The following is a 57671-nucleotide window of genomic DNA, read 5'->3' as shown; positions in this document are numbered from 1 at the left end:
CCATCGTCTGATATCGTCAGATGGAGGTAATTTTTTTCTTGTATGAGTTGTACTTTGGCTACTTTGGCTTTTGAGTATTTAACAATGTTGTTGATGGATTCCTGAACCATCCTGTAAATGGTGGTTTGTGCCTTATCGCTTAAATAAGCATTACCAGGCCGATATTTCAATTCAAAAGATATGTCTGCAAGTTGAGAAGCTTCTATACACAATTCATGTAGTGCTTTTTCAAGTCCTAATTCCTCTAGCACTTTGGTTGAGAGGTTGCGAGTGATTCTTCTGGCTTCATCAATAGTCATCTCAAGTGTGTTATGAATCTTTTCGATATGTTTTTCTTGTTCTTTTTCTGGCATGCCGTCTAGTGCAGCCAGGTTAAATTTGGTGGCAGCCAGTAATTGACCAATGCCATCATGAACTTCTCTGGCAATTCTCGCTCGCTCTATTTCCTGACCTTCGAGAAGAGCGTTTTGCGCATTTTTCTTATCGGAAACATCTTGAATGGTACCCAGCAGACGTTCGGGTTGGTTTTGCTTGTCGGCTTTAAATCTGCCAATCGCACGCACAGTTTTGATAGACTGATCAGGAAGAAGTACACGATGCTCCACATCATATGATTCTATTGCGAGAAGGGCATCGAATATTTTCTTTCTCGTAAGTTCACGATCTGCAGGATGGATTTTCTCCAGATAATTGTCAAACGTGAGCCAAAAATATTCTTGTCCTAATTCGAGAATACTGTAAAATTCCTCAGAGCATTGTAGTATGTTTTGAGTGATATTCCAATCAAAGCTTCCGATGTTGGCAATTGATTGTGCTTCTTTAAGGAGCTCCTGGCTTTTCTCCAGCTTCTCTTGACTTCTTTTCTGCTCGCTGATATCCTGTATGGTACCCATAATTTTTTCAATATTTCCTCGCTCATTTTGGTTGGGTTTCCCTCTGGTATGCAGCCAGGAAACAGAGCCGTCGCTACGGAGTATCCTGTGCTCTATAGAAAAAGGTTCACCATCAAGTATGGCGTTTTTAAAGGCCGTCATGACCTTTGCTCTGTCATCCTGATGGCAGGCTTTTAAGAAAGTTTTGTATTCTACCTGACGCTCAGATAGTTGCACGCTCAGTAATAGGGATGCGCCTGATGAACAAAATATTTTCCCGAGCGACACATGAAATTCCCAGCTTCCGATGTTGGCGACTTTTTCAGCTTCGAGTAATAAAGACTTGCTTTGCTCAAGTTTCTCTTGAGCTTCAATGCTGGCAGTTACGTTCCGGCTTACACCCACAATACCGATGACTTGTTTCTTTGCATTTAGGATAGGATTCTTATGGGTGTCAAAAATGAAGGTTTCGTCGTTTTCATCTTTGTGGCTTTCTAATGTGGTTACCAGCTCTTTGGTGCGGACAACTTCCTGGTCAGTTTTTTTGTACTGAGCGGCTAAACTCTTTTCTATAAATTCCTCATCCTTTTTTTTGAGTACGTCTTTCATTTCCACGCCTAAAATCTTTTCAAAGGATTTGTTTACCATCAGGTATCTGAATTTTTGATCTTTGAGAAAAACTGCGTCAGGGATAGCTTCCAGTAGACCTTCCAGGAGTGCATTTTTTTCTCTTAGCTCGTTTTCCATTTTAGAGCGACTGGTGATGTCTTGACTTACACCTATCAGCCGCTTCGATCCGGTTTCTATATCATAATGAGGAATGAGAGTGAGATCTATTAGCTTTTTTCCGTTGCGCGAGTGAAAATTGCCCTTAAAAGCCTTCCCGTTAACCTTGTGTTTTAACCATTCATTTAATTGACCAGAGTCATTTTGATCAAGTAATTCTGACAGTAGCTTATTATTTTGCTTCATCTCAAAAATTTGCGAAGCCTGTTTATTTACTGAGGTTATCTGACCATTTAAGTCTAATTCGCAAATTCCAACAGGGGCATTTTCAATCAGTTGCTTGTATCTAGCCTCTGCGGTACGAAAAGCATTTTGAGCCTGAATTTTTTCTTTTCGATACGCTATTTCTTTCAATGCCCTCCGGATCACCATAGGCAAGCGCACCAGATTACCCTTTAACACAAAATCGGAAGCACCTTGTTTTACGGTTTCAACAGCCCTTTCTTCCCCAAGCGATCCTGTGACGAAAATAAAAGGAGTTTCAGGAGAGTTTTGATTAACCCATTTGAGAGCATCCATACCGGTATAGGTCGGTAAATTATAGTCTGCTATAATCAGGTCAGGTTTAAATACCTTGAGTTCTTTTTTGAATGCCGCTCCTTTGTCCACAGCTCTGTGTTCGAACTTCATTTTGTCTTTGGCTAATGCCCTGAGCGTTAGCTTCAAATCATTGGGCTCATCCTCCAAAATCAGAAATTTCGGTATGGGCTCCTTTTTGTTCAACCTTTTCATTTCCAGCTGGTTTATGTTTTGATGTTATGCTGTTTGATTTATTGACATCCAGTAGTATCCTATTTTCTTGGCCATTTTAAGAAATTGTTGAAAGCTCACTGGCTTTACGATATAACTATTGACGCCCAGTCGGTAACATTCATGCAGGTATTGATTTTCACTATATGACGTCAGAACAACGACCGGTATGGTTTGGGTGTCAGGGTTAGATTTAATTATTTTAACAAGTTCTAAGCCGGTTATATTGGGCAATTCCAAATCCAGCAATATAAGCTTTGGGCTTTCTCTTGAATCCCTCGATGTATACTGTCCCTTGGCTAGAAGAAAATCTCTAGCTTCCTGACCGTCTTTTACCCAGTAAATGTCATTGGTGATCTGCTCTGCAGCCAGTGCCCTAACTGTGAGTCTGGCCTCGTCAATATTGTCTTCTACCAACAACAGATCAATTTTTCTAGCTGAATCATTCATTTTGATAAACTTTGAAGTTCTGCCGATTGTTTTGAGAAATCAAGGTCGGACAGAGGGTTCGAACTTTTTATGGTGCCGGACGCCGGAAGAGTGAAGTACATAGTGGTGCCGTGACCAGATTCGCTTTCCCCCCATATTTTTCCTCCGTGTTTCTCTATGATTTTTTTTGCGAGAGTCAATCCCATGCCTGAACCCTTTATTTCAGATTGTTTGTGTAGTCTTTTGAAAGCTTTAAATAGTTTGGTATGGAATTTCATGTCAAATCCAATACCGTTGTCTTTTACAAAGAATCTGGTCATACCTCTGTCAGGGTTAGCCATAGAACCTATCTCAATGATTAAACCCTTCTCGTTTGAACTAAATTTTATGGCGTTGTCGATGAGATTTGTAAATACTTGTTTGATCAGCGATCTGTCGCCAGTTATGTTAGGTAGTCTGTCCTGGACGTTGAAAGTGAGTTCTTCCACGCTTTGATTGTCCTTAGTCTCATTCAATATTTCTTTGATTATGATATGAGGGTCTATTTCGGCCTTACATATGTTTTTGCGGTTTATGGACGAAAAAGTCAGAATCTCATTCATCATTTGATTCATTTTTGTCACATTCAACTGTATGGTTTCTATGGTATCCATTCCTTCTGGATCCAAAAAATTGACGTAATCTTCTGTCAGAATAGTAGAAAAGCCATCTATTACTCTCATGGGTGCTCGCAGGTCGTGAGAAACAGAGTAACAAAAATCTTCCAACTCGGTTTGAGCACGTTGGAAGTCCTCATTAAGTGATTCTGCTTTTTTATTTAGATTTTGAGTAAGGTTGATGAGCGCTTCTTCTGCCTTTTTTTCATGATCAACATTAATATAGAGGCCTTGTATTTTTTTGACTTTATTCTTAGATAATGCTACTGTTCCGATTATCCGAACCCAAATTGATCTCTTTCGGGCAGTTATTAGTTTGATTTCTATGTCAAAAGGCTTATTTCTACTTGCAGCCAGGTTAAATGCTTGTTGTACAATAGAATAATAATCTGGATGTATATATCTCAAGCTCTCATTCATCGAAAGCTTTGTTCCTGCTTGAGTCTCATGGATTTTGTATACACCTTTCGTCCAATAGAGTTCATCTTGCTCAGGTTCCCATTCCCAGGAACCCATGTTAGCCATTTCCTCTGTTGAGATAAGAAGTTGATTAACCTCGTCGACAGTTCGATCCTCTGGAGTTACAGGTTTCACTAACTCAGACATCTGCCTTTCTGCCTTTTTTCTTAAATTTTCTTCAAACTTTAGTTTTTCTTCAACCTGCTTCAAGCTCCTTGTTGAATGCAATAAGGTAAGTTCTGCAGTGTAAAGCAGGCCTTCAAGTTCTGCAACACGGCCTTTTCGCTCGCTTGCAGGTCTACTTTCCTCCAGGGTCTGCGAATTGCTCTTCTGTATCATATGTGAAAACAGCAAAAAGACGGGTATGATGGATATTGTGCCAATAGCTTCTGGCAGTGTCCAATCTGAAGAGATTGGGGTTAGAAGATAACCCAGTGTCAGTATTCCTACAATAAAAAAAACTCCAGTTTTGACCTGAAGCCAGGTCCATGATTTGATCGAAGAAAAATGCATTCGTCTCCTAACTGCGGCAGATGACTTAGCAATAACATGTCGGTCCATAGTGGCGCCGATGCGAGATATGAACTGATGAAGAGGTCGAAGAGCCTGTTGATCAATAAGCATTATTCCTACTGCTGCTACTAATGCAGTCAGGCAGGTGATGGTGTCAAAATTCCAAATTGTAACCATAGCAAATTCTGTTTTGGTCTGTGACTATTAACCTAAGTATTGGGAGGGAACCAAACCTTTGTTGATCAGAGTGCTACGAAGTGTTGCTTTCTAAGATGTACATTTATCTGAGTTAAGTAGGTTAAAAATATTTTATTTTATTAAGTGATATTTGTCAAATAATTTCTGAATTATGTGATTAAAAAATAAACGAATTCAAATGTTTAATTTGAAAACTAACTAATTGATTTCTTATTGATGTGACTCTCACAACGGAGAATAAACCTAGGAAATCTTGTAAGCCAATAAAAGAAAATAGGGTGGATTGTATTGGTGTGCGCTGGTATGAGGTATTATAAAAAAGCCAATAGACAGGTGAATTTGGACTAGTATTTCGTATTTGGACAAAGCAGTTTGTTGCTTGTGAAACCGGAAAAAATAATATCATTTTGTAGTAATCGAAACTCATAGCTTTTTCTACTTGAAAACCTTTTTGTTTTCTGATCTACAAAATGCTGCTTGTATTAAGGTATTAAATAACTTATAAAAAACAAAATTAAAATCATAACTGCTTGATTAATATTTCGAAAAGGAGTGTTAGATTAAAGTATTTCTTGAAAAAGTTATATCTGAGAGATAATAACTGATAACTCACTTTACGTAATTCACTTAAAAAAATATATACGATCATTTCGTATTTCGCAGGCTTCCATCTCACTATACTTTTGAATAAATCAATTCTAAAAAGTGAACAATGGAAACCTACCTATCATATTCAAATATCTTATCAGGGATTAGCCTGGTGGTGCTAATGATGGCAGTCCTGTTGATGTTCAGAATATATAAGAATATGAATGGGAAACTGTACAGTACGATATGGTGGACGTCCATTTCTCTTCTCTTGGTATTTACCATTTCAGATGGAGTCATGGCCTATTGTGTTTGGTTTGATAGGTTGAGTGAAATAGAGAATGTTCTAGGTGTGGCAATGATTTGCTCAGCATTTTTCACAATGGTAGTAGTTTATGCTGGCTATGTGACCACTAATGATCTAAAGTCTATAAATATTTCCAAACGCTATCTGGATAAGGTCATGGAGTCTATGAGCTCATACTTGGTAGTAACAGATGCTAAGTTCAAAATCAAAAAGGTGAATGCGGCCATTTGCCGTGAACTTGGAGTTGGTAAGGACAGTCTAGTTGGATCACATGTAAGTTCAATTTTTGTAAATAGTGACCTATCAGATTTAGTGGAGAACTATAGCGAGCAGATGGAAGCGTTCATTGAGAACAAGGAAGGTGGGATAAAATCAGTTTTGCTTTCAGGAGAACCCATTTTCAGAAGCCACGGCAGGAGAAAGGCTCAGATTCACGGATTTGTATTTCAAGCCTTTACTAATCACCAAAAGGAAATGCAGCATCTGTATTCCTTCTTTAGATCAATCCTAAACAATTCTGAGTATGCCATAGTAGCCACAGACACATTTGGTACTGTCACAGGTATGAATCCAGCGGTAGAAAATTATTTTGGATATAGGGAAGAAGAAGTGAAGAATCAGTTATCGCCCGACATATTTCATAGTAAAGAGTGTATCGAAAAATTTGCTGAAGAGAATAATATTTCATGTCCTGAGCCCGGGTTTTCACTTTTGACAAATTCCATAGATAGTGGTCATCCGATCAGCAGAGAGATGATGATGGTCAAAAGAGATGGAACACCATTTCCTGCCTTGATTACAGTAAATGCCATAAAAAATGGGGGAGAAACAATAGGTTACTTCGAGATAATCGTTGACATATCCGCCAAAAGGGACGCAGAAGAAGCCTTGAAAAAGGCAAATAGTGAGTTGAAGGATTTTGCACATATCGTTTCCCATGATCTCAAGGCTCCACTCAGGGCTATTGGCACATTAGCAGCTTGGCTAAAAGAGGACTATGGTACTGCGTTGGGTGAGGAGGGTAGAGAGCAGCTCACTTTGCTAATGGGTAGAGTCACCAGGATGGAAGGCCTGATTAATGGGATTTTGGAGTATTCCAGGGTTGGACAATCTGTACATGAACAAAATATGGAAGATCTGAATCTGGTAGTTGTAGATGTTCTCGATGCGGTCGTTCCCAAGAAAAAATTCAATTTCGTTATGGACAAACCGTTACCTCCAGTTAAGATCGACCGAACTCGCGCTCAGCAGATTTTTCAAAACATAATCAGTAACTCAGTGAAGTATATGGATAAGGAAATAGGTGAGATTAAAGTGGCTTGTGAGGCAGAGGGGCCATTCTGGAAAATAAGCATAAGTGACAACGGCCCTGGTATAGAGAAACAATACTTCGATAAAATTTTTCAAATTTTTCAAACCTTAAAACCAAGGGATGAATATGAAAGCACAGGAGTGGGTCTAGCTATTGTTAAAAAAAGTGTCGAATTGTACGGTGGTAAAGTCTGGCTAGAATCTGCATTGGAAAAAGGAACAACTTTCTTTTTCACCTTACCACAGAACTGATATCTAAAAACTAAACAGCTAAGAAATGAAAAATACATTACCAATTCTTTTGGTCGAAGACGACAAAGTAGATCAAATGACAGTGAAAAGGGTGCTCAAGTATCTCAATTCAGAAAACCCTTTGGTTATCAGGCAAAATGGATTAGAGGCATTAGAATATTTGAATGACGGGGAAAACGATTGCCCGGGATTGATTTTGTTAGATCTGAATATGCCCAAAATGAATGGTATTGAATTTCTCAAAGAGGTGAAAAACAATTTGAAATTGAGGCTAATTCCAATCGTGGTAATGACCACCTCAAAAGAGGAAAAAGACCGTCTGGCTAGTTTTGGTCAAAATGTAGCCGGCTACATGGTGAAGCCAGTGGATTACCTTCAGTTTTTACAGGTAATGGAGACCATATATAACTACTGGTTGCTAAGCGAATCAGCTGTAGTAAAGGAAATCAAGCAGTTCAGTTACTAATACTTAAAACTAGAATCATGGAAACCAAGATATTATTGATAGAAGACGATATTATTGACCAGAAAGCATTTGAACGATATGCTCAAAGAGAAATGCCTGATTATGTATATAACATAGCCGGATCTATTGCCAAAGCACGACAGTTCTTAGCAGGTAATGAATATGATGTGGTGATCACCGATTACTTTTTGGGAGATGGTGATGCATTTGATATCATCCCTGAGATCAAAGACACCCCCGTGATTTTTGCGAGCGGTGCTGGAGATGAAGAGGTGGTTATAGAAGCTTTAAGAAGTGGTGCGTGCGACTATTTGATCAAAGATGCCTCACGAAACTATCTGAAGGTTTTGCCGCTTACAATTGAAAAAATTCTCGTTCAAAAGCAAGCCGCTCAAAAACTGCTCGCAGCAGAAATGCAGGTCAAAAAGTTATCTCATGTATCTCAGCAGACCGTGAACCCTGTAATCATCTTTGATGAAAAGAAGAACATAGAATGGGTCAACGAGGCATTTGTCAATTTGACTGGGTACTCCTTAGACGAGATTTCAGGAATTTCAGCCGGACTTTTGCAAAGAGGAGAAAACCCGTTTGAAAATCCTGAAATCATCAAGAAGGTGGTAGAAGAAAGAAGCTCTTACGAGTATGATGTGCTATGCTACACCAAACAAGGAGCTAAGTACTGGTCTCATGATTCACTGACTCCGATTTTGGATGAGTCTGGTCAGACCAAAAATTATGTGATTGTTCAAACTGACATCACGGAAAAGAAAAATACGGAAATGGCCCTGATTCATGCGAAAGAAGCGGCCTTGGAATCAGAGAAAGCCAAAGAGCATTTTTTGGCTAACATGAGTCATGAAATCAGAACTCCTATGAACAGTATTGTGGGATTTACAGATCTGCTGCTTCAGGAGCCGCTCAGTACAAAACAACGTGAATATTTGGATGCTATAAAATGGTCTTCTGAAAATCTCCTTGGAATTATCAATGACATCTTAGACTTCAGTAAGATTGAATCTGGAAAGGTAGAATTGGAAATGGCAGAATTGGACCTTAGGCATCTGGCCGATTCTTGTGCTAAATCTTTTGCCTTGAATCAAATCAAGGATGGCGTGTCACTCAATGTGCAGGTTGATCCCTCTGTTCCCGAGTACCTGGAAGGTGACTCTATAAGGATCAATCAGATTCTGACCAATCTGTTAAGCAATAGTTTGAAATTTACCGAACGCGGTGAGGTTCGTTTGGAAATCAAAGAAAAGGCTGTTGAATATGGACAGCATGAAATTATGTTTGTAGTAACTGATACGGGCATCGGTATTCCTGCCAACAAATTAGATTCAATTTTTGAAACTTTTACTCAGGCTTCGACAGATACCACCAGAAAATATGGAGGGACAGGTTTAGGGCTCCCAATTGTTAAAAAATTGGTGGAGTTGTATGGTGGTGAGATTATAGTAGAAAGCCAGGAGGGTATGGGCTCCAGATTTGAGTTTACGCTACGACTTTCCAAAGGTGAGCCATCCAATGCAGAGAAAAAGGCTGAGATCCAGCTGGATCAAATCCAAAATGTAAACCTATTGGTTGTAGAAGATCATCCATTGAATCAGTTACTCATAAAGGCAACTCTGAAAGGACAAAATATAAAATTTGATATGGCTAATAATGGTAAAGAGGCGATAGACATGCTGAATAAAAAAGCTTACGATCTAATCCTTATGGATATTCATATGCCGGAAATGGGTGGAATAAAAGCTACCCAAATCATTAGAAATGTATTTAGCGAGCCAAAGCGAAGCACGCCAATTATAGCCATGACAGCCAGTGCGATAAGGAGTGACTTGGAAGCTTGTCTGAAAACGGGAATGGACGATTACATACCTAAGCCATTTAAGGCAGAAGAGTTGTTTTCAAAAATACTCAAATGGGTTCGGGTCGAAGATAGACTAACAAAGGAAGTCGCATAAGAAATTTTAGAAACGAAAATATATATTGTTATGATAAGTTTTAATTATTTGAATGAAACATTTCCTGGTGATACAGAATTGATTGATCAGGTGATAGACATTTATCTGTCTGAGTACCCAACTTTTATTGCTCAATTCAAAACTTCGGTAATGAAGGGAGATTATAAAGAGATGAAGGAGCTCGCTCATAAATGGCAGTATACCGCTAAAGTCCTGGGTCTGAATGGACTTTACTCTGACCTGAAACTACTGGGAGAGTATAATAAGCTGGTGCCATTCGAAATGGATCAAATCACCGCCAGAGTAGCTTACTTGGTAGAGGAGAATTATATAGAACTTCTGGCGTACAAAGCGGCGTCTTAGATAAGAATAGTTTGGTTTATTGTTATAAAAAAAGGTCTTGTAAAAGACCTTTTTTTATTTTGTTATTAATACAAATATTGTAGAACATAATATTATAAAAACAGGCGAAATATTTTTATTAAAATGCTATAAAACAATTGATTGAGTAAAAGTAAATTCTTATTACGAGATTTACGTAATATTTAAAATACGAATATATCTAATATTAATCAACAATTAATTATCTGATTTTTACTTTATAATTTATTGAAACATAAACTAAAGATCATGAAGACCATAAGCAAATTAACTGTCATTGCAATCTTGATTTTATTACCAGTTACTACCTTTTCTCAGACCCTTAAGGCGTCATTGTATTCTGCCTTTAAGTTGTCAAGCAGGGGTGCCACAGTAGGTGTTCAGCTCCCGGGTTTTATTGGCGATATCGAATTTGGAGCATTCTACGATTCTTACGAAGGTAGCTATAGGACGGAACAAGACTTCTCCGATAAGACTGTTACTAGCACCGCTGGTATATACACTACATTTTCAATGGTTTCTGTGAAAAATTGGGATGTTAGTATTGGAGCTAAGGTAGGCACTACTGGAGATGGTATTGTCATAAACCCAGGCCTTGGACTTGATTATTACGTGAACAATTATTTTGGGGTTGGACTTGAGACCAAGCTAGAGGTAATGAAGCCTGTGATCCAGGGTAAATTGGTTTTCAATGTATTTGGTGGGCAGAACAGAATAGCGAGGCAGTCCAAATATGCCCGAAACAAGGAATACTTTAAATCCCTAAGAAAAAACAGATATTAAAAAGAACTTGTTTATTGGGCATGTATTCTATTAGTTTGGCCTTTGCACTTATGGAGCAAGGGCTTTTTTATTTCCCTGCTACCTACAGATTTTAAGGAAAGTGTTTCTCAAAAAGCTCCTTCAAGCCATTTCTGGTTAAAAGCTTATTTTGGAAACCCTTAATGTCAATATATTTCGAGGCAAGGGTCTTGTCATTGGGGTTTGACGAGGTGGTCAGAATGAAAAGAGCCATTTTGTCCTTTTGGTTTTGATCAAACTTCTGGTATTCTTCTAAAAACTCCATGCCGTCCATAATGGGCATATTGAGATCAAGAAATATTATTTCTGGTAGATGGTTCTGATCATCATTCTTTTCTGACAAAAGAAAATCCAGGGCTTCTTGACCATCAGTTGCAACTTCGATTCTTTCCACGCACTGCAACTCGTTGAACAATCTCCGATGAAAGTAGTTGCAATCATCGTTATCATCCACAAGCAGAATGCAATTTAATTTTCTTTTCACAGTAATTCGGTTAAGATGGTGAAGTAAAAGGAACTTCCCGAGCTGGGTTCGGATTCGACCCAAATCTCTCCGTTATGAAGTTCTACAATTTTTTTTGCATGGGCCAGGCCTATGCCACTTCCTTCATATTTGTTTTGCTTGTGTAGTCGTCTGAAAATTGTGAATATTTTGTCTTTATGATTTTTGGCAATTCCTATGCCATTATCCTCAATCTTAAATTTCCATCCTCCATCTATTTTTTCCACTGCAATAATGATAATTGGCTGTATGCCTTCCTTTTTGAATTTGATAGCATTTTGGATTAGGTTTTGGAAAAGGAGCTTTATTTCCAGAGGGAAGGCTTTTATCATTGGTAAATTCTCAGTTTTCACCAATGCTTGGTTCGATTTTATTAGTCCACCTAAATCATGAAGTACCGATTCAATTGTTTTGCAACAATCCACCTCCTTCAGCTGTCGATGATTGCTTCCAAGCATGGAGTACTCGAGCAGTCCTGTGATCAATTCTTCCATTCTGGTTGAGGCTTTCACAATCGAGGTAGTAAAATGACTAGCTTCACCGTGGAGTTCGCTACCATAATCCTCAACCAGTAGTTTTGCATAGTTTTTTATGGTCAGCAGAGGCTCTTTCAGGTCATGAGAGGCGATGTAAGCAAACTGTTCCATTTCTTTACTTTTAGATTTGAGTGAGGCCATCTTTCTGGCTATTTCTTCAGATCTTTTTCGTTCCGTGATGTCCCAATTTGTACCAACCATCCGAAGAGGCTCTCCTTTGTCGTTCCGCTGCACGAGAGCCGAGGCTCGAATATGTCGAACGGATTGATCCGGCCAAATTATTCTGAACTCTGTATCGAACTTCTTCTTATTGTTTATTGCGAGTCTCACTTCCTCTTCGCTTCTTTCCACATCATCGGGATGTAGCCCCTTTTGCCACGCATCATATGCTCCCGAAAAGGAGCTTTTGGAAATCCCATAGAGGTCAAACATTTTATCGTCCCATTGGAGGAGATTATTTACTATATCATATTCCCAAATTCCAATTTTAGCCGCTTGCGTAGCTAGTGTAAGCCTATCTGATATTTGCCTGATTTCTTCGGATCTTTTTTGTTCGGTAATGTCTCTGATAGCAGCTGTCACTAACATGCCATCTTCCGTCTTCAGCGGACTTAGGCTTATTTCAACGGGAAATTCGGATCCGTCTTTTTTTGTAGCAAACAATTTCATTCCTGAGCCCATGCCTCTTGTTTTGGGGGATTTAAAAAATTGCCCAACAAGGTGATGATGGTGGCTTGCCGAGCGGCCGGGCATGAGCATTTCAACCAAATTTCCCAGCAGCTCTTCTTTTGAATAGCCAAATATTTTAACGGTTTGCTGATTGGCCATCACTATTCTGCCGTCGTTATTTACTATAATCATGGCATCCGGTGCTATTTCAAGCAGCTGTCGGAATTTTTCGCTGGATTCTTTTTCTTTTGGACTTTCGCTACATACAACTACCATCCTTATAGCCTTATTGTCTTTGTCCCTAATAGCTAGTCCTCTGCACCTAATCCGTACGGTCGATCCATTTTGATGTTTGTAACGAGAAGTCAGGTCATAAGGAAAGCTTGGGTCGTCGTAATGCTTCTGAAGATTTTTGTTTACTGATTTTAGATCTTCTGGATTAATAGTGGTGCGCCATGAAGAGGGGCGGTTCAATATTTCATTTGGACTATACCCTAGCGTGTCCCAAAACTTATCGCTTATCCAATCATTGCCCGGATTTTCGAGATCCCAGTACATTAGGCCATCAAGCGAGGAATTTTGTATAAAGTCGAAAATAGTGTCGTTCAGCTTTACTGAATCGTAAAATTCTTTCCTTAGGTAGTCCAACGGTTAGATGGTTACTTTTTGATTTAAAAAATTGCCCTTTATGATAATATTCAATGTAAGAAAAGTCATTGACTAAAGAACTAAATAACGTGTAATATTTGGTTGCTTATGTTGAATAATTAATCGAATCAATAAGTACCTATACGCTAAAAATTCTGTATTATGTAAAATACAAGCTATTTTAGAGTGCCATGCCGGTGATTGCGCGATTTATTTTATGTGATGGGTAAATAAATTGTAACAAAATAAACATGAACATTTCTTGTATATTTTTAATGTAATGATGGTCTGGTCTAATGGTGCATAGCTAAATATCGCCATAAATGGTTTATTAGTCTAAGCATGATTTGATTTACTAAGCCACGCTAGTAACCTGAATGGGTCTCAGGGACATAATTCAAAAGTCCATACGCCTTAAGAATCTAATAACTATTTGACAGACAGTTTATTATGATATACGTGATGTGGAATTTGATCAAAAGTCAGAGGCTCAATTGATCAATTTATCTCTCATAGTCAATAGTGTAATTATACTTTTACAAAAACAGAAGTATAAGCAACGAGTAATCTCAGGATTCTTCATGCTTGAATATAAAATAATTTCCACTTCTGTATTTTTCTAACAAGTGAAACAAACAAGGTGAATTGAAACTTATGGAGAAACTTAAGGATCGCGTAGCGATCGTCACTGGTGGTTCGTCCGGAATTGGTAGAGCCGCCGTATTGAAATTGGCTGATGAAGGAGCAAAAATTGCGATTTGGGACATCAACGAAGAACAGGGAAATCAATTGGCCCATGAATTATCCGATAGGAGTATTCAGGCCATTTTTCAGAAAGTCAATACAGCAGATCCTGATGAAACTCAACACGCAGCAGCGGAGGTCATCAAGCAGTTGGGAAGGATTGATATCTTGATCAATAATGCAGGCATTACTCGCGACGCTACAATCAAAAAAATGACTTTTGAGCAATGGCAACAAGTCATCGATGTCAATCTCACCGGTGTCTTTAATTGTATCAAAGCCGCTTCTCCAAACATGATTGAAAACAACTATGGCCGAATCATCAACACCTCTTCAGTTGTAGGTCTTACAGGCAATTTTGGTCAAACCAACTATGCCGCGACCAAATCTGGAGTGATAGGCATGACTAAAACGTTGGCCCGGGAATTGGGCAAGCACCAAATCACAGTCAATGCTGTAGCACCCGGATTTATCGCCACGGATATGGTGAAAGCCATGCCTGGCAAAGTCATTGAGATGATGATCTCCAAGACCCCATTGGGTCGACTGGGCGAACCAGAAGACATCGCAAACGCCTATGTTTTTCTAGCGTCGGAGGATGCTGCATTTGTTACCGGAGCGGTTTTGAGCGTAGATGGAGCAGTAACCTTATAACCTAACAACATGAATAGAGCACAAATAACTGGAATGGGCATACATGTGCCCGCACGCCAAATACCAAACAGTTACTTCAATGAAACCCTCGGAGAAGATGTAGATACCTGGTTGAGAGAAAATGTAAATATTACCACAAGATATTGGTGCGCTGAGGAAGAATCCGTTGCAGATCTGTGCGAAGCAGCGGCAAAAAAGGCCCTAACCGATGCCAATGTTTCAGCGGCCGAAATCGATCTGTTGATCATCTCTACTGATACTCCCGAATATGTCTCTCCGTCCACAGCATCCGTGGTACAAGACCGACTTGGACTAAAAAATGCGGGTACTTTTGACTTGAACACGGCTTGTGCCGGTTTTGTAACAGCTATGGACGTGGCAGCCAAGTATATATCATCAGACGAAAGGTATCGTCATATTTTGGTGATTGGTGGATATGCCATGAGTAAATACTTAAATAAAAAAGACAAGAAAACAGTGACTCTATTTGCCGATGGAGCAGGAGCGGTAGTGATGTCTGCAGAACAAGGCCAGTCAGGTTGGCTGACAAGCGACCTACGAACCGAAGGACAATACAATGGCTGGATGGGTATCTATGCCGGTGCTACAAACCAACCCATAAGTGAAGAAGTATTAGTCAACCACGATCATCAATTGAAGTTTGTACATAAATTCCCGAAAGAACTTAATCCAAAAATGTGGACTGAAATGGCACAGGATATTTGCAAACGATTGGGCAAAAAACCTGACGATTTCGATCACTTTTTTATTACACAATTGAATTTCAACTCTATCAATGAAACCATGGACAATTTGGGTGTTTGCCGAGAGAAGGCCCATATGGTAATGGATAAATACGGATATACCGGGTCTGCCTGTATACCCATGGCCTTGGAAGATGCTAAAGCAAGTGGGAAACTCAAGAGAGGTGACTTATTGATGTTCATCGGCTCTGGTGGTGGGTTGGCTTTTGCGGCTGCTGCTGTTCAGTACTAATTTTAGGTTTAAAGATCAAACTATGGGTAACATTGCTTCAACTGAACAAATCACAGCCACTTGGATAGTGGTCATATTATATATGATCATTATCCTTTTCTTTGTCATCCGAGGAGCAATCAAAATAAAAAGCATTTCTGACTATGCCGTAGGGAATATAACGTTTTCGCCGATTGCTGTAGGTCTGGCTTTGGCAGCGTCCATGACAAGCGCTGCTACATTTATCATCAATCCCGGATTTATTGCTTTGTACGGTATCAGCGGAGTACTTTCCTTTGGAATCGTCATGCCCTTGGCCATTTTTGTATCTCTCGTACTGTTTACCAAAGGGTTCAGAACGTACGGTGCGAATGTCAATGCCCTTACCATGGCGCAATGGATGGGTAATAGGTATCGAAGCAAGTCATATGCACTTTTCTTCGCGTTTGTATCTCTGCTGTTAGTCACCTTCATTGTCTTGATATGCGTCGGGCTCACGCAGGTACTGGCCAATTCGCTCAATGCTGATCCCATTGTTGTCCTTGGGTGTATCGTTTTGTTCGTTTTTGGTTATATGATGTTCGGCGGGGCCAATTCTATGGTTTACACCAATTCCATCCAGGCCGTACTTATGTTTGTAGTCGCCATCATTTTGTTGTCCTCAGGAGGGCAATACTTCAACGAAGGAGTCTCAGGGTTTTTCGATAAACTCCAATCAATTGGACCAAACTTCGCCAACTGGACGAATCCGGATAGCCTGCTGTTCAGGGATTATTTTGAGATTGTGTTTTGTCAAATAGTAATTGGCATTGCCATCGTTTGTCAACCCCATATCATTACCAAGTCATTGCTACTGAAAAGTGATAAGGATGTCAATCGATACCTGACCGTTGGCGTATTGGTGCTCATCGTTTTTTTTCAGGTTGTGATCGTTGGGTTATTTGCGCGATTGTATTTCCCTGACCTTTCGGTAAACGGCAACTCAATCCCCATGGACAGCATTGTGTCCACCTATGTAGTGAGCAGGTTCCCGGTTTATGTCGGTATTTTGGTGATTTTAGGTTTGATCTCAGCAGGGCTTTCCACGCTCGAAGGACTCATCCAGTCGCTTAGCTCTTCCCTCACCGCAGATCTTTTTAATCCCCTTTTCGGAAAATTCTATTATGACGAAAATAAACGAGAAAGGCAGGAAATAATCGTGAACAAAATGATGATCGTTTTCCTTGCTCTGGTCAGTTTTGGATTGTCCCATCAGCAACTATTGTCACCAAATCTCAGCGTAGGAATATTTGCCCAAAATGGTGTTTATGCATACTTTTCTGCAGCGTTTGTGCCAGTTTTGTTTGGCATGTTTTTGAAAGATGTTCAACTGAAATCTGTATTTTCAGCATCGGTAATAGCCTTGGTGGTTCATTTTACAGCTTATTACGGTAGGTTTTTGCCCTATATGCGGGAGACTGTGAACAACCCCGCGATTGCAAGTACGATGGCTATCCTTTCATCCTTGGTAGTTGGGCTCGGAATACATTATTTGACCAAAGAAAAGATATCACAACATGTATAGAAAGGATTGGATCGCGAAATGGGCTGCCTATACACCTGAGAAGATAGCTGTTACCGAATGTGAAACCGGCCGATCAATTACCTATAGAAGACTCAACGAGCAGTCGAAATTTTTATCAAATAAACTCGTTCAGAAGGGCTTTATTAAGGGAGAACGCTTAATTGTGGTGGCAGAACACTGCCTGGAGTATGTAGCCTTGTTTTCCATGGCCCAAAAAACGGGAATAATCATTGTTCCTGTCAACTACCGCCTTTCTGCCTCCGAAATTGACTATTTGATTGCCGACTGTCGGCCAAAACAAATCATTGTTGAGCGAAAATTTGAGCATTTGGCCAAAGGCCTGAAAGAAGGCGTTGACATGGTGTGGATGGAAGATTTGGCCAGCGAGCTCACTTCTGTTCAGATGAGTGCATTTGAGTCACGTGACTTTGATGAAAGTCATCCACTATTTATTCTCTACACTTCAGGAACCACAGGTCGGCCAAAAGGGGCCATATACTCACATAAGATGCTACTTTGGAATAGCCTGAATACAACCCAAAGTTTGGAAATAGTTCCTCATGATCAGACCATAGTTTGTACGCCAGCTTTTCATACCGGGGGATGGAACGTGCTATTGACCCCGCTTCTTCATCGGGGAGCCAGTATAGGTATTCTCAAAAAGTTTGATCCGGACGTGCTGCTAAAAGCGATGGAGGAAAAGGGTACAAAATTACTGTTTGGCGTACCAACCATGCTTAAAATGATGGCAGATAGCAAGCTGTTCGATACCATTGATCTCAGCGAAATCCGCTATTTTATTGTAGGAGGAGAAGCACTGCCACTAAGTGTGATTCATACCTGGCATGATAAAGGGGTTAAAATCAGACAGGGATATGGGCTTACCGAGGTTGGCCCCAATTTGACCTCTTTGCATCAAAATCAGGCGGAGCAAAAAATAGGCTCTATAGGTCTCCCGAATTTCTATACTGAGTTGAAACTCCTGGCTCAGAATGGAGAAGAAGTAGCATCGAATGAAATAGGGGAAATCTGTCTTTCTGGGCCGCTAGTCACTCCTGGCTATTGGAACAATGATAAGGCCACTAAGGAAGCCATACTGCAAGGTTGGTTTCATACTGGAGACCTGGCGAAAATGGACGATGACGGCTATTTGTATATTGTAGATAGAATCAAATGTATGTTTATCTCAGGAGGAGAAAATGTTTATCCCGCTGAGGTCGAACGTGTGCTGAGACAAATGCCAGAAATTGATGAGGCCGCCGTGATTGGAGTTGCCAGCGAGCAATGGGGAGAAGTAGGTAAGGCATTCGTGACAGTAAGTAATGGGGCTATATTTTCATCCGATTCGATCATCGAGTATTGTACTAAGCACCTCGCAAAATTTAAGGTACCGAAAGATGTGGTCCTGCTGAACGAGATGCCTAAAAATGACAGCGGAAAAATTGATCGTAAGAAGCTAAACACATAAATCATGAGAATACTGGTAGCATGTCTACTTATATTGATTATTACAATGGTAGAAAACAGCAGTTTTGGACAAGAGACCCAATGGAAGGTCAGCGAGAGAATAGCTGACTACAACTATGAAGTCGGGTACTTGGATCTGGAAAACAATAAAGTGGCCTATGTAGACGAGGGAGAAGGGGATCAAACGTTGCTGTTTGTGCATGGTCTGGCAACCTATCTGCCGTCTTGGTATAAGAATATTGAAGTATTGAAATCCAAGTATAGATGCATCGCCATAGACTTGCCAGGTTACGGCAGATCGACCAAAGTCAATTTGCCTTCAGGAATGAACGCCTACGCAGACGTAGTACTGCAAGTGATTGAGAAACTAAAATTAGAAAACCCAGTTCTTGTTGGACATAGTATGGGAGGGCAGATAGCCATATCTGCTGTATTGAAGAAGCAGGAATTATTTAAAAAGCTGGTCCTGCTTGCACCTGCAGGTTTTGAAACCTTTACTCCCGAACAAGCCACCTGGCTCAAATCGGTATTTACCCTGGAATCAATAATGCTGGACACTGAGGCACAGATCAGAGCCAACTGGGCACTGAATTTTTATCAAATGCCTGATGACGTAGAATTTATGATTCAGGATAGACTGAGAATAATTGAAACAGAAGATTTTGAGAATTACACCCAATCTGTGGTAAATGGATTCAACGGTATGCTAGATGAACCAATATTTGATCAACTGAATTCTATCAGCCAAAAAACACTGGTAGTGTATGGGGAAAATGATGCATTGATTCCTAACAAGTATTTAAATCCGACGCAGACTACGCAAAAAATAGGAGAATCTGGAGCTGCACAAATAGCAAATGCCCAGTTAAAGATGATCCCTGAATGTGGTCATTTCATCTCATTTGACAAACCAAAAGAAATTAACGAAATTCTGGACGAGTTTCTATCCAACTAAACATTGTCTTGAAGGTAAAGCTTAAAAAATTTACGGCCTTTGCTTCTGATGTTTTGCCACATGAGGCAGATTATTTGATGAATATCCAGCAGTTCGATGACGAACAAAAGTTGAGTATTCTCTCTAAAATTAAGATCAATGCTCACAATCGTGGGAGCAAAGAACCTTTCAATACTTTTATCGACAAACGAAAGTACTCCGGTATGATTCGCTGGGTTCAGGACAAGCTAGATGCCATTGATGTGGACAAGTATTTTGAGTGGATCAACGAAATGGATAGAAAGGTAATTACCGATGCCATTACGCCACAAGAAGAGAAGCTTTTGCTCAGGCGAATCAAAAACTATGAGCACCCCATTCACAACTTTATGAAGTTTTTTGAAATGGTAGTTAATTTTCGCCATTTCCTGTTGATCAGACTAAGGTACGATGCCTATGAGATGGTCAATCGCTTCATTCAGCAATATCAAGATGCATACGATCAGTCCAAGGAAGTCAATAAAAAGCTTCATGAAGCGACTATAAGTGTTATTGACCAATTTAATCATAAAGTAGAGGATACCGGTGAGTGGGAGCAATGGATGCTCTCCTTATTCAACAATGACAAACTGGATGGCTTCAATAGATACATGGCAGTCATTCGTTTAACCTTTCTTTATTTTAATAGTCGCGAGTTTGACAAACTGAAAGAAGTGTATGACCACCTGGATAAGCTGCTCGTTCAAGGAAAATTCTATACCCGCAGAATACTGTACAACTACTACGCCAATCGACTGATGCTGCATTCAAAGTTTGACGTCCTCCAGCAGGCAGAAGAGTATGGGTATCTATCCATCCGGCAGAAGAATTCCGATCACGTCCAATACCTGAGCAACTTCAGCTCAATTCTAATTCGCCAGGGCAAGATAGAGGAGGCTCTCAATCTTTTGAAAGAGTCATTTTCGGAAATTCGAAACATCGATAATTTTTACCACAAAATTGGATTTGTATCCTTCTATATCAAATGCCTCAATCTCAATAATCAACCCGAACGCGGAGAGTTGATCGCAGATTCTTTCTTGAGAATCCATAAAAATGATATTCTGACGCAACGTTGGTATTCCTTTTTTACTGGTTATGTGCAGGGTTTAATCCGTCAGAAGAAATACGATAAAGTCTTACAGGTATTCAAACGATACGAACTGCTCCGGAAGGATCAGCAAGATCGCACAAAGGATATCTACTTGCCTACAATCAAGTGGTATTATGAAATAGCCCAACTCAAAACAGGCAAAATCAATGCAGAGACCATGTTGGATTCTATTGTCAGTCTATCAAGAGAACACTTTACGGACCCTCACAAATCCTTCATTCTTAATCAAGTCTTAACGGAATTAGAAAATTACATCCCCCGTACCGTTACACTAGCTAAGTCCGAACTGCACGGACAAACCAAGTAAATTCGAATTCATAAAAAGGCATGATAGACCAGCTAACTTTGTTAGCTCTGTTTTACTATTGTTGTTAAAACGGTAGGTAATTGGCAGAAATGTGGTTTAGTAAGTCGCACCCTTTATTATATTGGTTAAATATTTGAATATCATATAGTTACCAATTTTTAGTATCTAATTATTGATTAAAGTCAATGTTTTTGTATTGTGCCGATGTCCCAAAACAGGTGATGGCATTCTCTAAGTTTAAAGAATTAGCTGAGAGAATAGGCTGATAATGATACACTAAAAAACAAAACTATGAATAGAACATTTACGATTATGCTCGTTGGTCTTTTCTTCGTTTGCTTTCAATCGGTAGGACAACATTCGATTACAGGTCGAATTATGGATGCGGGTTCGGACGAACCTTTGATAGGAGCCAACGTGAGACTGACGTCGACAAACCAAGGAACCATTACTGCGGCGGATGGGACTTTTACCATAAAAAGTGTCGCCGACGGAAATTACGAGTTGCTCATTTCTTATGTAGGTTACAAAGATCAAAAGTTAGATATAAGCATCGATGGTAGCAATAAGGATATTGGTGCCATCAGTTTAAAGGAGTCCTTGTTCCTAAGCGATCAGGTGGTGATATCAGGTACCCGAATGGCCGAAAAATTGACAGAGTCTCCAGCCACCATTGGGGTTATTACCGCCAAGCAAATCGAACAGCTACCATCATTTAATCCGGGAGAATTACTTGCCAGAGTAAAAGGGGTAGACTATGTAAGATCTGGAGTGGTTGGCACAGGTGTCAATATTCGAGGATTCAATAGCAACTTCAATTCTAAGAACCTCCAAGTGGCTGATGGTCGTTTGGCCTCGTTGATTGCTACAGGTTTACCGCTTGGACCTTTAAATACTCAGATCAAGGAAGATATCGAGCGTGTAGAGGTCATTCTTGGTCCAAATTCTGCACTCTATGGACCTAATGCCCACAATGGATTGGTGCATATCATATCGAAAGACCCAAGGACCTCAGAGGGAACAACGATAGCTACAGGTATTGGAAATCAAAACGTTTTTTCAATACGGGCAAGGCATGCGCAGGTAGTCAACGATAAGTTCAGTTTCAAGCTTACTGCAGAACGAAGCCAGGGAGAAGAATTTAGTTACGCTGATTCCGTCTATATCGATAGAGATGCTGATGGGGTCAAAGAAGGTTACGAAGAATTTGAGCTAGACAATGACTTTAGCTTCAACAAAGTTGAAGGAGCTTTATATTTTAGCCCGACAGCCGGCTCCGATCTCATTTTATCTTCAGGTTACTCGAATAGCACTTACCTCGCACCTACCAATGTGGGAAGAAACCAGATCAAAGATTGGAATATCTTTTATACCCATCTTCGTTTTACCTCTGAGAACTGGTTTGCTCAGCTGTACTATACCTCAAGTAAGACCGATAGTACTTACGCCATTGATGAGAGAACCAAACAATACTATAGAGGCATCGATTCTGGTATGACTCCAGCGGAGGCTGGCGGTGCGAATTCCTATGCAAGTGGAGCAGTATTTCAGGATGATTCCAAGCGAATCAACGGTGAAGTGCAGTACAACAAAGCCTTTGGAGACCTTGAAATGGTGACTGGTATACAGTATCAGCAAGATATGGCGAATAGTAACAATTCCTATTTGCTAGATGATATTGATGATTTAAATATTTATCAAATGGGCTGGTATGGTCAGGTTCAGTATAAGTTGGCCAGTGGCTGGAAAGCTGTGGCTGCTTTCAGAGCAGATAATCATGAAATATATGATTTCAACTTTGTACCAAAACTAGGAATAGTTAAAACAGTCGGAAACGGTGCTGTGAGATTGACTTACGGGCAGGGAATTGCTGCTCCCACCATACTCAATATGTATGGAGACCTCTTCAGCGGTTTGATTTTAGGAAATGCGGAAGGTTTTACGTTGGCAGATGGAACTAAAATTGAGAAGCAAAAGGTAGAAAAAATACAAACTTTCGAAATCGGTTATAAGGGTCAGTTGTTACCGAATAGGTTATTTTTAGATGCCAACGCCTACTACAATATATCGACTGACTTCTTGAGTCCGGTCACAGTGGTAGGTGTCACTACAGCAAGAGGAGATACACCAATCGATCAAGTGCAATCTGGTTATGGTGCATTTGGGGGGCTAGTAGCTACATACATCAATTTTGGGAAAGTAAATACCTACGGTGCTGATTTTGGAGTCAACTACTATTTTAATGACAATATCAGTCTGGACCTTAATTACTCTTATTTCAATTATTCTGTTGATGAGAATGATATGGAAAATGACTTCAATAAAGATGGAGAGGTCAATGATCTAGACATTTTAGTCAATGCACCAAAGAATAAATTAAGCCTAGGATTGAATTATGCATCGGATAAATGGTTTGGAACCATTTTCATGCGATGGGTAGAGGCGTATAATTACTATTCTAGTTTTCAGATTGCTTCAGAAACGAAGCCAGGGTGGACCTACAGAGGAACGCCAATAGTAGAGAATGCCAGAAGCACCGATGCCTGGAATTATGGACCGCTTGGAGGTTTTGTCAATGTGGATATTGGGCTTGGGTACAATATCACCGACTATCTCACATTGTCTGGACAAGTGACTAATCTGTTTGATTCAGAGGTCAGAGAATTTACTGCCTCACCATTTATTGGGAGGTTATATAGCGCCGAAGTGAAATTTAAATTTTAGGTAAAGGTTAATTATGGATAAGGAAAAGCTTGCCGAAAGGCAAGCTTTTTTGTTTTTGGGAACTACCATTTAGGATTGTTATATTTGAATAAGTGTTTAATCAGCTAGTTCAATGAAAGACCCTGTCAAAAGCAAAAACAAATTCCGATTAGTTCCTGACTGGAACATGCCACTAGGAGCCAAAAAGAAGGAAGGTGATCTAATTAGAATTCACCCTCACACACTCATTAGGTTCACTCAAAAAAAATGGGGAATTAGCAAGGCTTGTAGCGTAGCACTATTACTTATTAAGACCAAATACGATAAAAAATTCAATAAACTTCACGAACGAGTGCCTAATATGCTTGATGTGTCTCAGCAGCAGTAGCTACTATTCGTGATCAAAACTCTCCAAATTATTTCTGAAGTGCATGAGGAGTGTGACGGACTGATCGTTTTGTATATTTTCAAAGTTTACCTTCAAGGCGAGCTCATTGATGCCGGTAATCTCTGAAATTTCCTTAAACCTTTCCGAGTGTCCATCTAAAGCATCAAGGTAGTCCAAAACATTTCTTACACCCACCTTCTGTAGCTCTTCTGTTTGATTTTGAAATTCAATAAGCAGTTTAGCCTGAGCCATCCAATCGAGGAGAGTTCTTACCGCAAAGGGTGTTTTGATGATCAACATAAAAAAATTGAATTGAGCCAGGTTCTGGACATTGTCAATACCAATCTCATTCAATCTAATCTTGTGCATCTCACTAATACCCTCAATCTTGCCTAATGAATAATTAACATTCTGATCATCCATCTTTGAGGAGAAGATCGAGATCTTCTCCATCAATAACCGTAGTCCTGAATCGGGAAAAACCCCTGTCAAGAATGCCAGTACAAGGATAATGTTGGAATCTACCACAGTAGTTCCTGAAAACACAAACATGAGCATCAGCGAGATTAGCGTAGCAAACACGATTCTAAGACTGACAGAAAAAAAACTTCCAGGAGTAAGGTCAATAGTAGAGAACCTACGATATACGTATTGAGCGGCGCTGACATACCCTCCCATAATGGCGAAGGCTATTACAGCCAAGCTGCGTTTTTCTGTTTGCAATTCTGTCGTCTCAGTCCAAAACTCTGATCCCGAAAATAATACGCTGGAATACCCACCCTTTAGGCCATAGATAGCCCAGGATAGAAAAAGCATGAACATGCCCAAAAACGTAAGCGCCGTCAAAAAAGACAGAGGCAGTAAGTAGTCACCGGGAGCAAACTCTTTGGAAATACGATCTTGCAGGCTCTCCTTGTCAATATTACCAGTCAGCTTTAGTCTTTCAATAAGCATGGTGAGCTCCTCTTTCTTTTTGATCAGGCGATATTTGAAAAAAGAATAAGTGAGAATAGGAAAATAGCCACTTAATACAATTGTGGCGCAAATTTCAAGTGCACGGCCGATATGATTTTCCAAAATTGTAAGGGTTGGTTACTCAATGATATGAGGAAATCAACGAAAATGCAATGAAGGTAGAAATGGATTAAATCAAACTTACTAAAATTCGGATAATCACTGAATCAGCTATAGCCTCAAATTGGCATAGACCTTCTTTAGGAACAATTAGAATATCCCCGGAAGTCATTACTCCGCAGTTTGTATCCAAATCTCCTTGAAATAGAAAGAAACAAGAAAAATCCTGACTGTTAATTTCATTGAAACATTCGGATTGCCCAAGATTCAGCACTTCGTGCTGGCAGTGCGTCGAGTTGCCCATCATGATGTTAAAATTCAAAACCCTGCCCATACTTGTGGTTTTCCAATCACCCCAAAAACTATCTGAGTCAAAAGGACCTAAATCTATCACATGATGATTTTCGTGCTCTAATTTTAGATGGCCCTTCAAGACTATTAGCGTTCTCCTTATACCATTCAAAGGAGTGAAAACTGATTTCTTGACATTTACTGTAGCCGTACTTAACCTAAAATCGAAGTTTAATTTACTGTACTCAGCTGCTTCAGGAAAAATAAATAATTCGGTAGTTTCTCCGCCGCTCCATGAAGTAGATGGTTGAGCATTATTTTTAATAATGAAGGGCTTACTCATTTGAAAATTTAAGTTGGCAACAAATATAGGACTGAAATCAATATGACTGGATAGTTGTTATATATGGGCCACAAGGTCGAATGACGGTAGGAGACACAGATCATAATAAAGCAGGACCATACAGTGATTCCACTTGATTTACTTTATATTTCTGTAGGCAATTATCATATGCCAGTTGTTCTAGTCATATAAAACTTATCAATGAAGGTTAATTTACTCGGTCTTATCGTCGTGCTCAGTTTAGGGTTGGCTAGTGAGGCTACTGGGCAATCAGATTCTACCCAGCTAAGTCAAAAGCAACAAATGAAGCTACGAGGTTATATTGGAGGAGTTTATGAACGCTCATCCGTTTCCCCGGTACATACCAATAGTTTTGGACTGCAGGCTGCCATTTTAATCAAAAACCATTTTCAATTCGGTTTTTACGGAAAAAACCATACATATCATAATTACCGAGAACAGCTTATTTTCCCTAATTTCTTCCAGATGAACTATAAACATGCTGGACTTCTAATAGGTTACCGTACACATTTGGAAAAGAAGTATGAATTCAATTTAGAATCTAAATTTGGAATGGGGGAGGTGAAATGGAACGAATTGGAGACAGGCAACCCTTATTTAGCTGACAAATTTAGAATATTTCACCTGCAAATGAGTGTAGACTACCTTCTAACAAAATTCCTTGCTGTAAATGGATTTGCAGGCTATCGTTGGATAGGTGACCTGGACATTACGGGATTAAGCAATGCTGATTTTGAAGGGCTCTATTATGGAATTGTTGTAAAACTCGGAATATTTAAATGATGAAAACAACTTGCAAAATATTGGCCATACTTTTATTCAACACAAGCTGTTTTTATAATGACAGTATCCCTCCGGATCAAAATGTCTGGCCTGTAGCTAACCCAGGAGACCTGAACATGAATACCGAAGTTTTGATGGCTATGGACTCCGCTGTAAATATTCATCCAAATGAAGGAATTACCTCCATTGTGGTAGTTAAGGAGGGGAGCCTTGTATTTGAAAACTACTATTTTGGTAATGACCGAAGTACTCTGTTTGATCTAAGTGGAGTGAGTAGCAGTCTTTCCAACCTAGCACTTGGTAGAGCCATTGATATGGGCTTGATTACATCAGTTGATGATTCTTTATACAAATATCTCCCGGCCTTTGCCCAGGAGTTTGAAGACTTTCCATTAAAAAAGAACATTACATTTGAGCACCTTATGACCATGAAAAGCGGATTGAGTTGGAACGAATTTTCAACGGCATTTGATGGTCAGGAAAATGATATTGATAGAATCATTCAAAGTGATGATTGGGTTGAATATCTGATTACCAAACCCATCGATGTACTGCCGGGTAGAAGATTTTCACATAATAGTGCTGTACCGGTGTTGATAGCAGCGGCTATCGAGAATCAATACAATGATGGCTATCAAAGTTTTTTAATGAAAGAAGTATTCGGAACTCTGGAAGTAAATAATTTTGATATTGCCAACTTTAGGGGCAATATAAACTCTGCTTGGGGTATCTCGATGAGTACCCTAGACTTAGCCAAGGTAGGTTATCTGTATTTAAAAAGAGGCGATTGGTTTGGACGACAGGTTATAAATGAAAATTACATGACCAGTTCAGTTGATGTTCAAGCCAATATTGATTATTACAATAGTTTTGGCTGGATGTGGTGGAGATATTCTGATAATAGCAATTTTCTATCGCTTTCAGAAAACGACGTATTTTTTGCTGCTGGTATTGGGAATCAACGATTATATGTGGTTCCACATTTGGAATTGGTAGTTGCAATCACTGGTGAAAATGAACAATTCGACTTTACGCTTACCGCTCCATTCGTACTCAAAGATTACATCCTTGAATCAATTCAATAGATAAACTTACCGCTGGAAATTTCGTAATTCTACTACATTTGCTACTAATACCTAAACAATCTAAGTGCACATATCAGACGAAGACGAATTAATCCTCAGACTGTCAAATCACGACAGGGGAGCCTTTGAACAAATATTCAGAACCTATTATGCGGATCTTTGTAAGTTTTGTATGAAATACGTCAGAGACGAGCAAGTCGCTGAAGAAGTGGTTCAAGAAGTCTTTATAAATATTTGGGAAAGAAGGTCCAATCTAACAATTACCACCTCCATAAAGTCCTACTTGTTTACAGCAATTCGCAATCGATCCTTCAACTATTTGAAACTGCAGTTGCCAAAAGAACAAAAGAAGGTTGATTTGGAAGGCATTGGATTTCTGGAAGCCGATAATCGTGAACAGGAAATGATTATGGATGAGTTGAGGCACCATGTTCATGCAGCCATTGAGGCTCTTCCTAATAAGTGTCAGATAATTTTTAACTTGAGCCGAAATGCTGGAATGACTTATAAAGAAATAGCAGATGAGCTGGATATTTCGGTTAAAACAGTCGAAAATCAAATAGGCCTGGCATTAAAGAAACTAAGAGAGAATCTTAATCCTATTTGGGACAAGATCATGTTACTGATTTTAATTAATATTTTTTAAAATTTTATAGGGGGATCAATGGGTTTGCTTGACATATCATTGAACGACGACTAAAATGCAAGAATTGGAATTTAAAATATTGGCCTATTTGAAAGGTGAGCTCAATAAAAATGAGCAACATCAGGTGGAGCAATGGGTAGCTGCTTCTGATGCCAACCGTCAGACATTTGATGATTTTGAGAAGATTTATAAATCATCTGAAATCAATTTGGACCACTTCAACCCGGACGTTGATCGAGCATGGCAGGTTGTAACTGATGCAATTGATCACTCTAAAAAGCCGAGCCGAATCATGTTATATAGATTGGCAGCTATGATTACCTTAGTGATAGGACTTGGTTTTATTGTGTTTCAGTATCAAAGTACGTCAGACCAGCATGTTGCAACAACATCGGACAACGAAATAAAGAAAATCGAATTGGCAGACGGATCTGTGGTATGGTTAAACGAAAACTCTGTTTTCACCTATCCTAAAGAAATGGATGAGGACGAACGACTGGTTAGCCTTGTTGGACAAGCTTACTTCGATATTGCCAGAAACCCAGAAAGACCCTTTAAAATTTCGGGACAGAAAACGATGGTAGAAGTTTTAGGTACTTCATTCAATTTAATCTCTGAATCCAACTATTCAAATGTAAATGTCACAAGTGGGCGAGTTGCCTTTGCATTGACTGATAATGAAGAAATTAAGGTGGTCCTGGAAAAAGGAAGCCAGGCGACATTTGAGCAGAACAGATTGGTAAAAAACGATTCATTTAATGAAAATGCCTCTTCTTGGATGACTAAGGACTTTGTATTCAAAAGTTCTCCATTGTCGCAGGTCGTTGAAATTCTAAGTGAACATTTCGATGTTAAAATTAAGGTCGATGATGCAATCAAAAACTGTTTGATTACTTCAGCTTTTGAAGATAAAGAACTAGATGAAATACTGGATACTCTGGAGGCCATTGCGAATATCAAAAATGAAAAGAAAGGTAAAACTATAAAGTTGACTGGCCCCGGTTGTTGATAAAATACTCGAATTACAAAGGACATAAAACCCGCTTATGCGGGTTTTTTTATGCGATCAGTTCGTCCCTTTAGTAGCAATGCCTAAATTTGACTCAGAATTGCACCTATCGAGAGTATAATTTGGATCGCGTCGTTGTCAGTAAATGTTTTTTTTACCTGTTTGCACTACTCATTGTCACATCTGAGTTGAGTGCGCAAGAGGCTATTTTGGACAGGACAGTCATCCTCTACAAAAAAAAATACAAAACCAGAGCTCTGCTTGAGTCGCTACTTCCCGAACAAGGAATCAACGTAGCCTATCACGACAATATAGTTCCTCTAAAGAAAGAGATCGAATTTGGTAAGATCAAGGAAACAAATGTAAAAGATATACTTTCCAGAATATGTCATAATGAAGATCTAGATTATACATATCTCAACGGTCAATTGATGATCAGATACTACGATCGCCCTGAAAATGAATACAGATATTCCGTAAGTGGATTGGTAGAGGATAAATCTTCCGGGGAGGCATTGATTGGAGCTACGGTCTATATTAAAAATATCGAAACAGGACTGGCCACCAATGGATATGGATTTTATGCTTTCACATTACCAAAAGGGAAGTATGATTTGTTGGTTTCATTTATTGGTTACCGGACAATTAATTATACCATCGAGTTGAATAAGGACTTTCAGTTTAATTTTCAACTGACAGAGAACTCAAGAGAACTAGAAAATGTAACGGTTGAAGAACAGCAGTTTTTCGATGTGAAGGCACAAAATGTATTGTTAAGTACCAATAAGTTGGATATGGATATGGCAAGTCAAATACCTCACATAGCCGAAGTTGACGTTTTTCAAAGCTCATTGTTGCTGCCAGGTATTTCAAATGTGGGAGAGGGAGTCTCCGGAGTGAATGTGAGGGGAAGTGCCTCAGATGCTAACCTGATCATGTTAGATGAGGCCGTTATTTATAATTCCAATCACTTTTTTGGTTTAGTATCGGTTTTTAATCCTGATGCCGTCAAAAATGTGGAGATCCTTAAAGGAGATTTGCCAGCTAAATATGGAGGAAGAACATCTTCAGTTATGCATATTAGACAAAAAGAAGGTAATGAAAACGACTTTCATTTTTCTGGTGGATTAGGATTAATTACCAGTAGAATCATGTTTGAGGGGCCAATTATGGACGGAAATGCAAATTACTTATTATCAGCAAGAAGTACTTTTTGGGATTTGATTCTAAGGAACACTAACAGTGCAACACTCGCCAATAGCAGGGTGAGCTTTCAAGACATCAACACTAAGATCAAATTCAACTTGAACAATACCAATAAAATATACTTTTCAGGTTATTTTGGAGCCGACGCCAATCAATTTGGTATAGATGCATTGCAAAAATGGGGCAATAGAGTACTATCAGTGCGCTGGAATAAAATTCATAAAGCTAAACATTTTATGAACTTGACTGCCTACTTCAGTCAATACGAGTATCGAGTGATAGAGGAGAGTGAAGAAGCTGATTTTGTAGGTACTTCACGGATTTCTGATCTGGCCGTTAAGTTTGATATGAGCTCATATTACAGCCCCAAGAATATTTTTGAATATGGGGGAGAAGCCATTGTTCACATTATGAATCCGGGAGAGCGCGTACCTGGAATTCGATCATCCGAAAATGCAGTCAAACTCAATAGTGAGCTTGGAATTGAACCATCCATATATTTATCCAATGAAAGGCATTTTGGGGACCTTACAGTTTCATTAGGAGCGCGGTATTCTGGTTTTTTTAATACTGGAAGATCAGATGTGTATGTTTATGAGGCCGATCAGTTGAAATCATTGAATACAAGAGTGGATACACTTGAGGCTGGAAGCAAGGAGTCCAAAAAATTCTATCATAATTTTGTACCTCGATTATCTCTCAAATATCAACTTAACCCAAATACCTCTTTGAAATTAGGTCACTTTGCTTCAGTTCAATACATGCACCTGCTTTCAAATACCCTGTCTCCGGCTTCGTCTGATTTTTGGCAAATTAGTGGTGAACATTTGCTGCCAAGTACCATGCATCAAACTACACTTGGCGTATATCAATATGTAGAAAGATTTGATATGGATTTGTCATTAGAGTTTTATTATAGGAAAATTGAAAATGTTATAGATTATAAAAATGGAGCGGATCTTTTATTCAATGAATCAATAGAAACGGAGATATTGAACGGAAACGAGCGTGCCTTTGGCATGGAGGTGTTTTTAAAGAAAAAATTCGGGAAACTGACCGGCTGGTTGGGATATACATTGTCAAAATCTGAGCGTCAAGTGAATGGCGAGCTTCAAGAGGAGAAGATCAACGGAGGGGCTTATTTCCCGACTAACTACGATCGGACTCATGATGTTGCTGTAACTGGCATATATCAACTAACCGAACACCTGTCTCTATCATCAAGTTTTGTTTACTATACTGGTAAGCCATTTTCTTTTCCTTCCTCAAAATACGAGATTGACGGACTGTTGGTTCCTCACTATCCTGATCGAAACCTGGATCGACTATCAGATTATCATAGATTGGATATTGCTGCTACATTAATGCTTAAAAAAAATCGGAAAAATGGAAAAGAACGTAGAGCTGTAAGTAGTTGGGTTTTCTCCATTTATAATGTCTACGCAAGAAGAAACGCCCAGGCATATTATTTCCGTGAGAGCGAAGATATCCAGGGAGTATCTGTGGTAGAAAAACTCTCCGTGTTGGGCACAATGATTCCATCTGTCACTTATAATTTCAAGTTTTGATAAGAGTTCGTAACCATATTATTTTGATTGCTATAAGCCTGATCAGCTTATCTTGTATAGATCAGATAAATCTAAACTTGGAAAGTGGAACAACAAATTTGGTTGTATTTGGCTGGATCACCAATGAAACAAGACCATATGAAGTAAAACTTTCATTGAGCAACGCTTATTCAGATCAATCAGGTTACCCTCCAATCATTGGAGCTGAAGTTTATGTAACGGATCAATTGGCGAATAGATATGATTTTATGGAAATCCCAAACACTGGCCGTTATCTTTCTGACCCATCAGATTTCATCGGAAGGCCTGGTGACGTATATCAGCTAACTATCATTCACGAAGAAAAGACCTATTTATCAGCTTTGGAGACTATGCCTTCATTAACGCAAGTAGAGGATGCTTTCGTCAATTTCATTGCGGATCCTGCCGACTTTGAGATTGATGCTGGAGATGAGAATTTTTTCATTTCCGCGTTTGTGTTAGATGATCCAAATGAAGACAACTACTATCGTTGGAAGATTTTTGTGAACAGCGAATTAAGAAACCAACCGGAAGAATTAGTTTTATTTGATGATCGTTTCACAAATGGAAATAAATTTAAGTATGATGCGGGAAATGTAGTTTTCACAGAATCCGACATTCCATACTTTCAACATATGTCTCTCTCAAAGGGTGCTTATGATTTTTATCTCAACCTAAAAGAGCAGACCAGTAGTTCAACGCTAAGTCCAAGGATTCAACCGGGAATTATTTCAGGAAATATGATTAATGAGAATGATCCAAATGAGCTCGTATTAGGGTATTTTGGGGCCTCTGAAGTAATAACAGTTGAAATTGTTCAATAATAGAATCAATCCAAGACAATCACTTCATTTACTTGATCTAGTGCGCTGAATCTAATTCTTAGACGCTTTGTATCAACAACTGAATCCCCACAAGTCAGCGAATAGCTGAAAAACTTTTGTCCTCGAGTGTAGAGATGCGTTTCTTCTGGGTTGCCCAGAATACCTACGAGTTCCGTTTCACTCATACCGAGTAGCTGATCAAATTCTGACTCCATTTCGTCAATTACACTGATTCTGTAGTTATTGCAATTTGTTGATTCTGATATCCATTGCTTGGTGTCGAATGAATTGAAGGAGACCGATTGACTTTGGCAAGCAATAATTGTTGACATTGCAGCTAAGAACAGTGAGCTTTTTGAAAACTTTATAAGAATAACTGACCGAATCAGTTGTGGTTGAAGCCAACAGTTGAGGTGAGTTGAAATTGATTTTAGAAAGAAAGTCATGACAGATATATTGGATTAAAGCAATATTTTGATTGAATATTTGATAATTTTATAGGAAAATACAAAGGACACCATAAAGTTGTTATTTCAAAATAATTCTATACATTTAAGGTGTGATTTATAAGTTTATATTAATTAGGTAATTGCTTAGATATGGCCGACGAGAAACTCAACGAAGGTTCGGAAGAAGAAAACAAATCAAATCAGTCAGATGAGGATTTTGGTTTACCAGATTTGGAATTTGATGAATTGCAGGAATTAGATTTTAATTTGGACGACTCTGGGGAAGAGGAGACAGGAAGTGAGGAAGGTACACTTCCGGAGCCTGAAGGAATAGATATGAGTGTCCTGGACGATATTGATGTGCCTGAATCCTCCGATGATTCAGTAGGACTTCAGCCTGGAGATTTAGATCCGCCAGAGGGCTCAGTATTGGATGAAGGAATTGAAGAAGTTGAAGATGTACTGGACAGCGCGCAATTGATATCTGATCGCTTAGGTGACGACGAAGAAGACCCATTGTCGCCTGATTTTAGTTCAGATATTAACTACGACGATTTAATGGGCGATGATGCTGGTTCCTCGAGCGAAGATGTTTCTACGATGGAAGAGATGGATTTAGATTTGTCTACCGATGATGCTGATACGGACGATCTGTTGGCCAATATTGATAGCCCGGATCAGTTAGCAGCACTTGGAATTTTGGATGAAGATGAAAATGAGGATTCAACCTCTGAAAGTGAATCTGCTTTTAGCGATGACTTCGGTAGTGATGATAGCTCAGGCTCGTCATTGTTTGCAGCAGATGATTCTCCTGAAGACGGAGGATCTATTTTTGCGACTGATAGTGTCGATTTGGAAGATGAGAAGCCAGTCTTCGAAGAATCTGATACCCCCTCTTTACCTCCGAATTACAAGCCTTATTCGTACGAAGAATCTTCAGGAGGTTTTGCAAAGGTGATTATTATTGGTGTATTAATTATAACCATAATTGGTGGAGTATTCTATTATATGTCACCAGCCGGAGGAGAAAAAGAAGTAGCTAAGAAAGAAACGCCTAAGAAGCGAGTCAAAAAACCGGTGAAAAAACCTGAAGCCAAGCCTGTTGAAAGCACGGCACAGGCAGCAAGTACTGGGGAAGAATCCAAAACTGTGACTCCTAAGAAGGAAGAGAAACCGGTAGTGAAGAAACCACAGCCAAAAGCGATAACGGCTAATCCAGGCGAGATAGTTCAAATCAAAGAGAGAACTTCTAGGTCTTATGTGATCATCGGAAGCTTTGTTGATGAGGACTTGGCGATGGACTATGCAACTGAGCTCAGTGGACAGGGAAGCGGAATTAAAATTATCCATCCATATGGAAAATCTAAGCGATACCGTGTATCCATTGCTGACTATGCGAGTTATGGAGATGCAGCCAGCCAGTTGAGTGGTTTTAAGGGACAATACGGTGACGAAGTTTGGGCTCTGCAATATTGATTTAGAACCCTCGTTAACGTAAAAACTGTATTAAAATATTAAAAGGTCATTTTGGCCTTTTTTTTGTTTAAAGGAAACTATGCAAATAATTAATATGATTTTAACTTCTTTACCACAAGAAGTTCCTGTCGAGGATGTGGTTCAACAAATATCAGTGTTGGATTTGTTATTAAAAGGTGGCTACATGATGGTGCCCATATTGTTACTGTCACTGGTAGGTACGTATGTTTTTATTGAAAGAATTCTTACAATTAAGGACGCAGCCAAGACTCCTCAGGCCTTCATGGACAATATCAAACAAATGGTACTTAGTGGAAGTATCACTGAGGCAACGACCCTTTGTCAGACCACGGCTACACCAATAGCAAGAATGGTTGGAAAAGGTATTGCAAGAATTGGCAACCCATTAAAAAATATAGAGGCCTCTATTGAGAACGTAGGTAAGATTGAAATTTACAAACTTGAGAAAAATTTAAGTCTTCTGGCTACTATTTCTGGCGCCGCGCCCATGATTGGTTTTTTAGGCACTGTTACCGGTATGATTCAGGCCTTTATTTCAATTGCCCAGGAGGAAGGCGCAGTTAGTCCTAAATTGCTCTCAAGCGGAATATATGAGGCAATGATTACTACAGCAGCAGGGTTATTCGTTGGTATATTGACTTACCTGGCTTACAACTATCTGGTGACAAGAGTAAGTAAACTCATTCATGGAATGGAATATACTTCTATTGATTTCATCGATTTGTTACAAGAACCTCAGAAGGCATGAATCTAACTCCAAAACATAAAGTTGAGTCAGCATTTTCAATGTCATCAATGACGGATGTAATCTTTCTATTGTTGATCTTTTTTATGCTTACCTCTTCATTTATCACCCCTTCAGGCTTGCCAGTAAATTTACCTACGAGCAAAAGTTCCAACATCGTCATGCAAAAAATCAGTGTGACAATTACTTCTAACATGGAGTATTATGTGAATGACAGCAAGGTCGCATTAAGCAGACTCGAGTCAACTTTGAAAGCAGAATTAAAAAATAAAGAAGGAGTAGTGGTTCTTCATTGTGATAAGTCGGTGCCTGTGGAGCATTTGGTAAACGTAGCCAGCATTGCTACCAAACTTGAAGCTAAAATATCATTGGCGACAAAACCAGATTGATTTGGAAGACAAAGAGAAAAAGAACAGATCCATTGGCATATACGCATCATTTGGTGCTCATGCATTGCTTCTATTGATTTTTTTTACAATGCTGGCATGGACAGAACCTGACCCTCCTATTCCTGAATATGGTATAGAATTGAATTTTGGCAATGAGCTTATTAAAGGAAGTGAGAGTGATAAGCAATTAGATGACGAAATAATTGAAGAAATGGAGGAGGTCCCCGAAGAATCAGCAGCAGAGTCTGATGACCTTCGACAGACTGAACAAGCAGCAGATCAGGACGTAGAGAGTCAGAATACTGAAACCGTGCCGAATGAAACGGATAAAGCAGTTTCGGAGGACATAAATAGCCCTGATATTGTTGAAAAAAAGGAAAACACGGAAGTTAGACAGCAAGAAGTAATTGAGGAGACGGATGAAAGCGTTAGTCCCGAAACAACTGAATCGACAGAAACTTTTGAAGAAAAAGATGAAGACAAAGAACAAGATGAGGAACCATCGATAGATGATCGAGCCATTTATAAAAAAAATGACAATACTGCTGAAACCAGTAGCGGTGGTTCTAGCTTGGATCTAGCAGGTTGGAATTGGGATTTTAAGCCTCAGCCTGATGATAAATCTATTGAAAATGGTATTATAATATTTCAAATTACTATCGATGAAGAAGGTGAAATCATAGGCATTAAGACCTTAGAAAAGACAGTTACTCCCGTTGTAGAAAAAGTGTATAAAGATGCTGTCATGGAATTAACATTTAGCAAGACTTCTGACAACAGGGTGACGGCTGCTACATCTACAGGCAAAATTACATTCATCATTCAATCCAAGTAGGTTTATGAACTATCAGGAAGTCCTTGACTTCTTATACACTCAGCTGCCCATGTATCAGCGTGTAGGGAAGGTGGCTTTTAAAAAAGATTTGACAAATACTCTTCTTCTTGCTCAGAAGTTGGGGAATCCTCACCAAAGTTTTGAGAGCATTCACGTGGCTGGTACTAATGGTAAGGGTTCTACATCGCACCTCATAGCTTCAGTATTGCAATCAGCCGGTTACAAAGTAGGATTATACACTTCACCGCATTTGAAATCATTTAGAGAGCGGATTCGGGTTAACGGTCTTGAAGTAAGTGAATCTTTTATCAAAGACTTTGTTAATCAAAATAAGAAGGCTATCAAGGAAATTTCACCTTCCTTTTTTGAAATTACAGTGGTCATGGCATTTGAGCATTTTGCCAAACAACAAGTAGATTTTGCTGTGATTGAAACAGGTCTTGGCGGGAGATTGGATTCGACTAATATTATTTCACCGGTAATTTCCATCATAACTTCCATAAGTATGGATCACCAAGATATGTTAGGAGATACTATTGAAGCGATTGCATCAGAAAAGGCAGGAATTATAAAAGAGAATGTCCCTGTTGTGGTTGGGAACCTACCTGATTCTGCATTGAAGGTTGTTCAACTTGTGGCGAAAGAAAAGAACGCAGCGCTAGATGAGCCCTTATCTGCCACGACCCGTATAGACCAGTTGGATTCAGATCTTTCACCACAGGTTATCAGATTAAACTTACACACGGTTGAGAGGGCTATTAATCAATTGAGGTCTATTGGTCTTTCAGTAAATAATGACCACTTCTCAGCTGGTATTAAGAATGTGGTAGCTCAAACCGGATTAAAAGGGCGTTGGCAAATATTGAGAAATGAGCCGCTTGTAATTTGCGATGTTGGGCATAATGAAGACGCGGTGCTTTGGCTTATGAATCAAATTTCAAAACAACCGTATGAAAGATTACATATAGTTTGGGGCTCAGTTGCTGACAAATCGATTGAAAAGGTACTTCCATTATTGATTAAGGAATGTGAGTATTACTTTTGCGCTGCAAATGTCCCGAGGGCAATGAAAGCGGAAGAGTTACAATTGTTAGCAAAAGAGATTGGGCTTGAAGGTGGAGCTTATGCCTCAGTTGGTGAAGCCTATCATATGGCATTGTCTCAAGCAGACTCCGGGGATTTAATTTTTGTTGGAGGCAGCACCTTCGTGGTGGCTGAAATAAAAGATTTATAGTTGTGGGAAGAAAGAAATTAGAACGATTTCAGGATAATGCGGAGCGTTACAACGTCGTTCAAGATGGAAAAGATAATTTTGGTCGGCTGATTGGGAAATGGAGAACTGAGCATTTTAAAAATGACCATGACCTTGTGGTGGAGTTAGGATGTGGTAGAGGTGAGTACACGGTGGGATTGGGAGAAAAAATACAGGACAAGAATTTCGTGGGTGTTGATATCAAAGGTTCTAGAATTTGGGTTGGAAGCTCATATGCACTGGAGAATGGATTGAACAATGTGGCATTTCTGCGCACTCAGATTGAACTGCTAGACAAACACTTTGGAGAACAGGAAATTAGCGAAATTTGGGTTACATTTCCTGATCCGCGTCCTAAGGATAAGGATGAGAAGAGGAGGTTAATAGCACCCAGATACCTCGACACCTATCGAAAACTATTGAAAGAGGAGGGATGGGTGAAGTTCAAAACTGACAATACACCGCTCTTTGATTATACGCTAGACTTGTTCAAAGAAAAACAAGTCAAAGTTAAAAACCTGGAATTTACGCACGATCTGTACAATTCAGAATATATGGATGAACATCTTGGAGTAAAGACCAAATACGAGAAATTATTCTTTGAGAAGGGTGAGCGAATTAAGTATATGAAGTTTCAATTTGCCTGATTATCCCAATACCAAAGAAATGCTTGGGTAAGACTTTTTTAAGTTGTCAGTAAAAATGACTTCAGGACCTACTTTAAGATGTTTGCCCACATTCCTGAATAAGGAGACTTTTATGGTAGTATCTTGAAATAACTGTCCGTCAGGATTAATTAGATACCCCGCTCTTGTAGTCCAGCCTTTATTTGTCTTTTTATTTAAAGATGCGAACTCGAGATTTACGAAAGTGTGTGGATAAACCTTCTTTTTACCTGTTTCACTTGTCGTAAAATTGAGCTGAGAAGAGATACCTAGTTTGTAAATGTCTCTTCTTTTTGCTGTATAATTTTCTGCAAATTTAAAATCAAGTCCAAATTCCGGAGAAACGGACTCAGTTTGAAAATTAACCTTTGCAAAGACAAATACGAAAGGGTTAGAGAATGGCGTGACTTCTACCTTACGCTGTTCTTTTTTGTCACGAATTAATTCAGTATGAGTTCGATTAACTGGAAGTGGACTTATTTCTAGCTTCATAATCGGTTCATTAGTTTTGGCCAATGGAATAGCCTCAAGAGCTGTTAACACTGTTGGGTTGCTTATCAAATGAGCTATTTCTTCGTTATGGTCTTCTTTTGTTACTACCACATTTTTTTTAATCGGCTGCTCATCCAGTGAGTTCCATAGGAACACATCAACATTGGCAGCCACAAGAAGCGAAAATGAAGCAGCCATAGCAAGACCCCATGTGACAAAGCGTTTGTCAATTTGACCCAATCGGCTAGAGAGTTTTTCCCACGTCTTACTAGGATCAAAGTCCTTTACAGGTATGTCCTCTACAACCTCCACAGCCTTTTTACTTAGTAGGTCTGTGGTAGATTTGTTTATAGCCGCTTTGGCATTATGATTTCCGTTGACTTTCATAGCGCACCTATTTGTGTTAGTGATTTAGACAGAGAAGCTCTGGCCTTGCTCAGCTGGGACTTCGAAGTATTTTCGCTGATATTTAATTTTTCTCCTATTTCTTTGTGTGAGTATCCTTCTATTACATACATATTGAATACTGTTCTGTATCCATTGGGTAGCTTCTGAATAACATTGACTATTGTTTCTTCCATCAACTCAGACTCTACAGTGGCATGATTTGACGAAAGATTATGGACTTTATCCAATTCTACTTGATCCATTTTCCTTTTTCTTATAAGCATCAAAGACTCATTTACCATGATTCGTTTGATCCACCCTTCAAGACTACCTTTTCCTCTAAATTCAAAAGTTTCAATTTTAGAAAACACCTTCATAAATCCATCAATCATGGCATCTTCAGCCTCCATTTCGTCATTTAGATATCTGAGGCAAGTGCGCATCATTTTATTCGCGTACTTATCATACAACGCCTTCTGAGCCAATTCATCTTTGGCCTTGCACAAGTCGGTCAATTGACTGTCGTCCAAAATTTGATTATGATTTAAGATATATCCCTGGTTATTCAATGCTTGCTGATAATAAAAGGTTGCTTTGCAGAAATGCAAATGCAAAATATTTCATATACAAACATCACGCCGTTAACGGATCGTTAAAAGGTGTTAACAACTGTTAACTACAAATCAGTAGGTGTGAGGGTTTGTCGTATTACAGACGATTGATGTACAAGAAGACGCAGTAGGCTACAAAACCTACCAGGTAAAGTGCTCCTTCGGCCCGGTCCAATTTATACTTCTGCAAAGTGAACATGAAGATGAACAACATGAGTGTACCTATCATTACGATATATAGATCCAAATTGAGATCAATATCATAAATAATCGGTGCGTTGAGCGTAGCAGTGGCTCCCAAAACCAGTAGAAGGTTGAAAATATTTGAACCAACAATATTACCAACTGCAAGGTCAGATTTTTTATGAAATGCTGCTACAGCTGTAGTCGCTAACTCAGGCAACGAGGTGCCGGCTGCAAGAATGGTCAAGCCAATTACCTTTTGGCTAATTTTAAAGTGTTCGGCGATGGTTATGGCATTGTCCACAATAACCTGACCGCCAATTGCCAATCCGGCTATACCAAAAACGATCATTAGCGTGGTCTTAAGACTGCCATACATTTCGATCTCATCCATGTCACCTCCAAGATCTCCGGTACGCCTCATGTTTTGGAAGACATAAACCAAAAAGGCTACAAACATGCCTAAAAGAATAAAACCATCGATTAGGCTCAGTGCGTTTTCTTCGGCACTAAAAATTAACTGATCGTTTACAAGAAGAAAAAGTACAACTGTGGCAAACAGCGAGTAGGGTACCTCTTTCCAAAGTGCATTCTTCTGAACAGTTAACGGATATATAACAGCTGCGATACCCAGAATCAGAAACATATTGAATATGTTCGATCCAATAATATTGCCAAATACAATGTCATCATTTTCACCTGAAGCCCCTGAAATGATATTAACCACTAATTCGGGAGCAGATGTGCCCATCGCGACTACGGTAAGCCCAATTGCAATGTCAGAAACGTTGTATCTTTTGGCAAGAGAGGAAGCTCCATTCACTAAAAAATCGGCTCCCTTGATTAGCATAACGAAACCGACAATGATGAGCAAAAAGGGCACTACCATATTTGAATTATTTTATGTTCAGGTGGTAAAATTATTAGAATTGAAATATAAATATATTCAGAATATTTTAATCACTTTTTCGATGAATAAAGATAGCTTAAATAGCTTTCTTATCTACATTCTTATTTCAATTCTATATTACACTAATTCATTGCAATATATTCAAAACATTTTTTTTCGTGAATATTCATGACGGCTAAATTTTACTTTTATCATAAATATCAGAAAATGAGCTGGTTGCTTATGTTAAATCAAGTTCTTCTTTAATTTTAGCGATTTTATATTGGAGGGTAAGTTTTTCCTTCTCAAAACTTTGTTCAGCATCTGAATCTGATCTTACGCTAATGTAGAATTTAATCTTAGGCTCCGTGCCAGAAGGCCGCATAGAAATCTTAGATCCATCTTTCGTGATAAATTGCAGTACATTAGATTTTGGGAAGTCGATTTTATCCTCTTGACCCGTAAGCAGATTACGTGCAGTGGAAGTTTCGTAGTCAATCAACCATTCAATCTCTGAACCTACAAGTGTTGATGGCGTATTGGACCGAAACTGACGCATCATCTCCTGAATTTCTTCGGCTCCTGATTTCCCTTTCTTTGTTAGCGAAATCAAATCCTCCTGGTACATGCCAAATTGTGAATATATCTCTTCCAATAATTCTTCAAGGGATTTGTCATTATCTTTAGCCCAAGCAGCCATTTCTGCGATCATTGCGCATGAGGAAACAGCATCCTTATCTCTTACAAAATCTCCAATCAGGTAGCCATAGCTTTCTTCTCCTCCTCCAATAAATGTCTTTTGACCCTCAAGCTCTTTGATCAGTCCGGCGATATGCTTGAAACCTGTGAGTGTATCAAAGCATTCAATACCGAAGTAGGAGGCGATATCTTTGATTAACTCTGTGGTTACTACAGTTTTTACTACATATTGTTTGCCATCGAGTTTGCCATTTTCTTTCCATTTAAGACATAGATAGTAAATAAGTAGGGCTCCCGTTTGATTACCATTGAGTAGTTCAAAATCCCCGTTGTCTTTTTTGATAGCTATGCCAACGCGGTCTGCATCTGGATCTGTAGCCATTACTAGCTCAGCACCTATTTGCTTTGCTTTATCCAATGCTAAAGTCAGCGCTTCTTTTTCTTCTGGATTAGGATATATCACCGTTGGGAAATTGCCATCAGGGGTTGCCTGCTCCTCAATGATCGTCACGTTAGTGAACCCAAACCTTTCTAAGGCTTGCGGAACTAAAGTAATTCCAGTTCCATGTATAGGGGAAAATACTATGGACAGATCCGACTGATTTTTAATGGACTCAGGGGACAGACTAAGGTTAGATACGGCATCGAGATATTTGTTATCGATGTCATTACCTATCTCTTTGATCAGGTCAGAATTCGCCTTAAATTTAATTTGGTCAAAACTATCAATCTTTCTAACCTCTTTTATTATTTCAGTGTCATGAGGAGCGATGATTTGCGCTCCATCCTCCCAATAAACTTTGTAGCCGTTGTACTCCTTCGGATTGTGAGAGGCGGTCACTACAATCCCACTTTTACAGCCTAATTCTCTGATCGCGAAAGAAAGTTCTGGTGTAGGTCTCAGTTCATTAAAAAGATAGACTTTGATGCCATTTGCTGAGAATATGTCAGCTACAATTTGTGCAAAAAAGCTGCTGTTATTTCTGCTATCATGAGCAATTGCAACTGAAGGCTCTTCATTTGGATACTGAGCATTGATATAGTTAGCCAATCCTTGAGTGGCACTACCAACCGTATATTTATTCATACGATTGCTGCCCAGTCCCATGATGCCACGCATTCCGCCCGTTCCAAATTCTAACTCTTTATAGAATGAATCGATGAGCTCTGCTTCATTACTATCAGCTAGCAATTCTTTTAGTGCAGATTTGTCAGTATCCTCTATGTTACTGGATAACCAGATATCAATTGTCTTTTTTATACTTTCTTCCATAATGATTAGAATCCAATCGTGTTTTTTACTCTGCTCAGTACTTTGTGGGCAATGGCCCTTGCTTTTTCTTCTCCTTCTTGTAAATGCTGCTCTATGGCTGGTTCATTTTCCATAAAATGATTAAACATTCTTCGTTCTTCTTTGAACTTATCGAGTATTAGTTCGAATAATGCGGTTTTCGCATGGCCATAGCCATAATTACCACCCCGGTAGTTGTTACGCATCTCAATTTTTTGCTCATCATTTGCAACCGTCTTATATATGTTATACACATTACACACATCAGGGTCTTTTGGCTCCTCCATCGGTGTACTGTCAGTCAAAATAGACATGACATTCTTCTTTAACTGTTTTTCAGGTAAAAATACATCAATAATGTTACCATAAGACTTGCTCATTTTTTGCCCATCTGTACCCGGTATAGTCATTACTTCATCATCTATTCTGGCCTCGGGAATAACGAAAACCTCTCCAAACTGATGATTGAAGGTCTTGGCAATATCTCTGGTCATTTCAATATGCTGTCTTTGATCCTTACCTACGGGTACAATGTTGGCATCATACAATATGATATCTGCAGCCATGAGAACGGGATAGTCAAATAGACCGGCATTCACATCAGACAGCCGGTCGGCTTTGTCCTTAAAAGAGTGTGCATTGGCTAGCATCGGGTAAGGTGTTACGCAGTTCAGAAACCACGTTAATTCACACACCTCAGGAATTTTGGACTGTCGATAGAATATCGATTTGGAAGTATCCAGCCCACACGCTAGCCATGCAGCCGCTATTGACTTGGTGTTTTCTTTTCTTACTTCAGGGTCTTTTATGGTAGTAAAAGAGTGCAGGTCTGCAATAAAAAGGAGGGACTCTTGCTTTTCATTTTCTGTTAGCTGAATGGCTGGCAAAATGGCACCTAATAAATTGCCTAAGTGTGGCCTTCCCGAACTCTGAATTCCTGTTAATACTCTAGCCATAGTTAATTTTTTGCGCAAATTAATAAATTTATTTCCCTTTGTTACGTTCAGGCATTATTGTTTATTTGCAATGAGCAATTCATATATTATCATGTCAAATTTTATTAAATCAACATTTTCGGTCCTTTTTATTTTCATATCTTATGGGCTTTTTGCACAGGAAAAGGGCAGACTGGAGTTCTTGATCAGCGACTATGATTTTGGAGAGATTAAGGAGGAGGCGGGACCAGCTATTTATGAATTTGAATTTAAAAATACCGGTACAGCACCTTTGATAATTTCTAATGTGAAGGCTTCTTGCGGATGCACGACGCCGGGTTGGTCAAAAGAACCAGTTATGCCGGGCATGCAAGGATTTGTTAAGGTTCAGTATAATCCAAAAAATCGTCCTGGCAGTTTTAGAAAATCATTAACTATTACTACAAATGGTGATCCAGCAGTTGTACAAGCCTATATAAAAGGGAAGGTGATACCCAAAGTCAAGTCGCTAGAGGAGCAGATGACTGTTAAAATAGGCAATACAAGATTTAAGAATCGGTCAGTAAATATGGGTAGAATTACAACTGAAAAGAAGGTGGAAAAATCTTTTGATGTGTATAACGATAGCGCTGATACATTGACTTTAACCGGGAAATATGATGCTCCCGACTTTATCAAATTGACTTTTTCAAATCTGGAACTGCCACCAAAGCAGGTTGGAAGGGTAACGATTTCCTATGACCCTATCCACGATGACAACCTGGGCTATAACAATCACGGTATTCAATTTTACACCAATGAGGAGAGCGCTGCACAGAAAAAGATAAATGTGCTTGCCACGATTAGTGAATATTTCCCTCCCATCTCTGGAGAGGAACTGGCCAAAGCCCCTAAGTTAGCAATAACAGACAGATTGCAGGATTTAGGCCAAGTCAAGGCGGGATCAAGAACCGTAGCAGAATTTGTACTGACCAATCATGGCAAGTCGAGTCTTAACATCAGAAAGGTAAAATCAAACTGTGCGTGTTTTGTGTCGGAACTTGCTAAATATGACATCAAACCTGGTAGATCACAAACACTTAAGGCCATCTTTGATGCAACCGATAGAAAGGGTAATCAAAATAAATCCATTACTATCTATTCTAATGATCCAATTGATCCTGTTCAAGTAATTTCGATTAAGGCGTCAATTATTCCAGCAAATTGATGAGATTATTCTCTTTAATTTAAGGATTCGCCTTAAGTTTGCGGAAAAAATATGTAATGAGACATTTGATGGTGTGGATATTGGGCGTAATGCTGTTTGCATGCGACAATGAAGAAAGGACAAAAGGAGATGATCTTTATAGCGAAGGAAATTTTTCGGAAGCAATAAAGGCTTATGACGAATACATAAAGCTGCATCCTTCTCACGTCAAATCATTATACAATCGGGGCAGATCTTATGAAGAATTAGGAAAGTTCCAAAAAGCATTCGATGATTTCACTGCGGTTTTGGATATTGATAAAAAGAACACCTCTGCGCTGCTAAGTCTGTCAAAATTCTATTATAGGGATCATAAATTTGATAAAGCCAAGTATTATGGCGAATCGGCGGTCAAATTGAACGACAACCTTCCTAGTGCTCACTTCTGGTTGGGGCGGGCACAACATCAATTGGGTCTTTTTTCGGAGGCACTCACCTCTTATAACAATGCCATCAATCTTGATCGTGAGTTGGGAGAAGCATATCTGTACCGTGGAGCCATTAAAATGCAAGGTGACAGAAAAAAATCTGCCTGTTCAGACTTTAAATCTGCTAAAGACCTTGGGGTGAAAGAAGCAGAAGTCGCACAGAGAAAGTACTGCAAGTAATAGTCCTAATACTTTGTCCGAAGAGTAACCTCAAAAGAGCTGCCCTTTCCTTCGGCACTATGAATTTTCAATTTTCCGTCAATTTCTTGGAGGTAATCTCTTGCCAGATTGAGTCCTAATCCAGTACCCTGCTCGGCAGCGGTTCCTTTGGTGCTGGTTGCACGGTCCGTATTGAAAAGCTTATTGATTTGTTCTTTTGACATACCTATGCCTTGATCTGTTACTGCAAGAATGATATGATCCGGTGCTTGTTCTACTTTGATTTCTATTTTTCCACCATTATGAGAAAATTTGATCGCGTTGGCCACTAAATTTCTCACCACCAAATTTATGATTCCATAGTCGCTCTGAATATGTAGTGGCTGGCTAAGGTTGTGATTTACAATAATCGATTTACTGGCAGCTATGTTTTGGGCCTGATTGATATTATTTTCCACTAATTCTTTAAGGTCAAATTTTTCAATTTTGACCTTCTCACCCTTTCGCTGTCGAGCGGTCCAAAACAGAATATTTTCCACCATGCTATTTGTGCTGCTTAGGTTACTGTCAATTTGTTTGATGAATTGATTGAATTCATGCTGAGAAAGATTGGTAGATTCGTGAAGTGAAATGAGTCCACGTAAATTGTTTAACGGACTTTTTACGTCATGTGAGATGATAGATAACAGGCGGTCTTTGATCTTGTTGGAATCAACCAGTTCATGGGTTCGTTCTGTTATTTCAACTTCAAGTTCTCTGTTGATCACCTCAAGGCTTTTATAAGAATTGGCGTAGTGTCGGGCCAGCATGTAGACCTGAAAAATTAAAAAAACGAGCAAGCCCAACTCAACCAGGTATCCGAATTTGATATCGAAGTTTACCAGAGCAGTGTTTTTAAGTATTTCAAGCAAAATAAATGGGAAGGAAGCAATAACACCAAAGAAGATGTATTTGGAGTCGTGACTTCTCTTTTTGATCCAGGCCCGAACAATGGTGACTATGGCGTAGATGAAAGTAAGCACCAAAGCAACATGACAAACGTCTAATAGTTGTCCGTAAACATGTTGTTTAGTAAAAATTACACAGGTAACAAGTACAGCCGCGGTGATGAGAAAAATTCTGACTACAAGTTTGGAAGAGGATGATTCGAACAAATGATGCACATATAATGGAAACAAGGCCACAGCAATGTATACACCACCGAACTCTAGCTTTTTCCATGTTTCAAATGAAACGTCAGGAAAGAGATTTGGTAGAAGAAATGACCCCCCGTTTAGCGTCATACTCCTTATTGCTACTACAAGGCAAATCAAGGCCAGCCACAAGTTTGGTTTTCCCCTGTTGTACAAAAAGAAAAGAAGGAATTGATAAATAAACATAGCTATAAGGCTGCCGGCGAATACATTTTCTATCCCATTGCGCAAATTCTTTTCTTTCAAAAGAGCTGCGGATTTTCCAATAAAGGGGGTACTCACAAGACCCGAACTGAAATAGGAATAATTGGCAACTTGTATCACGATGTCCAATGTATCTGTATTATCAGGAAGAGGCACAAAATTGTTGGTTAACTCTGCCTTGTAATTCTCTGTGTCTCCGCTCAGAGTGCCTGATGAGGATCTAAACTCTCCATTGATCCACACTTTCGATGCCGAATTAATCATCGGGATATATAGCATTAACGCACCTTTATCTTTCGGAATAATGACTTTTCTGCGATAAGTGGCTTTGCCGAGTAGTGCGTATTCCTGGTCCCTATGCCATGAACCTGGTACATAGATATAGTCGTTTGGCTGAGTCGATGTTAGCCGTTCTGGTGATAATAGTTGATCATAATAAAATTCCCAAGAACCGGACAATTGGGCATGAGTGGATAGAAAATTGTGTGATCGTAGATCAAGGACCGCCGTTGAATCATTTTGACAATATACCTTATGTATATGGCAAATCAGAAAAAATGCGAGCAATATATGATAGCGACAACTCTCCAATGTAACTAATATAAATTTAGTCTGGTTTAGTTAAAGCTGGTCATTTTTTGATAGTCTTCCAAACCCTTCATTTTGGATGTAACCTTAAAGGGGCTTCTTTTTTAGGCTCAACGGTTTGTTCCTTATTCCCAAAGGGAGTAGTTGTAAGTCTGTTCTATTTTGTTTTCTAATGGATCTGGGATAGAAGGAAAGAAATCGAGGCCGGTGGCCTTTTCAACCTCATCTATACTCATCGCATATGTGTCAAGAGGTTTTGAAGATTTCTCATTATTTAGAATAAAACCAATGCCTTTTACTTCTTTTCCATTTAGCTCTAGAATGACTTTGTAATACTGGCTCGGTACCAATACTTTGTTTTTGCCGATCTTATCACTTTTGCCCTTAAACAAAGGACCTGTGACTACATAAATTTCGTTGTTGTTTTTAGCCCAATTCCTGACCTTCTTTTCAAGTTGACTCCAGATTCCACGATTGAAGTCTGGATGCTGCGGACTCATATTACTCATATAGAATGACTCGCTCATTCCTTCCTTGGTCCAGCCAAAATCAGCAGCTGGAGCTAAATGACCTCGATCATAACCGGAGCCTTTGTAATCATCTAACGTTGCTGATTTGGTCTTTACTTCAGGGTCGGTTCGGAAATCATCTTTGCGTTTGAATTTGGATTTTTCCAAATTCATTTTCTTCAATTTATATGCCACCCAGTCGGCTTGTTCTGTTTTTTCATTGTACCGAAGCGTGTAGTAGGAGTGCTCGACGATTGCATCATTCTGTGTATATGCAGGCCAGTAGAAGTCAAAACTGGAAGAATAGTAGTAGTTATCGTCTTCATTGTACACAGGTAAATTTTCATTTGTTTTGGTGGTTTCAACCGCTCCATCCTGAGTATTTATCGCACTTTTTTCTGATTTTTTTCTTTCGCCCGATGAAGTGTTTTTTTTCTCTTTAACATCCTCCGTTCTCGGTGTTGCGACCGGGGTTTCTTTTTTCTTTTCTTGTTTAGGGGCTGAGGTGTTTTGTGTAGAAGTGATCTTTTTCAGATCATTACTCCAATTGGGGTTTTCATTCACCTGATATATAACCAACATGGCTATGATTGCAGCTATCACGAAGATGGCGGTGGTATTTGATCCGCCATCCTTGCCCTTATTTCCAGATGTTTTTCTTTTTCTTGCTTTCGCCATTTATTTCTGAAATTGCTTAGAAACGACTAGTTCCTTAGAGCCTGCTTCATATTTATAAAACCCTTCGCCTGATTTTGCTCCCAATACTCCGGCTTCAACCATGTTTACCAGCAATGGACAGGGAGCATATTTTGGATTTCCGAACCCTTCATGCAGTACTTTAAGAATCGACAAACAAATATCTAATCCAATGAAATCAGCTAACTGCAAAGGTCCCATGGGGTGAGCCATGCCTAGTTTCATGACTGTATCTATTTCTTCAACACCGGCCACATTCTCATATAGTGAGTAAATGGCCTCATTGATCATTGGCATCAGTATCCTGTTTGCTACGAAGCCAGGGTAGTCATTGACCTCTACCGGTACCTTGCCCAGTTTCTTTGAGAGTTCCATGATAACGTCAGTCGTTTCGTTGCTGGTGCTATATCCTCGAATGACCTCTACCAATTTCATCACAGGGACCGGGTTCATGAAATGCATACCAATCACTTTGTCCTTTCTATTTGTTGCCGAGCCAATTTTGGTAATTGAAATAGAAGAAGTGTTGGATGCAAGAATGCAGGATTCTTTTGTGTGTTCGTCTATTTGCCTGAATAGATCAAGTTTGATAGCCATATTTTCAGTAGCTGCTTCTACAACCAAATCGGCTTGTTCTACTCCTGTGGCTAGATCTGTAAATGTGGTGATATTGCTTAAGGTTCCGGTTTTGTCTTCTTCGGTGATTTTTTCTTTTTTGATCAGCCTGTCCAGATTTTTGCCAATAGTAGCAATGGCTTTATTGAGCGCATCTTGAGAGATGTCGATGAGGTTTACCTGATATCCTGTTTGCGCAAATACATGAGCAATACCGTTGCCCATGGTGCCTGATCCTATGACTGAGATGTTTTTCACTATTCTATTGTTTGGGTTTGTAATGTCATTTAAAAGAGCGACAAAAATGTCATTTATTGAGCAAGGTTCAAAATGATTCTAATCAAGAAATATTATTTGACAAACAAAAAAAGAACCGCCAATGACGGTTCTTTTTTTAGTATTTACAAAATCAGTCTCTGACTAAGCGTTTCTATTAATATTGTTTAGATCTTCGAAAGCATCTTTAAGTCGGGCAACGAAAGATTTTTCAGCTTCTCTAGTCCAAACCCTCGGATCGTAGAACTTCTTATTTGGACTATCATCGCCTTCAGGATTGCCAATTTGTCCTTGTAGGTAATCTTTTTTGTCAGCGTAGTAGTTTCTAATGCCGTCCCAATAAGCCCACTGCAAATCAGTATCGATGTTCATTTTAATGGCGCCATACGAAATAGCTTCTCGAATTTCTTCTCGTGTAGATCCGGAGCCACCGTGAAAAACAAAGTTTACGGGATTGTGGCCAGTACCATATTTTTCTTGAATATAATCTTGAGAATTTTTCAAAATCTTCGGCGTCAACTTTACATTACCTGGCTTATATACACCATGTACATTACCAAAAGCAGCAGCAATGGTGAATTTGTCACTTATTTTACCCAACTCTTCGTACGCGTAGGCTACTTCTTCAGGTTGCGTGTATAACCTTGATTCATCTACATCTGAATTATCAACACCATCTTCTTCTCCACCGGTAATTCCTAATTCAATTTCAAGTGTCATGCCCATTTTGGACATTCTTTCCAGATACCCCTTGCAGATTTCAATATTCTCTTCAATAGGCTCTTCTGAAAGATCAATCATATGAGAAGAAAAAAGAGATTTACCAGTTCTAGCAAAGAATTCTTCTCCGGCGTCCAACATGCCGTCGATCCATGGTAATAATTTTTTTGCGCAATGGTCAGTGTTCAATATTACAGGTACTCCATAGGCTTCAGCCATCATATGCACGTGATGGGCACCCGCTACAGCTCCTGCTATCGCAGCCTTTTGTCCATCATTGGATAGTCCCTTTCCAGCATTGAAAGCCGCACCTCCATTTGAAAACTGAACCATTACCGGCGAATTCAGTTCTGCTGCTGTTTCAATTACGGCGTTGATTGAACTGCTACCGATAACGTTGGCAGCGGGTAGAGCGAATTGATTCTCATTCGCATAGTTCAACAATTCTGTTACTTCGTCCCCAGTGAGAACCCCTGATTTGAATTTCATTTCTTAGTGTGTTTTAGTGATCGGAAGCCGTGGTAACTCTCAAAACTTCTGATTGAAAATAATTGTGATTATTTAGGCTGGCAAAGATATGAATTTGTATTAAAATATCATTGAAATGAGAAAAGACAATGCGCATTTGCAATCGATTGATTGAATTATTAGATATTTTTTAAATTATACCAGACTAATTATGAATGTCGTAATTTAATCACATTATTTACCTTGCAGAGCCTAACTCTATGATCCCTCCAAAAAAAAGTGCATTCAAAAAGAGTCTATTGGTTCCATACCAATATCCTCTGAAGTTGGGATTGTCCGTCATTGAAATAATAAGACCCTTACCGAAGGCAGAAAGTCCAACAGCCGGTGTATTAGGTATTTTTTCAAGGTTTTCGTCAGAGATATAACCTGCAAGCAGGGGACTCGCTGTATAGTGTATGGGCTGCGAGTAGGGGTTTTTAGCCAGTTCCATTAATTGCAGCCCTCTTTTGAAAATTGGTAATAAATCATCTTGAAAGCCAAAGCACAAGGGGTGAGTGAGATCCAGTTGCGTTTGAAATATAGCACCACCGATTTTCTGAGCACCATTGATTCTTTCTCTTTCATTGTATGGCAGAAACTTTCTTGTAGAATCCTTCTCTATCTTCTGGTATTTAACTTTAGATAATCCTGCATCAGAGGCCCATTTGCCAGCCGATTTGGTCGCAATTATTTTCCCTCCTTGTTGTACCCATGTCTTGATCTTGGCCTGAGCAAGTGTACCATACGAACCACCGACCATAATCAGTGTATTGTATTTAGATAGGTCAATAGTATTGAATTTCTCTTGCGTAATCATAGGCAGAGCAACACCAATCCGCTGGTCAAGCAAATGCCATACCTCACCGGCTTCGTACGCGTTTACACCACTTCCAACGATCAAGATAGGTTTCGGCTGAGTCAAGGACTTGAACTTTGGACTACCTAGCTGATAACTAGACCCATTTCCGGACTCCAAATTTGATATACCAATACGGTGTTTGTTGCCTAACCTGAGGAGGCTTTGGTAAATTTCTGAATCTGATAATTTTTGATTTTGGACGGGGATCAGGATAGAACCTCTTTCAAACAGTTCACCCCCTTTACTCGTCCAAGGTTCAGTAGTAGCTTTTGCTCTAATTCCTAACCGCTGAACATCATATAACAACGCCGGGCTTTGAGAATCTTGCCAATGAAAAGCATAGGCGTATGTGCTTGGCTCAAATCCTGTGTTTACTTGAAATAGGTCATTTGATTCCACTTGTTGGCCAATTAGAGCTAGGTCGAAAGCCTTGTTTTTAACTTCAGTATATTTTATATCAAAAGCTAAAGGCAAAGTCCATGCTGACACATCGTAAAACAGACTATCGCGAAACTGTGTTCTGGTTTCGAATATTGCCTGAATCATTCTATACTGATTTTGTTTCATTGGAATAATGAATGAATCTGTTTTATCAAACTCATCGAAATTTTTGCCTAGTTTGTAAACCTCAATTTGATGTGATTTAAGTAATGTCAAAAAAGCACGGAGTTTTGAAAAGTCATCTGGAGAATTGAATAAATAGGCCTTGATTGACGCATTATCGGCATTGGAAGGAATATTAGCATAAAACTGCCTTTGATGCTCTAGTAGTTCAACTCTCATCTCATTGGAGGCATCCAAGGTAGAAAGAGAAGTAGTAAAATGGTTTCTTATTGCAAATGGAAAGGTCAATATACCATTAGAGCTATTTTGAGCATGACTGCGCGAACTTGCTTGCTCAAAGAGAATGCCGACGCATCCATTCACATCAGGATAGCTGGACCCTTTACCTATGTAAAAGTCGTCAAACGACTCTTCGGTATAATATAGTGACCCTATTTCATCTAAGGCCATGGTATGATAGACGGCTATTCTTTTTGTAAGTTCAAAATTGTTTTTAGGGGTTAATGGATTGTTTCTACTTGGGATACCAGGCTGAAAAAAATAGGTGCCATTTGTTCCCATCTCATGATGATCGGTTAGTACATTGGGTTTCCATTTGTGATAATTGGCAATACGACCCTGGGACTCTGGGTTTTGTAACGGAAGCCAATCCCTGTTTAGGTCAAACCAATAATGGTTGGTCCTGGCTCTTGGCCAAGGTTCATTCTGTTCTGTGTTGTTGGGATCCGAGACTAAATTTTTACTTCTTCTGCTATTCACCCACGTGGCAAATCGATTTAGACCATCAGGGTTGTAGCTTGGGTCAAGTACAATAATTGTATTATCCAGCCACTGCTTTACTTCATTGTTTTCGGCGGCTGCCAAGTAATAAGCAACCAATAGAGCTGCATTACTTCCACTTGGTTCATTGCCATGTATGCTATAACCTAAGTATACTACAAGTGGCAGGTCTGTCAGATCCATATCTGAGGACTGTTTGTTGTCTGATAGTTTGAGATGCTCAGCTCGCATTTGTTCGAGGTTTAGGATGTTCTCAGCTGAAGAAATTTGGAGCGTTAGTAATGGGCGGTTTTCATGGCTTCGGGCATACTCTTCTATTTCCACCCTATCCGAGGCTTCGGCCAGGGCATACATGTATTGTACCAATTTATCATGGCTTACATGCCATTCTCCTACCTCATGTCCAATTACCGCTTTTGGCGTAGGAATTTCTTGATTGAAATTTGAGTTGGATGGGAGGTAGTAGTCCAGAGTAACCTGACCTGAGCTAACATTTGTTATAAAAAAGGCAATCGCTGCGAGTAAAGTTTTTCTTTTCATACCTGCTTATTTCTATCAAACATAAGCTTTTTAGACTGATTAGAATTTTTTTTTAAAAAAATCTAAGATCAGATTAAACCATTTGCTATGCCAGCAGTCAAAGAGCCAAACAAATTTGAAAAAGACAACCATTAAATGTTTAAATCATGAAAAATATATTTGGATTACTGATCACTGCTGCTGCTTTTACTTTCTATTCATGCTCGGAAGATGTAGAGAATCTTTCTGATACAGACGCTATCGACATCGCGATAGAAGATGCTAGTTTGGAGTCCACTTCCACAGAATTAATGGAAGATATTGATGAGGTAGCTGATTATGCAACTAGTTCATTTGGCAACTCAGGGGGAAGAATACTTTTCGGAGGAGGAAAGCGGTTTGGTGACTGTGCTGAGATTACTGAGGATGAAGCTACCAGCACTAAAACCATCGACTTTGGAGATGAAGGATGCATAGGACGTGATGGCAGAGTTAGGACTGGTAAAATTATCATCGTACATGAAGGAGAAAGAGACGTGCCGGGATTTAAAAGAACCATCACTTTAGAAGATTTCTCGGTAGACACAATTCAAATAGAAGGCATAAGAATAATGACCTACGTGTCTGGGACCGATACTGAAAAAGAATACAATGCAACCCTCACCGGGGGTAAAATGACTTTTCCTGATGGTCAGATAGCAACCAGAGAATCTACTCGTACCAGAATAGCATCATTTGATGAAGACGGTGAAAAAACTCAGGTGGCTCGCTACGGTTCTGCCAATGGAATCAACAGAGATGGGTTGACCTATGATAATGTAGTTGATGAAGCTACCCCAATACTTTCGTTGAGTACTTGTAGAGAAGAGGGATTTTTTGCACCGGTTTCCGGGATATTATCTATCAATATCGAAGGAGAGAGCGAAAAAGTGATTGACTATGGAGATGGCACTTGTGACAATCTTGTCACCATTACTCAAGACGGAGTATCTGAAGAGGTAGAAATAGACCCTAAGCAGAGACGCAAGAAAAGATCCAGAAGAAGAGGGTAACAATATTTAAGTTTAGGTTAAAGTAGGATAGAGGTCCGCCCATTGGGTGGGCCTCTTGTGTTTCATAGGATAAATAACTTGAAATCAAATTAACCGTTTAGCACTTATTGTTTTTTTCTTAGTTCATAGCCAACTATTATTGTCAGAAAATTGATTTACTTATGCGACCACTCCGACTGCTTACGTTAATACTAGCCGTTTCTTTCTTTTCATCATTACAAGCACAAAAACCTAAAAAGCCAAACGCTGCGGAAATTCAACTGATGCTACAGAAGCTCAATGTGTTAGGATCCGTGCTGTATGTTGCTGCCCACCCTGACGACGAGAATACCAGGGTAATCGCCTATATGGCCAATGAAAAGAAGTTTAATACCGCGTATCTTTCAGCCACCAGAGGAGATGGAGGCCAAAACCTAATAGGCTCTGAAATTCGCGAATTGTTAGGGTTGATTAGAACACAGGAGCTTTTGGCAGCACGACGGACTGATGGAGGTCGTCAATATTTTAGTCGTGCCAATGACTTTGGATATTCTAAAAATCCTGAAGAGACTTTTAATATTTGGAACAAAGATCAGGTGTTATCCGATTTTGTACGGGTATATAGAAAGCACAGACCTGACGTAATCATTACAAGGTTTCCTGGAACTGGTTTGGGAGGACATGGCCATCATACGGCATCTGCAATTCTAGCTAAAGAGGCCTTTGAACTATCAGGAGATAAGAAAAAATACCCTGAATCTGTGAGTCAGCATGGAACCTGGCAGCCCAAACGACTGCTGTTTAATACGCATCCCTTCTTTTACCAGAGATCGGGGCAAGAGATGGATACGGCTTCATTGATGACGTTGGACCTGGGTGCCTATAATCCGCTACTTGGAAAATCTTATTCTGAAATTGCCTCACTAAGCCGAAGCATGCATAAAAGCCAAGGTTTTGGCTCTACTGGTAGTCGAGGTACTCAGATAGAATACTTCGAACATACCGCTGGAGAAGAAAGTAAGGATATGTTTGCCGGCATTGATACAAGTTGGAAACGGGTGAAAGGTGGTGAGAAGGTTGGTTATCATGTAGACAATGCAATCATGAACTATGACCCCACCAATCCATCTATTATCGTCAGTGATTTAATTATGGCCTATAAAGAATTGGGCAAAGTTAGAGATCAATACTGGAAAAATATTAAGCAGCAGGAAATTAAGGACCTAATCAAGGCATGTACCGGTTTGTATATGGAGGTAAAGGCTGATCAATTTTCATATTCACCAGGTGATTCAGTTCTACTTAGTGTAGAATCAATCAATAGATCTGATGTTGATATGAGATTGGCATCAATCAAGTTGGGAGAATATCAGAGTTTCACTATACGCCAACAGCTATTAAACAATCGCCCCTTCAATATGGATATGAATTATGTGCTGGACAATAAAGTGGCTTATTCTGATCCTTATTGGCTAAAAGAAGAAGGGACATTGGGTATGTATAATGTCGCTGATCAGAATTTGATTGGTACCCCCGAAAATGCTTCGGCCATATCTTGGGTGGCTACTGTAGAAATCGAGGGAGTATTTCTGGAATACGAACTTCCTGTGATTTATAAAAAGAATGACCCGGTGGAAGGTGAGTCCTATCGACCCCTTGAAATCACGCCTCCTGTCTTTCTTAACATTTCAGAAAAGGTTTATGTATTTGGCAATGGAGGTTCAAAAAAAATTGACATTCAGGTTTTAGCCGGAAAATCAAATCTGACAGGTAATGTATCTCTTCAGATTCCTTCTGGCTGGAAAGTAGAACCAGCTAGTTATACCTTTGATTTGCAGGATAAAGGTGCAGAAGCAACCTATAGTTTTGAGTTGTTTCCTCCAAGCACCGCACATAGCGGAGAGATTGGAGCTGTGGCACAAATAAATGGAAAAATGTACAACAATAGCCTGGTTAGAATTGAGCATGACCATATTCCTGTCCAGGCCTTATTTCCTGTTTCTCGCGCAAAAGTTGTAAAAGTAGAACTGGAAAAGAGAGGAACAAATGTAGGATATATTGCTGGTTCTGGTGACGAAATTCCAGCTAGTCTCGAACAAATTGGATACAAAGTGACGGAGCTGACGAACGGTAATATCACAGCCGAGAAAATGAAGACTTATGATGCAGTGATTGTAGGAATCAGGGGATACAATACCAATGAGAGACTGAAATTTTATCAGGAAGAGCTTATGACTTATGTAAAGAATGGGGGTACCATGATCGTACAATACAATACCGCACATCAATTGGTAACCAAGGACCTCGGTCCTTATCCATTCAAGCTTTCAAGAGATAGAGTGGCTGTAGAAGAAGCAGAAATTAGGATACTAAAACCAGATCATCCAATACTCAATTTACCAAATAAGATTACTTCAGCGGATTTTGATGGATGGGTACAAGAGCGTGGACTATATTTTCCCAATGAGTGGGACGAAAACTATGATGCTATTCTTTCTTCTAACGATCCAGGTGAAGATGCCAGAGATGGTGGCCTTCTTGTAACTAAGTATGGAGAAGGTTATTACATTTATTCGGGTTATTCCTGGTTCCGAGAGTTACCTGCTG

Annotated in this window: 47 protein-coding genes (2 of these 47 cut by a window edge); 29 read left to right on the top strand and 18 right to left on the bottom strand. The window is 39.4% G+C overall.

All coding sequences use genetic code 11. The features are described 5' to 3' along the window. The 3 genes in view from ABJD64_RS06420 to ABJD64_RS06410 are tightly spaced (at most 24 nt apart) and all read right to left on the bottom strand, a layout consistent with a single transcriptional unit that may run on beyond the window. A protein-coding gene (locus ABJD64_RS06420; RefSeq protein ID WP_348179797.1) for a PAS domain S-box protein crosses the window boundary here: on the bottom strand, positions 1 to 2390 show its 5' portion. Its footprint begins 166 nt before the window's first position; only the first 2390 of its 2556 coding nucleotides appear in the window; the start codon lies at positions 2388 to 2390; its stop codon lies off the left edge, out of view. Between the two features lie 24 nt (positions 2391 to 2414). Beyond that, a complete protein-coding gene (locus tag ABJD64_RS06415) occupies positions 2415 to 2858 on the bottom strand; it encodes a response regulator (RefSeq protein ID WP_348179796.1) in 444 nt (147 codons plus the stop codon). Further along, on the bottom strand, positions 2855 to 4642 hold the full coding sequence (locus ABJD64_RS06410; protein WP_348179795.1) for an ATP-binding protein: 1788 nt from the start codon (positions 4640 to 4642) through the stop codon (positions 2855 to 2857). Before ABJD64_RS06410 ends, ABJD64_RS06415 begins: the two co-directional genes overlap by 4 nt. Positions 4643 to 5375: 733 nt before the next feature. On the opposite strand from ABJD64_RS06410, the gene ABJD64_RS06405 reads away from it, so the two are divergent. The 5 genes from ABJD64_RS06405 to ABJD64_RS06385 all read left to right on the top strand — a co-directional run bounded on the left by ABJD64_RS06405 (position 5376) and on the right by ABJD64_RS06385 (position 10715). Further along, positions 5376 to 7121 (top strand): ATP-binding protein, encoded by a 1746-nt coding sequence (locus tag ABJD64_RS06405; RefSeq protein ID WP_348179794.1) that lies wholly within the window; start codon positions 5376 to 5378, stop codon positions 7119 to 7121. 25 nt (positions 7122 to 7146) lie between these two features. After that, on the top strand, positions 7147 to 7587 hold the full coding sequence (locus ABJD64_RS06400; protein WP_348179793.1) for a response regulator: 441 nt from the start codon (positions 7147 to 7149) through the stop codon (positions 7585 to 7587). Between the two features lie 17 nt (positions 7588 to 7604). Then, entirely contained in the window at positions 7605 to 9551 is a 1947-nt protein-coding gene (locus ABJD64_RS06395) for a response regulator (RefSeq protein ID WP_348179792.1), read from the top strand. Between the two features lie 30 nt (positions 9552 to 9581). Continuing rightward, positions 9582 to 9914: a hypothetical protein gene (locus ABJD64_RS06390; protein WP_348179791.1), complete on the top strand. Its 333-nt coding sequence runs from the start codon at positions 9582 to 9584 to the stop codon at positions 9912 to 9914. Positions 9915 to 10181: 267 nt separating this feature from the next. Then, complete coding sequence (locus ABJD64_RS06385) at positions 10182 to 10715, top strand: hypothetical protein (protein WP_348179790.1); 534 nt, start codon at positions 10182 to 10184, stop codon at positions 10713 to 10715. Between the two features lie 91 nt (positions 10716 to 10806). Here ABJD64_RS06385 and ABJD64_RS06380 read toward each other — a convergent pair whose 3' ends face one another. After that, positions 10807 to 11217, bottom strand: coding sequence for a response regulator (locus ABJD64_RS06380; protein ID WP_348179789.1), 411 nt, complete (start codon positions 11215 to 11217; stop codon positions 10807 to 10809). After that, on the bottom strand, positions 11214 to 13088 hold the full coding sequence (locus ABJD64_RS06375; RefSeq protein ID WP_348179788.1) for a PAS domain-containing protein: 1875 nt from the start codon (positions 13086 to 13088) through the stop codon (positions 11214 to 11216). The genes ABJD64_RS06380 and ABJD64_RS06375 overlap by 4 nt, the downstream gene beginning before the upstream one ends. Before the next feature lie 654 nt (positions 13089 to 13742). On the opposite strand from ABJD64_RS06375, the gene fabG reads away from it, so the two are divergent. The 8 genes from fabG to ABJD64_RS06335 all read left to right on the top strand — a co-directional run bounded on the left by fabG (position 13743) and on the right by ABJD64_RS06335 (position 23977). Further along, positions 13743 to 14486, top strand: a complete 744-nt coding sequence (gene fabG, locus ABJD64_RS06370) for a 3-oxoacyl-ACP reductase FabG (protein WP_348179787.1) — start codon at positions 13743 to 13745, stop codon at positions 14484 to 14486. Between the two features lie 9 nt (positions 14487 to 14495). Further along, complete coding sequence (locus ABJD64_RS06365; RefSeq protein ID WP_348179786.1) at positions 14496 to 15482, top strand: ketoacyl-ACP synthase III; 987 nt, start codon at positions 14496 to 14498, stop codon at positions 15480 to 15482. A gap of 22 nt (positions 15483 to 15504) precedes the next feature. Beyond that, a complete protein-coding gene (locus ABJD64_RS06360; RefSeq protein ID WP_348179785.1) occupies positions 15505 to 17025 on the top strand; it encodes a sodium:solute symporter in 1521 nt (506 codons plus the stop codon). Further along, the gene (locus ABJD64_RS06355; RefSeq protein ID WP_348179784.1) at positions 17018 to 18493 is read left to right on the top strand and encodes an AMP-binding protein; all 1476 of its coding nucleotides are present in this window, start codon (positions 17018 to 17020) and stop codon (positions 18491 to 18493) included. Before ABJD64_RS06360 ends, ABJD64_RS06355 begins: the two co-directional genes overlap by 8 nt. 3 nt (positions 18494 to 18496) lie before the next feature. After that, positions 18497 to 19447, top strand: coding sequence for an alpha/beta hydrolase (locus tag ABJD64_RS06350; RefSeq protein WP_348179783.1), 951 nt, complete (start codon positions 18497 to 18499; stop codon positions 19445 to 19447). A gap of 8 nt (positions 19448 to 19455) precedes the next feature. Further along, positions 19456 to 20886, top strand: a complete 1431-nt coding sequence (locus tag ABJD64_RS06345) for a hypothetical protein (RefSeq protein WP_348179782.1) — start codon at positions 19456 to 19458, stop codon at positions 20884 to 20886. 291 nt (positions 20887 to 21177) lie between these two features. Further along, positions 21178 to 23610 carry a TonB-dependent receptor gene (locus ABJD64_RS06340; protein WP_348179781.1) on the top strand — a complete coding sequence of 811 codons (2433 nt, stop codon included), beginning with the start codon at positions 21178 to 21180 and terminating at the stop codon, positions 23608 to 23610. A gap of 112 nt (positions 23611 to 23722) precedes the next feature. Further along, complete coding sequence (locus ABJD64_RS06335) at positions 23723 to 23977, top strand: hypothetical protein (protein WP_348179780.1); 255 nt, start codon at positions 23723 to 23725, stop codon at positions 23975 to 23977. Between the two features lie 3 nt (positions 23978 to 23980). Here the strand turns inward: ABJD64_RS06335 and ABJD64_RS06330 are convergent, their stop codons facing one another. Beyond that, positions 23981 to 25054, bottom strand: coding sequence for a hypothetical protein (locus tag ABJD64_RS06330; protein WP_348179779.1), 1074 nt, complete (start codon positions 25052 to 25054; stop codon positions 23981 to 23983). Between the two features lie 67 nt (positions 25055 to 25121). Further along, positions 25122 to 25685, bottom strand: a complete 564-nt coding sequence (locus ABJD64_RS06325) for a HutD family protein (RefSeq protein ID WP_348179778.1) — start codon at positions 25683 to 25685, stop codon at positions 25122 to 25124. A gap of 201 nt (positions 25686 to 25886) precedes the next feature. On the opposite strand from ABJD64_RS06325, the gene ABJD64_RS06320 reads away from it, so the two are divergent. The 6 genes from ABJD64_RS06320 to ABJD64_RS06295 all read left to right on the top strand — a co-directional run bounded on the left by ABJD64_RS06320 (position 25887) and on the right by ABJD64_RS06295 (position 32848). Further along, entirely contained in the window at positions 25887 to 26489 is a 603-nt protein-coding gene (locus ABJD64_RS06320) for a hypothetical protein (RefSeq protein WP_348179777.1), read from the top strand. After that, positions 26486 to 27574 (top strand): serine hydrolase, encoded by a 1089-nt coding sequence (locus ABJD64_RS06315; protein WP_348179776.1) that lies wholly within the window; start codon positions 26486 to 26488, stop codon positions 27572 to 27574. The genes ABJD64_RS06320 and ABJD64_RS06315 overlap by 4 nt, the downstream gene beginning before the upstream one ends. A 64-nt stretch (positions 27575 to 27638) precedes the next feature. Then, positions 27639 to 28220 carry an RNA polymerase sigma-70 factor gene (locus ABJD64_RS06310; protein WP_348179775.1) on the top strand — a complete coding sequence of 194 codons (582 nt, stop codon included), beginning with the start codon at positions 27639 to 27641 and terminating at the stop codon, positions 28218 to 28220. Between the two features lie 55 nt (positions 28221 to 28275). Continuing rightward, positions 28276 to 29229 carry a FecR domain-containing protein gene (locus ABJD64_RS06305; RefSeq protein WP_348179774.1) on the top strand — a complete coding sequence of 318 codons (954 nt, stop codon included), beginning with the start codon at positions 28276 to 28278 and terminating at the stop codon, positions 29227 to 29229. A gap of 89 nt (positions 29230 to 29318) precedes the next feature. After that, positions 29319 to 32003: a TonB-dependent receptor gene (locus tag ABJD64_RS06300; protein ID WP_348179773.1), complete on the top strand. Its 2685-nt coding sequence runs from the start codon at positions 29319 to 29321 to the stop codon at positions 32001 to 32003. After that, positions 32000 to 32848, top strand: a complete 849-nt coding sequence (locus ABJD64_RS06295) for a DUF4249 domain-containing protein (protein ID WP_348179772.1) — start codon at positions 32000 to 32002, stop codon at positions 32846 to 32848. Before ABJD64_RS06300 ends, ABJD64_RS06295 begins: the two co-directional genes overlap by 4 nt. A gap of 5 nt (positions 32849 to 32853) precedes the next feature. On the opposite strand, the gene ABJD64_RS06290 is transcribed toward ABJD64_RS06295, so the two are convergent. Beyond that, entirely contained in the window at positions 32854 to 33180 is a 327-nt protein-coding gene (locus ABJD64_RS06290) for a hypothetical protein (RefSeq protein WP_348179771.1), read from the bottom strand. A 267-nt stretch (positions 33181 to 33447) separates the two neighbouring features. Here ABJD64_RS06290 and ABJD64_RS06285 point away from each other — a divergent pair, with 267 nt between their 5' ends. From ABJD64_RS06285 to trmB, 6 genes are all read left to right on the top strand, one after another. After that, positions 33448 to 34773, top strand: a complete 1326-nt coding sequence (locus ABJD64_RS06285) for an SPOR domain-containing protein (RefSeq protein ID WP_348179770.1) — start codon at positions 33448 to 33450, stop codon at positions 34771 to 34773. A gap of 94 nt (positions 34774 to 34867) precedes the next feature. Next, the gene (locus tag ABJD64_RS06280; RefSeq protein WP_348180399.1) at positions 34868 to 35542 is read left to right on the top strand and encodes a MotA/TolQ/ExbB proton channel family protein; all 675 of its coding nucleotides are present in this window, start codon (positions 34868 to 34870) and stop codon (positions 35540 to 35542) included. After that, positions 35539 to 35928, top strand: a complete 390-nt coding sequence (locus ABJD64_RS06275; RefSeq protein ID WP_348179769.1) for a biopolymer transporter ExbD — start codon at positions 35539 to 35541, stop codon at positions 35926 to 35928. Before ABJD64_RS06280 ends, ABJD64_RS06275 begins: the two co-directional genes overlap by 4 nt. A gap of 1 nt (position 35929) precedes the next feature. Then, entirely contained in the window at positions 35930 to 36763 is an 834-nt protein-coding gene (locus ABJD64_RS06270) for a hypothetical protein (protein WP_348179768.1), read from the top strand. Positions 36764 to 36833: 70 nt separating this feature from the next. Then, positions 36834 to 37997, top strand: coding sequence for a folylpolyglutamate synthase/dihydrofolate synthase family protein (locus ABJD64_RS06265; RefSeq protein WP_348179767.1), 1164 nt, complete (start codon positions 36834 to 36836; stop codon positions 37995 to 37997). Between the two features lie 2 nt (positions 37998 to 37999). Further along, positions 38000 to 38662, top strand: a complete 663-nt coding sequence (gene trmB / locus ABJD64_RS06260; protein ID WP_348179766.1) for a tRNA (guanosine(46)-N7)-methyltransferase TrmB — start codon at positions 38000 to 38002, stop codon at positions 38660 to 38662. Here trmB and ABJD64_RS06255 read toward each other — a convergent pair whose 3' ends face one another. The 5 genes from ABJD64_RS06255 to trpS form a co-directional block, all read right to left on the bottom strand. Further along, complete coding sequence (locus ABJD64_RS06255; RefSeq protein WP_348179765.1) at positions 38663 to 39559, bottom strand: hypothetical protein; 897 nt, start codon at positions 39557 to 39559, stop codon at positions 38663 to 38665. Then, positions 39556 to 40167 carry a sigma-70 family RNA polymerase sigma factor gene (locus ABJD64_RS06250; protein ID WP_348179764.1) on the bottom strand — a complete coding sequence of 204 codons (612 nt, stop codon included), beginning with the start codon at positions 40165 to 40167 and terminating at the stop codon, positions 39556 to 39558. Before ABJD64_RS06250 ends, ABJD64_RS06255 begins: the two co-directional genes overlap by 4 nt. Before the next feature lie 100 nt (positions 40168 to 40267). Beyond that, the gene (locus ABJD64_RS06245; RefSeq protein WP_348179763.1) at positions 40268 to 41242 is read right to left on the bottom strand and encodes a calcium/sodium antiporter; all 975 of its coding nucleotides are present in this window, start codon (positions 41240 to 41242) and stop codon (positions 40268 to 40270) included. Between the two features lie 241 nt (positions 41243 to 41483). Beyond that, positions 41484 to 43214 carry a phospho-sugar mutase gene (locus tag ABJD64_RS06240; protein ID WP_348179762.1) on the bottom strand — a complete coding sequence of 577 codons (1731 nt, stop codon included), beginning with the start codon at positions 43212 to 43214 and terminating at the stop codon, positions 41484 to 41486. A 5-nt stretch (positions 43215 to 43219) separates the two neighbouring features. Then, entirely contained in the window at positions 43220 to 44188 is a 969-nt protein-coding gene (trpS, locus tag ABJD64_RS06235) for a tryptophan--tRNA ligase (RefSeq protein ID WP_348179761.1), read from the bottom strand. 91 nt (positions 44189 to 44279) lie between these two features. Here trpS and ABJD64_RS06230 point away from each other — a divergent pair, with 91 nt between their 5' ends. Together ABJD64_RS06230 and ABJD64_RS06225 are read left to right on the top strand one after the other, a co-directional pair. After that, a complete protein-coding gene (locus ABJD64_RS06230) occupies positions 44280 to 45374 on the top strand; it encodes a DUF1573 domain-containing protein (protein WP_348179760.1) in 1095 nt (364 codons plus the stop codon). A gap of 56 nt (positions 45375 to 45430) precedes the next feature. Continuing rightward, on the top strand, positions 45431 to 46021 hold the full coding sequence (locus ABJD64_RS06225) for a tetratricopeptide repeat protein (RefSeq protein ID WP_348179759.1): 591 nt from the start codon (positions 45431 to 45433) through the stop codon (positions 46019 to 46021). A gap of 5 nt (positions 46022 to 46026) precedes the next feature. Here ABJD64_RS06225 and ABJD64_RS06220 read toward each other — a convergent pair whose 3' ends face one another. The 5 genes from ABJD64_RS06220 to ABJD64_RS06200 form a co-directional block, all read right to left on the bottom strand. Then, complete coding sequence (locus ABJD64_RS06220) at positions 46027 to 47856, bottom strand: sensor histidine kinase (protein WP_348179758.1); 1830 nt, start codon at positions 47854 to 47856, stop codon at positions 46027 to 46029. A 254-nt stretch (positions 47857 to 48110) separates the two neighbouring features. Next, on the bottom strand, positions 48111 to 49172 hold the full coding sequence (locus ABJD64_RS06215) for a DNA/RNA non-specific endonuclease (protein WP_348179757.1): 1062 nt from the start codon (positions 49170 to 49172) through the stop codon (positions 48111 to 48113). Then, positions 49173 to 50063: a 3-hydroxybutyryl-CoA dehydrogenase gene (locus ABJD64_RS06210; protein WP_348179756.1), complete on the bottom strand. Its 891-nt coding sequence runs from the start codon at positions 50061 to 50063 to the stop codon at positions 49173 to 49175. It abuts the gene before it with no gap. 162 nt (positions 50064 to 50225) lie between these two features. Further along, positions 50226 to 51290, bottom strand: coding sequence for a class II fructose-bisphosphate aldolase (gene fbaA / locus ABJD64_RS06205; protein WP_348179755.1), 1065 nt, complete (start codon positions 51288 to 51290; stop codon positions 50226 to 50228). A gap of 217 nt (positions 51291 to 51507) precedes the next feature. Next, the gene (locus tag ABJD64_RS06200) at positions 51508 to 54054 is read right to left on the bottom strand and encodes a M14 metallopeptidase family protein (RefSeq protein ID WP_348179754.1); all 2547 of its coding nucleotides are present in this window, start codon (positions 54052 to 54054) and stop codon (positions 51508 to 51510) included. Between the two features lie 146 nt (positions 54055 to 54200). Here ABJD64_RS06200 and ABJD64_RS06195 point away from each other — a divergent pair, with 146 nt between their 5' ends. Both ABJD64_RS06195 and ABJD64_RS06190 read left to right on the top strand, forming a co-directional pair. Continuing rightward, on the top strand, positions 54201 to 55085 hold the full coding sequence (locus ABJD64_RS06195; RefSeq protein ID WP_348179753.1) for a hypothetical protein: 885 nt from the start codon (positions 54201 to 54203) through the stop codon (positions 55083 to 55085). A gap of 161 nt (positions 55086 to 55246) precedes the next feature. After that, positions 55247 to 57671 carry the 5' portion of a PIG-L family deacetylase gene (locus ABJD64_RS06190; RefSeq protein ID WP_348179752.1) on the top strand. Its footprint extends 56 nt past the window's final position, so 2425 of the gene's 2481 nt are visible here — the first part of the coding sequence; the start codon lies at positions 55247 to 55249; its stop codon lies beyond the right edge, outside the window.

It is taken from the genome of Reichenbachiella sp. (assembly GCF_039944555.1).
Taxonomy (GTDB): domain Bacteria; phylum Bacteroidota; class Bacteroidia; order Cytophagales; family Cyclobacteriaceae; genus Reichenbachiella.
Note: the sequence above shows the minus strand (reverse complement) of the source record. Positions and strands in the feature narration are given on the sequence as shown.

Bases quoted from the DNA above. Each gene is read 5' to 3' on its own strand.
- ABJD64_RS06355 (WP_348179784.1), top strand. From the start codon at position 17,018: ATGTATAGAAAGGATTGGATCGCGAAATGGGCTGCCTATACACCTGAG.
- ABJD64_RS06360 (WP_348179785.1), top strand. From the start codon at position 15,505: ATGGGTAACATTGCTTCAACTGAACAAATCACAGCCACTTGGATAGTG.
- ABJD64_RS06410 (WP_348179795.1), bottom strand. From the start codon at position 4,642: ATGGTTACAATTTGGAATTTTGACACCATCACCTGCCTGACTGCATTA.
- fabG (WP_348179787.1), top strand. From the start codon at position 13,743: ATGGAGAAACTTAAGGATCGCGTAGCGATCGTCACTGGTGGTTCGTCC.
- ABJD64_RS06240 (WP_348179762.1), bottom strand. From the start codon at position 43,214: ATGGAAGAAAGTATAAAAAAGACAATTGATATCTGGTTATCCAGTAAC.
- ABJD64_RS06275 (WP_348179769.1), top strand. From the start codon at position 35,539: ATGAATCTAACTCCAAAACATAAAGTTGAGTCAGCATTTTCAATGTCA.
- ABJD64_RS06255 (WP_348179765.1), bottom strand. From the start codon at position 39,559: ATGAAAGTCAACGGAAATCATAATGCCAAAGCGGCTATAAACAAATCT.
- ABJD64_RS06400 (WP_348179793.1), top strand. From the start codon at position 7,147: ATGAAAAATACATTACCAATTCTTTTGGTCGAAGACGACAAAGTAGAT.
- ABJD64_RS06230 (WP_348179760.1), top strand. From the start codon at position 44,280: ATGTCAAATTTTATTAAATCAACATTTTCGGTCCTTTTTATTTTCATA.
- fbaA (WP_348179755.1), bottom strand. From the start codon at position 51,290: ATGAAATTCAAATCAGGGGTTCTCACTGGGGACGAAGTAACAGAATTG.
- ABJD64_RS06325 (WP_348179778.1), bottom strand. From the start codon at position 25,685: ATGAGTAAGCCCTTCATTATTAAAAATAATGCTCAACCATCTACTTCA.
- ABJD64_RS06290 (WP_348179771.1), bottom strand. From the start codon at position 33,180: ATGTCAACAATTATTGCTTGCCAAAGTCAATCGGTCTCCTTCAATTCA.
- ABJD64_RS06405 (WP_348179794.1), top strand. From the start codon at position 5,376: ATGGAAACCTACCTATCATATTCAAATATCTTATCAGGGATTAGCCTG.
- trpS (WP_348179761.1), bottom strand. From the start codon at position 44,188: ATGGCTAGAGTATTAACAGGAATTCAGAGTTCGGGAAGGCCACACTTA.
- ABJD64_RS06415 (WP_348179796.1), bottom strand. From the start codon at position 2,858: ATGAATGATTCAGCTAGAAAAATTGATCTGTTGTTGGTAGAAGACAAT.
- ABJD64_RS06200 (WP_348179754.1), bottom strand. From the start codon at position 54,054: ATGAAAAGAAAAACTTTACTCGCAGCGATTGCCTTTTTTATAACAAAT.
- ABJD64_RS06315 (WP_348179776.1), top strand. From the start codon at position 26,486: ATGATGAAAACAACTTGCAAAATATTGGCCATACTTTTATTCAACACA.
- ABJD64_RS06305 (WP_348179774.1), top strand. From the start codon at position 28,276: ATGCAAGAATTGGAATTTAAAATATTGGCCTATTTGAAAGGTGAGCTC.
- ABJD64_RS06225 (WP_348179759.1), top strand. From the start codon at position 45,431: ATGAGACATTTGATGGTGTGGATATTGGGCGTAATGCTGTTTGCATGC.
- ABJD64_RS06390 (WP_348179791.1), top strand. From the start codon at position 9,582: ATGATAAGTTTTAATTATTTGAATGAAACATTTCCTGGTGATACAGAA.
- ABJD64_RS06350 (WP_348179783.1), top strand. From the start codon at position 18,497: ATGAGAATACTGGTAGCATGTCTACTTATATTGATTATTACAATGGTA.
- ABJD64_RS06335 (WP_348179780.1), top strand. From the start codon at position 23,723: ATGAAAGACCCTGTCAAAAGCAAAAACAAATTCCGATTAGTTCCTGAC.
- ABJD64_RS06280 (WP_348180399.1), top strand. From the start codon at position 34,868: ATGATTTTAACTTCTTTACCACAAGAAGTTCCTGTCGAGGATGTGGTT.
- ABJD64_RS06215 (WP_348179757.1), bottom strand. From the start codon at position 49,172: ATGGCGAAAGCAAGAAAAAGAAAAACATCTGGAAATAAGGGCAAGGAT.
- ABJD64_RS06245 (WP_348179763.1), bottom strand. From the start codon at position 41,242: ATGGTAGTGCCCTTTTTGCTCATCATTGTCGGTTTCGTTATGCTAATC.
- ABJD64_RS06385 (WP_348179790.1), top strand. From the start codon at position 10,182: ATGAAGACCATAAGCAAATTAACTGTCATTGCAATCTTGATTTTATTA.
- ABJD64_RS06320 (WP_348179777.1), top strand. From the start codon at position 25,887: ATGAAGGTTAATTTACTCGGTCTTATCGTCGTGCTCAGTTTAGGGTTG.
- ABJD64_RS06365 (WP_348179786.1), top strand. From the start codon at position 14,496: ATGAATAGAGCACAAATAACTGGAATGGGCATACATGTGCCCGCACGC.
- ABJD64_RS06340 (WP_348179781.1), top strand. From the start codon at position 21,178: ATGAATAGAACATTTACGATTATGCTCGTTGGTCTTTTCTTCGTTTGC.
- ABJD64_RS06395 (WP_348179792.1), top strand. From the start codon at position 7,605: ATGGAAACCAAGATATTATTGATAGAAGACGATATTATTGACCAGAAA.
- ABJD64_RS06285 (WP_348179770.1), top strand. From the start codon at position 33,448: ATGGCCGACGAGAAACTCAACGAAGGTTCGGAAGAAGAAAACAAATCA.
- ABJD64_RS06195 (WP_348179753.1), top strand. From the start codon at position 54,201: ATGAAAAATATATTTGGATTACTGATCACTGCTGCTGCTTTTACTTTC.